The 57,671-nt window shown below is 74.7% G+C and carries 47 protein-coding genes, 3 tRNA genes and 1 other RNA gene (2 of these 51 only partly in view); 37 read left to right on the forward strand and 14 right to left on the reverse strand.

The window, feature by feature from the left end:
* A protein-coding gene (locus tag EV188_RS16490) for a gamma-glutamyltransferase family protein (RefSeq protein WP_133827749.1) crosses the window boundary here: on the reverse strand, nt 1-1,691 show its 5' portion. It extends 49 nt beyond the left edge of the window; the window shows 1,691 of its 1,740 coding nt (coding positions 1-1,691); the start codon lies at nt 1,689-1,691; the stop codon falls past the left edge of the window.
* 189 nt (nt 1,692-1,880) lie between these two features.
* Between EV188_RS16490 and EV188_RS16495 the strand changes: the two genes are divergently transcribed.
* From EV188_RS16495 to nudC, 7 genes are all read left to right on the forward strand, one after another.
* A complete protein-coding gene (locus tag EV188_RS16495) occupies nt 1,881-2,273 on the forward strand; it encodes a DoxX family protein (RefSeq protein WP_133827372.1) in 393 nt (130 codons plus the stop codon).
* 75 nt (nt 2,274-2,348) lie between these two features.
* On the forward strand, nt 2,349-3,755 hold the full coding sequence (locus EV188_RS16500; RefSeq protein WP_243741753.1) for a M20/M25/M40 family metallo-hydrolase: 1,407 nt from the start codon (nt 2,349-2,351) through the stop codon (nt 3,753-3,755).
* A gap of 68 nt (nt 3,756-3,823) precedes the next feature.
* Nucleotides 3,824-4,792: an SDR family NAD(P)-dependent oxidoreductase gene (locus tag EV188_RS16505; RefSeq protein ID WP_133827373.1), complete on the forward strand. Its 969-nt coding sequence runs from the start codon at nt 3,824-3,826 to the stop codon at nt 4,790-4,792.
* A 287-nt stretch (nt 4,793-5,079) separates the two neighbouring features.
* Entirely contained in the window at nt 5,080-5,832 is a 753-nt protein-coding gene (locus EV188_RS16510; protein WP_133827374.1) for a hypothetical protein, read from the forward strand.
* Nucleotides 5,833-5,842: 10 nt separating this feature from the next.
* Nucleotides 5,843-7,153 (forward strand): M16 family metallopeptidase, encoded by a 1,311-nt coding sequence (locus EV188_RS16515; RefSeq protein WP_243741754.1) that lies wholly within the window; start codon nt 5,843-5,845, stop codon nt 7,151-7,153.
* On the forward strand, nt 7,150-8,529 hold the full coding sequence (locus tag EV188_RS16520; RefSeq protein ID WP_133827375.1) for a M16 family metallopeptidase: 1,380 nt from the start codon (nt 7,150-7,152) through the stop codon (nt 8,527-8,529). Before EV188_RS16515 ends, EV188_RS16520 begins: the two co-directional genes overlap by 4 nt.
* Entirely contained in the window at nt 8,526-9,614 is a 1,089-nt protein-coding gene (gene nudC, locus EV188_RS16525) for an NAD(+) diphosphatase (protein ID WP_243741755.1), read from the forward strand. Before EV188_RS16520 ends, nudC begins: the two co-directional genes overlap by 4 nt.
* On the opposite strand, the gene EV188_RS16530 is transcribed toward nudC, so the two are convergent.
* The 4 genes from EV188_RS16530 to EV188_RS16545 are packed head-to-tail and all read right to left on the reverse strand — an operon-like array spanning nt 9,611 to nt 15,074.
* Entirely contained in the window at nt 9,611-9,856 is a 246-nt protein-coding gene (locus tag EV188_RS16530; protein ID WP_133827753.1) for a mycoredoxin, read from the reverse strand. The two genes, nudC and EV188_RS16530, sit on opposite strands and share 4 nt — an antisense overlap.
* A gap of 34 nt (nt 9,857-9,890) precedes the next feature.
* Nucleotides 9,891-13,235 (reverse strand): proline dehydrogenase family protein, encoded by a 3,345-nt coding sequence (locus EV188_RS16535; protein WP_133827376.1) that lies wholly within the window; start codon nt 13,233-13,235, stop codon nt 9,891-9,893.
* A 34-nt stretch (nt 13,236-13,269) separates the two neighbouring features.
* Nucleotides 13,270-14,109, reverse strand: coding sequence for an ABC transporter permease (locus EV188_RS16540; RefSeq protein WP_243741756.1), 840 nt, complete (start codon nt 14,107-14,109; stop codon nt 13,270-13,272).
* Entirely contained in the window at nt 14,106-15,074 is a 969-nt protein-coding gene (locus tag EV188_RS16545; RefSeq protein WP_133827377.1) for an ATP-binding cassette domain-containing protein, read from the reverse strand. Before EV188_RS16545 ends, EV188_RS16540 begins: the two co-directional genes overlap by 4 nt.
* A 91-nt stretch (nt 15,075-15,165) precedes the next feature.
* Here EV188_RS16545 and EV188_RS16550 point away from each other — a divergent pair, with 91 nt between their 5' ends.
* The 3 genes from EV188_RS16550 to EV188_RS16560 all read left to right on the forward strand — a co-directional run bounded on the left by EV188_RS16550 (nt 15,166) and on the right by EV188_RS16560 (nt 18,351).
* Nucleotides 15,166-17,280: an ATP-dependent DNA helicase UvrD2 gene (locus tag EV188_RS16550; protein WP_133827378.1), complete on the forward strand. Its 2,115-nt coding sequence runs from the start codon at nt 15,166-15,168 to the stop codon at nt 17,278-17,280.
* A 348-nt stretch (nt 17,281-17,628) separates the two neighbouring features.
* Nucleotides 17,629-17,838, forward strand: a complete 210-nt coding sequence (locus EV188_RS16555) for a hypothetical protein (protein ID WP_133827379.1) — start codon at nt 17,629-17,631, stop codon at nt 17,836-17,838.
* Between the two features lie 204 nt (nt 17,839-18,042).
* Complete coding sequence (locus EV188_RS16560) at nt 18,043-18,351, forward strand: WhiB family transcriptional regulator (protein ID WP_133827755.1); 309 nt, start codon at nt 18,043-18,045, stop codon at nt 18,349-18,351.
* Between the two features lie 161 nt (nt 18,352-18,512).
* Here EV188_RS16560 and EV188_RS16565 read toward each other — a convergent pair whose 3' ends face one another.
* Together EV188_RS16565 and EV188_RS16570 are read right to left on the reverse strand one after the other, a co-directional pair.
* Nucleotides 18,513-19,826, reverse strand: coding sequence for an ABC1 kinase family protein (locus tag EV188_RS16565; RefSeq protein ID WP_133827380.1), 1,314 nt, complete (start codon nt 19,824-19,826; stop codon nt 18,513-18,515).
* Between the two features lie 43 nt (nt 19,827-19,869).
* Entirely contained in the window at nt 19,870-20,913 is a 1,044-nt protein-coding gene (locus tag EV188_RS16570) for a ThiF family adenylyltransferase (RefSeq protein WP_133827381.1), read from the reverse strand.
* Between the two features lie 53 nt (nt 20,914-20,966).
* On the opposite strand from EV188_RS16570, the gene EV188_RS16575 reads away from it, so the two are divergent.
* Nucleotides 20,967-21,548, forward strand: a complete 582-nt coding sequence (locus EV188_RS16575; RefSeq protein WP_133827382.1) for a M48 metallopeptidase family protein — start codon at nt 20,967-20,969, stop codon at nt 21,546-21,548.
* Here EV188_RS16575 and EV188_RS16580 read toward each other — a convergent pair.
* On the reverse strand, nt 21,545-23,005 hold the full coding sequence (locus EV188_RS16580) for a zinc-dependent metalloprotease (RefSeq protein WP_133827383.1): 1,461 nt from the start codon (nt 23,003-23,005) through the stop codon (nt 21,545-21,547). The two genes, EV188_RS16575 and EV188_RS16580, sit on opposite strands and share 4 nt — an antisense overlap.
* A 161-nt stretch (nt 23,006-23,166) precedes the next feature.
* Between EV188_RS16580 and EV188_RS16585 the strand changes: the two genes are divergently transcribed.
* The 4 genes from EV188_RS16585 (at nt 23,167) to EV188_RS16600 (ending at nt 27,717) form a co-directional block, all read left to right on the forward strand.
* Nucleotides 23,167-24,210 (forward strand): YlbL family protein, encoded by a 1,044-nt coding sequence (locus EV188_RS16585; RefSeq protein WP_133827384.1) that lies wholly within the window; start codon nt 23,167-23,169, stop codon nt 24,208-24,210.
* 210 nt (nt 24,211-24,420) lie between these two features.
* A complete protein-coding gene (locus EV188_RS16590) occupies nt 24,421-27,435 on the forward strand; it encodes a UPF0182 family membrane protein (RefSeq protein ID WP_133827385.1) in 3,015 nt (1,004 codons plus the stop codon).
* 69 nt (nt 27,436-27,504) lie between these two features.
* Nucleotides 27,505-27,578 (forward strand) — tRNA-Met (locus EV188_RS16595).
* Nucleotides 27,579-27,643: 65 nt separating this feature from the next.
* Nucleotides 27,644-27,717 (forward strand) — tRNA-Met (locus tag EV188_RS16600).
* A 219-nt stretch (nt 27,718-27,936) separates the two neighbouring features.
* Here EV188_RS16600 and EV188_RS16605 read toward each other — a convergent pair.
* Both EV188_RS16605 and EV188_RS16610 read right to left on the reverse strand, forming a co-directional pair.
* Entirely contained in the window at nt 27,937-28,305 is a 369-nt protein-coding gene (locus EV188_RS16605; RefSeq protein ID WP_133827386.1) for a DUF952 domain-containing protein, read from the reverse strand.
* Nucleotides 28,302-28,859, reverse strand: a complete 558-nt coding sequence (locus tag EV188_RS16610; RefSeq protein WP_133827387.1) for a GNAT family N-acetyltransferase — start codon at nt 28,857-28,859, stop codon at nt 28,302-28,304. Before EV188_RS16610 ends, EV188_RS16605 begins: the two co-directional genes overlap by 4 nt.
* A gap of 150 nt (nt 28,860-29,009) precedes the next feature.
* On the opposite strand from EV188_RS16610, the gene EV188_RS16615 reads away from it, so the two are divergent.
* Together EV188_RS16615 and EV188_RS16620 are read left to right on the forward strand one after the other, a co-directional pair.
* A complete protein-coding gene (locus tag EV188_RS16615; protein ID WP_133827388.1) occupies nt 29,010-29,294 on the forward strand; it encodes a YggT family protein in 285 nt (94 codons plus the stop codon).
* Nucleotides 29,295-29,392: 98 nt separating this feature from the next.
* Nucleotides 29,393-29,989, forward strand: a complete 597-nt coding sequence (locus tag EV188_RS16620) for a class I SAM-dependent methyltransferase (protein WP_208114232.1) — start codon at nt 29,393-29,395, stop codon at nt 29,987-29,989.
* A 3-nt stretch (nt 29,990-29,992) separates the two neighbouring features.
* Here EV188_RS16620 and EV188_RS16625 read toward each other — a convergent pair whose 3' ends face one another.
* Complete coding sequence (locus tag EV188_RS16625) at nt 29,993-30,925, reverse strand: alpha/beta fold hydrolase (protein WP_133827389.1); 933 nt, start codon at nt 30,923-30,925, stop codon at nt 29,993-29,995.
* A gap of 75 nt (nt 30,926-31,000) precedes the next feature.
* Between EV188_RS16625 and EV188_RS16630 the strand changes: the two genes are divergently transcribed.
* The 5 genes from EV188_RS16630 (at nt 31,001) to EV188_RS16650 (ending at nt 38,151) form a co-directional block, all read left to right on the forward strand.
* Nucleotides 31,001-32,206, forward strand: coding sequence for a glycoside hydrolase family 3 N-terminal domain-containing protein (locus tag EV188_RS16630; RefSeq protein WP_133827390.1), 1,206 nt, complete (start codon nt 31,001-31,003; stop codon nt 32,204-32,206).
* Between the two features lie 42 nt (nt 32,207-32,248).
* Nucleotides 32,249-33,421: an acyl-CoA dehydrogenase family protein gene (locus tag EV188_RS16635; RefSeq protein ID WP_133827391.1), complete on the forward strand. Its 1,173-nt coding sequence runs from the start codon at nt 32,249-32,251 to the stop codon at nt 33,419-33,421.
* A 23-nt stretch (nt 33,422-33,444) separates the two neighbouring features.
* Nucleotides 33,445-34,554 (forward strand): acyl-CoA dehydrogenase family protein, encoded by a 1,110-nt coding sequence (locus EV188_RS16640; protein ID WP_133827392.1) that lies wholly within the window; start codon nt 33,445-33,447, stop codon nt 34,552-34,554.
* A gap of 80 nt (nt 34,555-34,634) precedes the next feature.
* Entirely contained in the window at nt 34,635-36,791 is a 2,157-nt protein-coding gene (locus tag EV188_RS16645) for an elongation factor G (protein ID WP_133827393.1), read from the forward strand.
* Nucleotides 36,792-36,831: 40 nt separating this feature from the next.
* A complete protein-coding gene (locus EV188_RS16650) occupies nt 36,832-38,151 on the forward strand; it encodes an MFS transporter (protein ID WP_133827394.1) in 1,320 nt (439 codons plus the stop codon).
* Here the strand turns inward: EV188_RS16650 and EV188_RS16655 are convergent.
* On the reverse strand, nt 38,148-39,005 hold the full coding sequence (locus EV188_RS16655) for an NmrA family NAD(P)-binding protein (RefSeq protein WP_133827395.1): 858 nt from the start codon (nt 39,003-39,005) through the stop codon (nt 38,148-38,150). The genes EV188_RS16650 and EV188_RS16655 overlap by 4 nt on opposite strands.
* 131 nt (nt 39,006-39,136) lie before the next feature.
* Here EV188_RS16655 and prfB point away from each other — a divergent pair, with 131 nt between their 5' ends.
* From prfB to EV188_RS16725, 14 genes are all read left to right on the forward strand, one after another.
* Nucleotides 39,137-40,249: a peptide chain release factor 2 gene (gene prfB / locus EV188_RS16660; RefSeq protein ID WP_133827396.1), complete on the forward strand. Its 1,113-nt coding sequence runs from the start codon at nt 39,137-39,139 to the stop codon at nt 40,247-40,249.
* Between the two features lie 47 nt (nt 40,250-40,296).
* Nucleotides 40,297-40,986, forward strand: coding sequence for a cell division ATP-binding protein FtsE (gene ftsE, locus EV188_RS16665; RefSeq protein WP_133827397.1), 690 nt, complete (start codon nt 40,297-40,299; stop codon nt 40,984-40,986).
* Entirely contained in the window at nt 40,983-41,885 is a 903-nt protein-coding gene (ftsX, locus tag EV188_RS16670) for a permease-like cell division protein FtsX (RefSeq protein WP_133827398.1), read from the forward strand. Before ftsE ends, ftsX begins: the two co-directional genes overlap by 4 nt.
* A 19-nt stretch (nt 41,886-41,904) precedes the next feature.
* Nucleotides 41,905-42,417, forward strand: a complete 513-nt coding sequence (gene smpB, locus EV188_RS16675) for an SsrA-binding protein SmpB (RefSeq protein WP_279536750.1) — start codon at nt 41,905-41,907, stop codon at nt 42,415-42,417.
* Entirely contained in the window at nt 42,414-43,337 is a 924-nt protein-coding gene (locus EV188_RS16680) for an amidohydrolase family protein (RefSeq protein ID WP_133827399.1), read from the forward strand. Before smpB ends, EV188_RS16680 begins: the two co-directional genes overlap by 4 nt.
* Before the next feature lie 67 nt (nt 43,338-43,404).
* Nucleotides 43,405-43,779: a transfer-messenger RNA gene (gene ssrA / locus EV188_RS16685) on the forward strand.
* Nucleotides 43,780-43,966: 187 nt separating this feature from the next.
* A complete protein-coding gene (locus EV188_RS16690) occupies nt 43,967-45,340 on the forward strand; it encodes a protein kinase family protein (RefSeq protein ID WP_133827400.1) in 1,374 nt (457 codons plus the stop codon).
* 98 nt (nt 45,341-45,438) lie between these two features.
* A complete protein-coding gene (locus EV188_RS16695) occupies nt 45,439-46,707 on the forward strand; it encodes an MFS transporter (RefSeq protein WP_133827401.1) in 1,269 nt (422 codons plus the stop codon).
* Nucleotides 46,704-48,299: a cryptochrome/photolyase family protein gene (locus EV188_RS16700; protein ID WP_133827402.1), complete on the forward strand. Its 1,596-nt coding sequence runs from the start codon at nt 46,704-46,706 to the stop codon at nt 48,297-48,299. The genes EV188_RS16695 and EV188_RS16700 overlap by 4 nt, the downstream gene beginning before the upstream one ends.
* A 64-nt stretch (nt 48,300-48,363) precedes the next feature.
* Nucleotides 48,364-48,436, forward strand: a tRNA-Ala gene (locus EV188_RS16705).
* Nucleotides 48,437-48,689: 253 nt separating this feature from the next.
* On the forward strand, nt 48,690-50,447 hold the full coding sequence (ctaD, locus tag EV188_RS16710) for an aa3-type cytochrome oxidase subunit I (protein ID WP_133827403.1): 1,758 nt from the start codon (nt 48,690-48,692) through the stop codon (nt 50,445-50,447).
* A 47-nt stretch (nt 50,448-50,494) separates the two neighbouring features.
* Nucleotides 50,495-51,751, forward strand: a complete 1,257-nt coding sequence (serB, locus tag EV188_RS16715) for a phosphoserine phosphatase SerB (RefSeq protein ID WP_133827758.1) — start codon at nt 50,495-50,497, stop codon at nt 51,749-51,751.
* A gap of 17 nt (nt 51,752-51,768) precedes the next feature.
* Complete coding sequence (locus EV188_RS16720) at nt 51,769-52,515, forward strand: peptidyl-tRNA hydrolase (RefSeq protein WP_424922931.1); 747 nt, start codon at nt 51,769-51,771, stop codon at nt 52,513-52,515.
* A complete protein-coding gene (locus tag EV188_RS16725; protein ID WP_133827404.1) occupies nt 52,512-53,351 on the forward strand; it encodes an ATP-grasp domain-containing protein in 840 nt (279 codons plus the stop codon). The genes EV188_RS16720 and EV188_RS16725 overlap by 4 nt, the downstream gene beginning before the upstream one ends.
* A 512-nt stretch (nt 53,352-53,863) precedes the next feature.
* Here the strand turns inward: EV188_RS16725 and EV188_RS16735 are convergent.
* Together EV188_RS16735 and EV188_RS16740 are read right to left on the reverse strand one after the other, a co-directional pair.
* Nucleotides 53,864-55,930 (reverse strand): ATP-dependent DNA helicase, encoded by a 2,067-nt coding sequence (locus tag EV188_RS16735; protein ID WP_133827405.1) that lies wholly within the window; start codon nt 55,928-55,930, stop codon nt 53,864-53,866.
* Nucleotides 55,931-55,979: 49 nt separating this feature from the next.
* A complete protein-coding gene (locus EV188_RS16740; protein WP_133827406.1) occupies nt 55,980-56,549 on the reverse strand; it encodes an isochorismatase family protein in 570 nt (189 codons plus the stop codon).
* A 276-nt stretch (nt 56,550-56,825) separates the two neighbouring features.
* Between EV188_RS16740 and EV188_RS32265 the strand changes: the two genes are divergently transcribed.
* Nucleotides 56,826-57,671, forward strand: partial view of a DUF11 domain-containing protein gene (locus tag EV188_RS32265; RefSeq protein ID WP_133827407.1) — the beginning only. The gene runs 10,620 nt beyond the window's last position; 846 of the gene's 11,466 nt are visible here — the first part of the coding sequence; it begins with the start codon at nt 56,826-56,828; the stop codon falls past the right edge of the window.

Raw genomic sequence — 57,671 nt, forward strand, 5'->3', positions numbered from 1 at the left:
CACCGCAGACCGCGGGTCCGATCGATGCCGACCGCCGACAGCCGCCCGAGCGACCACGGCCCGCTGCGGGTCACGCGGTGGCCGCGACGCTCCAGCGCGTCGATCACGTCGGCGGGCATCCGGTCCTCGACCACGGCGCCCGCGGGTTCGCGGCCGCGCGGCCAGAACGAGCTGGGCGACGACGTCGTGTGCAGGGCCGGCGCGTCGATGGCCTGCTGCGGGTCGTAGCCGCCGACGAGCGTGCGCAGCAGGTAGAGCAGCTGCCACTGGTCCTGCTGGTCGCCGCCGGGCGTGCCGAGCGCGGCGACGGGGCCGTCGTCGTCGAGCACGAGCGTCGGCGTCAGCGTGGTGCGCGGCTTGCGGCCGGGCGTCAGCGTCGACGGCAGGCCCTCCTGCAGCCAGGTCATCTGCAGCCGCGTGCCGAGCGCGAACCCCAGCTCGGGGATCGCCGGGGACGACTGCAGCCACCCGCCGGACGGGGTCGCCGAGACGATGTTGCCGGCGCGGTCGACGACGTCGAGGTGGCAGGTGTCGCCCTTCGTCTCGCCGGCGAGGGTGACGGTGGGCTCGCCGATGGTGCCGTCGGCGGTGGCGGCCGCGCCCGCCCCGGACAGCGCGAGCTCCGCCAGCACGGGGTCGCGGCCGCCGAGGCGCCCGGGGCGCAGGTCGGGCGAGGCGGCGTCGGAGATGAGGGCACGGCGGCCGGCGACGTAGTCGGGGGCGAGGAGGTCGGCGACGTCGAGGAGGTCCGCCGACTCGCCGAACCACGCCTCCCGGTCGGCGTGCGCGAGCTTGACCGCCTCGAGCACGAGGTGCGCGCCCGGGTCGCCGGCGGGGTCGAGGTCGGCGTCGTCGAACCCCTCGAGCACCGCGAGCGCCGCGAGCAGCCCCGGGCCCTGACCCCACGCCGGGGTCTTGGCGACACGCCACCCGCGGAACGAGCCGACGACCGCGTCGCACGTCCGCGCCCGGTAGCCCGCCGTGTCGGCGACGGTGAGCACGCCCGCGTGGTCGGTGCCCGACGAGTGCCGGTGCGGCGTGCGGACGGCGGCGGCCGCGGCCTGCGCCACGAACCCCTCGCCCCAGACGGTGCGCACGGCGTCGACGCGGGCCCCGCGGTCGGGTCCCTGCGCGGCCGCGGCCAGTCGCTCGAGGGTGTCGGCCCAGGCCGGGTTGCGGACGACGTCGCCGGGGCGCGGCGGCCGCCCGCCCGGCAGCCACAGCGCCGCGGAGGTCGGCCAGTGCTCACGGAAGAGGTCGGCGACGGCGGCGACGGTCGAGGCCAGACGGGGCACGGCGGGCACGCCGTCGCGGGCGTAGCCGATCGCCGGGGCGAGGACGTCGCCGACCTCCCACGTCCCGTGGTCGCGCAGCAGCAGGAACCAGGCGTCCACGGCGCCCGGGATCGCCGCCGCCAGCGCGCCGGAGCCCGGCACCCGGTCCAGCCCCTCGGCCCGGTAGGCGGCCGCGGACGCGCCGGCCGGGGCCGGGCCCTGCCCGTCGAGCACCCGCGGCGTCGGGTCGTCGGCGGTCGCGAAGATCGCGGTCATGTCGCCGCCCGGGCCGTTGAGGTGCGGCTCGGTGACGTGCAGGACGAACGCGGCCGCCACGGCGCCGTCGAACGCGGTGCCGCCGCGCTCCAGGACGCCCATCGCCGTGGCCGCGGCCGCCCAGTGCGTCGCCGCCGCCATCCCGACGGTGCCCTCGAGCACCGGGCGCGTCGTGAACTCCGGAGGGGCGGTCCAGCCTGCGGGCGTCACCACCGCAGCGAAGCCGACCGCTCACGGTCGGTGCAAGTACGAGACAGCAACGAGAAAGTATTGACGTAGGACTATGACTCCGCCAGGCTTCTCCTCGATACCCCGAGCCAGGAGGACCCGATGACCGCCCAGCTGACCGCTCCGTCCCGCACCCGCCCCGCCACGGTCGCCCTGTGGACGCTGCAGGTCCTGCTCGGGCTGATGTTCATCGTCGGGTCCGGGGCGCCGAAGCTGTTCGGCGAGGCCTACGCGGTGCAGATCTTCTCGGACCTGGGGACCGGTCAGTGGCTGCGCGTCGTCGTCGGCGTGCTCGAGGTCGCCGGCGGCATCGGCCTGCTGGTGCCCCGCCTCGCCGGGCTCGCGGCGTCGTGCCTCGTGGCCCTCATGGTCGGCGCCACCGGCGCGCAGCTGTTCTTCCTCTCCGAGGGCTTCTGGTACACGCCGGTGATCCTCGGCATCCTGCTCGGCGTCGTGGCGTGGGTGCGGCGCGGGGAGATCGTCCCCCGCCGGTAGCCAAGACTTCCCGCCCCGTCACCGTCCACGGTGGCGGGGCGGTGTGGTGTCCGCCTCCGGGCTAGCGTGCAGACCGTGACCAGCACCGAAGCCAGCTCCGAGAACGCCGCCGTGAGCGCCCGCGCCGACGCGTTCGTCGCCGATCTCCAGGAGTGGCTGCGCATCCCGTCGATCTCGGCCGACCCCGGCCACCACGACGACGTGGCGCGCTCGGCGGCGTGGCTCGCGGAGCGGCTGCGCGCCGAGGGCTGGCCGCAGGTCGAGGTCTGGGACGACACCGACGCCCTGCCCGCGGTGTTCGCCTCGTGGCCCGCCGCCGATCCGGCCGCTCCGACGGTGCTCGTCTACGGCCACCACGACGTCCAGCCCGCCGACCTCGCCGACGGCTGGTCGTTCGCGCCGTTCGAGCCCGAGGTCGTCGGCGAGGAGCTGCGCGGGCGCGGCGCCTCGGACGACAAGGGCCACCTCGCGATGGTCCGCCTCGGCGTCGCCGCACACCTGGCCGCCACCGGCGCCGACGGGCCCGCCGTGCACCTCAAGCTGCTCGCCGAGGGCGAGGAGGAGTCCGGCTCGGCGCACCTCGGGTCGCTGCTCGCCGCCCACCGCGACGCGCTGGCCTGCGACGCGATCGTCGTCACCGACACCGGGATGGTCGACCGCGACGCGCCGACCGTCTGCACGGGGATGCGCGGCATGGTCGACACCGAGATCGTCTTCCGCGGCGCGTCGGTGGACCTGCACTCCGGGCAGTTCGGCGGCGCCGTGCCCAACCCCGCCACCGAGCTCGCCCGCCTCGTCGCCGCGCTGCACGACGACCAGGGCCGCGTGCAGGTGCCCGGGTTCTACGACGACGTCCGCCTCCCGGCCGACGCCGAGCGCGCCGCCTGGGCCGCGCTGCCGTTCGACGAGCCCGCGTGGCTCGCGAAGTCCGCGGCGGGCGCGCAGGCCACCGCCGGCGAGGCCGGCTGGAGCACCTACGAGCGGCTCTGGGCGCGCCCGACCGCCGAGGTCAACGGCCTGCACGGCGGCTACGGCGGCCCCGGGCACAAGACGATCGTCCCGCACTCGGCGACGGCCAAGCTGACGTTCCGCCTGGTCGCCGACCAGGACCCGGCCCGCGTCCTCGACGGCATCCGCGCCTTCGTCGACGCGCACACCCCGCCCGGCATCACCGCCGAGCTCATCGCCGGCGGCCCGGGCGTGCCGCCGCTGATCTGCGACGTCGACTCCACCCTCGTGACGACGATCCGCGAGGCCATGGGCGCCGCGCTGGGCGCCGAGGTGCTCCCCGCCCGTGAGGGCGGCAGCGGCCCCGAGGCCCTGCTGTCCACCGAGCTCGCCGCCCCGCTCGCGTTCCTCGGCGTCATGCTGCCCTCGGACCGCATCCACGCCCCCGACGAGCGCGCCGTCCTGCCCCTGCTGCTCGCGGGCGCCGAGGCCACCGCGCACCTGTGGCGCCTGCTGGGCGAGCGCGGTGTCTGAGGGTCGAGCTCCGCTCCGCTTCGTCTCCCGTTTGACTGAGAGCGCGCTCCAGCTCCTAGCGTCGACGCGTGATCGCACAGCAGCACCCCATCGGCTCCGGCTTCGGCAAGGACACCACCGCCACCGAGGTCCTCGACGGCATCGACCTCACCGGCCGCCTCGCGGTCGTCACCGGCGGCTACTCCGGTCTCGGGCTCGAGGCGACGCGCGCGCTGTCGGCCGCCGGCGCGCACGTGGTCGTCCCCGCCCGGCGCCCGGACGCCGCGAAGGAAGCGCTCGACGGCGTGGACCGCGTCGAGACCGACGCCCTCGACCTCGGCGACCTCGACAGCGTCGCCGCCTTCGCCGACCGCTTCCTCGCCTCCGGCCGCGCGATCGACTTGATGATCGACAACGCCGGGATCATGGCGACGCCCGAGACCCGCATCGGACCTGGATGGGAGGCGCAGTTCGCCACCAACCACCTCGGGCACTTCGCGCTGGTCAACCGCCTCTGGCCGGCGATCGCGCGCGGGCGCGACGCGCGGGTCGTGTCGGTGTCCTCGCGCGGGCACCACCGCTCGCCGGTGCGCTTCGACGACCTCGACTGGCGCGCCGAGCCCTACGACAAGTGGCGCGCCTACGGTCAGGCGAAGACCGCCAACGTCCTGTTCGCCGTGCAGCTCGACGCCCTCGGCGCCGCCCACGGTGTCCGCGCGTTCGCGCTGCACCCGGGCGGGATCCTGACGCCGCTGCAGCGCCATCTCCCGCGCGAGGAGATGGTCGGCCTGGGCTGGATCGACGAGGACGGCAACCCGACTCCCCAGGCGGCGGCGAGCTTCAAGACCCCGGAGGCCGGCGCGGCCACCGAGGTCTGGGCGGCGACCTCGCCGCAGCTCGCCGGGCGCGGCGGGCTCTACCTCGAGGACTGCGAGGTGGCCGAGGTGACCGCCCGCGACGCGGGGAACGGCGTCCGCGACCACGCGATCGACCCCGACGCGGCCGCGCGTCTCTGGGCCGTCTCGGCGGAGCGGACGGGCGTGGACGCTTTCGCCTGATCGTGTGACGGACAGGGCGGCGTGTCGGGCCGTCGAGCAAGATCACCCGCTCGGCGGCCTCAAGGTGATCGGGCCGTCGCTCTCCGGTGCCGCCGGGCGTCCTCCGACCGCGACGCCCGGTGCTCCGAGGCCCACGGAACGCCTAGCAGACGCCGGATCGTGGGTGTGGTGGATACCTCGATCGTGCGACGGCGCGAGGTGTTTGAATCCCGCCCGTGTCGTTCACGGGAACCGCGGCGAAGACGGATCTGGATCGTTCCCACCTGGTCCGGGGTGGTCACCGTCCGGTGCGCCGGTCACCGCGTCGGCGGCCCGTCCTCGGCGTGCTCCTCGCGCTCGCGATCGGGGCCGGCGTCGCCCTCTGGCTGATCCTCGCCGCGTTCCCGGTCGGCGCCCGCGGGGGCGGCGCCGACGGCGGGTCCGACGCCACGCCCGCGGCCGTCGAGACCGTCGGACCGGCCACGGTCGTCGCCACCGCCTCGTGCGTCGGCGAGGACCCGCACGACACGATCGCCGTCGACGGCCCGGGCGGGCGGCGCCTCATGCCGCTCGACGGCTGCGGCACGCCCACCGGCACGCACCTGACCGTCCGGACGGCGTTCGTCGGCACCGAGCCCGCCGAGGGCACCCCGGCCCGCGTGCTCGGCACCGGGTCGTCGGCCGCGCTGGCCGACACCGAGGCCGCCGAGTCCCCGCTCACGGGCCGGCTCGCGATCATGCTCACCGGCGTCGCCGGGCTCGGGATGGCCGCGCTGCTCGTCGCCGTCGTGCGCGAGCGCTCCCGCCGTCCCGTCCCCGCGGCCCCGCGCCGGCCCGCCCGCACCGTGACGACCACGGCCGCGCCGCGCCCCGCCGCGGCCCGTCGCACCACCCACCGCCCGGCCTCCCGCCCCGGGCGCTCCGCACGCGCCGGACGCCCCGCCGCCCTCGAGGTCGGACGCCGTCAGCACGGGGCCACCGCGGCCCGCGGGGGGCGCTCCCGGAGCCGCGGCACGGCCGCCGGGCCGCGCCGCCCGGCCGCCGGTCCGCACCGCGATTAGGTTGGACCATGTGACCTCCAGCGTGACCGCCCCGGGCAGGGCTGACAGCGGCCTGCACCGCCGCGTGCTCGACAACGGCCTGCGGGTGCTCCTCGTGCCCGACCCGGCGGCCCCCGTCGTCGGCGTCGCCGTCCACGTGGACGTCGGGTTCCGCTCCGAGCCCGAGGGCCGGACGGGGTTCGCGCACCTCTTCGAGCACCTCATGTTCCAGGGCTCGGAGAGCCTCGAGAAGCTCGCCCACTTCCGGCACGTCCAGTCGTCCGGCGGGGTCTTCAACGGCTCGACGCACCAGGACTACACGAACTACTTCGAGGTCCTGCCCTCCGCGGCGCTCGAGCGCGCGCTCTTCCTCGAGGCCGACCGCCTGCGCGCGCCGCGCCTGACGCAGGAGAACCTGCGCAACCAGGTCGACGTGGTCAAGGAGGAGATCCGCCTCAACGTCCTCAACCGGCCCTACGGCGGTTTCCCCTGGATCCTGCTGCCGCCGGTGCTCTACGACACCTACCCGAACGCCCACAACGGCTACGGCGACTTCACCGACCTCGAGCAGGCCGACCTCGACGACGCCGCCGCGTTCTTCGACGCCTACTACGCGCCGGGCAACGCCGTGCTCACCGTCGTCGGCGACCTCGACCCCGACGAGGCGGCCACGCTCGTCGAGAAGCACTTCGCCGACATCCCCGCCCGCGCCGTGCCCGCGCGGCCGAGCTTCGCCGAACCACCGCCCGACGGGGTGCGGCGCGAGGACGTCGTCGACGCGAACGCCCCGCTGCCCGCGCTCGCGCTCGGCCACCGCCTGCCCGACCCGGACGCCGACCTCGACGCCTACCTGGCCCACGCGGTGCTCGCGAGCCTGCTCACCGACGGCGAGGCCGCCCGGCTGACCCAGCGGCTGGTGTACGGCGACGCGCTGGTCACCGACATCTCGGCGTCCTGCGGGCTCATGGGCGCGCCGCTCGACGCCCGCGACCCCGACACGTTCACGGTCACCGCGGTGCACCCGGCCTCGGTCGAGCCGGACCGCATCGTCGACGCCGTCGACGACGAGCTCGCGACGCTCGCCGCCGACGGCCCCGACGCCGAGGAGCTGCGCCGCGTCACCGCGCGCTGGGCCTCCTCGCTGCACCGGGAGCACGACCGGCTGATGAGCCGCATGCTCGCCCTCGGGGCGGCCGAGCTGGTCCAGGGCCGCGCCGAGCTCGCCGACGAGCTGCCCGGGAAGATCGCCGCCGTCACGCCCGCCGCCGTCGCCGCGGCCGCCGGGTCGCTGCGCCCCGACAGCCGCGCGATCCTGACGATCACCCCGGGAGGGGACGCATGAGCGCGCCCACGCGCCGCAGCGCCGAGGAGATCGGCAGCACGCCCGCCGGGCCGCGCGCCCTGCCGCCTCTGCGCCCGCAGCGCGCCGTCCCCGCACCCGACGAGGTCGACACGGTCCTCGACTCCGGCCTGCGGGTGATCGCGGTGCGCCGGGCCGAGGTGCCGATGGTCGAGATGCGCCTGCGGGTGCCGTTCGCCGACGTCAGCGGCGTCGAGAATTCGGACCACCCCGCGGTCGCCGAGCTGCTCGCCACGACGATCCTGTCGGGCACGCAGCGCCGCAGCCGCGTCGGCATCGACGACGACCTGGCCGGGGTCGGCGGCGAGATCGGGTTCGCGGTCGACCCGGAGCGCCTCGCCGTCTCCGGGCACGCGCTCGCCGAGGGCCTCGACACGCTGCTCGAGGTCCTCGCCGACCTCCTGCTGCACGCCACCCACCCCGACGACGAGCTGGCCCGCGAGCGCGAGCGGCTCGTCGAGCGCATCGAGATGGCGTCCGCCCAGCCCTCGATCATCGCCCGGCGCGCGCTGCAGGAGCGCCGCTACGGCACCCACCCGGTGACCCAGGAGATGCCGCTGCCGGAGGACGTCACCGCGGTCACCGCCGACGCGGTGCGCGCGCTGCAGGCCGCGGCGCTGCGCCCGGGCGGCGCGGTGCTCGTCCTCGTCGGCGACCTCGACCCGTCGGACGCGGTCCGCCGTGTGGAGGCCGCGCTCGCCGACTGGACCGGCGGCGAGGCGGCGGGGATGCCGGCGCTGCCCGCGCTCACGGCCCGCGACCTGCTGCTGGTGGACCGGCCGGGCTCGGTGCAGTCGCAGCTGCGCCTGTCCGCGCCCGCGATCGGGCGCACCGACCCGCGCTACGCCGCGCTGCAGCTGGCGAACCTGTCGCTCGGCGGCTACTTCTCGTCGCGCCTGGTGGAGAACCTGCGCGAGGACAAGGGCTACACCTACCACGCGTCGTCGAGCCTGGAGCTCGACCCGCACGGCGCCGCCCTGCTCGTCGAGACCGACGTGGCCTCCGAGGTCACCGCGCCCGCGCTGCTCGAGGCGCGCTACGAGCTCGGGCGCCTCGCGGTGGTGCCGCCGACGGCCGACGAGGTCGAGTCGGCGCGACGCTACCTCGTCGGCTCGCTGCTGATCTCGATGACGACGCAGGCGGGCTACGCGTCCACCGTCGCCTCGCTCGCCGCGCACGGCCTGTCCGCGGCGTGGATCCGCGAGCACCCCGCGCGGGTCGAGGCGGTCACCGTCGACGAGGTCGCGGCCGCGGCGGCGGAGTTCTTCGCGCCGATCCACTTCACCGGGGTGGTCGTCGCCGACGCCGCCCGGTGCGCCGACGGGCTGCGCGCGCTCGGCGGGGTGGAGGTCCCGTGACGGGCACCGCCGGCCCCGACCTGCGCGCGGCGTTCCACCTGGACGCCGACCCCTCGCTCTCGCGCTCCACGGTCGACCGCCGCGAGCAGCTGCGCGTCGACCCGGACCACGCCCGCGCGCTGTGGCCCGACGCGCGGGTGGTCCTCGTCGACCCGCACGGCCGCACGCCGGTCGAGCGCGGCGCCGACGGGACGACGACGCTGGCGTTCGCGCCGACCTCGCTGCTCGGCGACGACATCCCGCCCGGCGCGGTCGTGCTCGGCGAGGAGCGCGGCACCGCCTTCTGGGCCGTGCGCGTGCCCGACCCGGCCGAGGCGGAGTCGAACGACGCCGGCTCGGGGTTCATGACCGCCGACCAGTGGGCGCGGGCGGGCGGCAGCGCCGACCACGAGAACTGGACGGACCTGCGCAGCTCCGGCGCCGACCTCGACGCCCGCAGCGCCGGGCTCCTGACCACCGCGGTCTCGCTGCTGAACTGGCACGACCGCGCCCGGTTCTGCGCCCGCGACGGCTCGGAGATGGACGCGATCAAGTCGGGCTGGGCGCAGCTGTGCCGGGCGCACGGGCACGAGGAGTACCCGCGTACCGACGCCTCGATGATCTGCCTGGTGCACGACGGCAGGGAGGGGGACCACGCCCAGGTGCTGCTCGCGCGCCAGCCGATCTGGCCCGAGGGGCGCTACTCGGTGCTCGCCGGGTTCGTCGAGGCGGGCGAGTCGCTCGAGGCGTGCGTGGCCCGCGAGTGCGCCGAGGAGGTGGGCGTCGACGTCCACACGATCTCGTACCTCGGGTCGCAGCCGTGGCCGTTCCCGCGGTCACTGATGATCGGGTTCTCGGCCGTCGCCGACCCCGCCCAGCCGCTGAAGCTGCAGGAGGGCGAGATCGAGGGCGCCCGCTGGGTGACCCGTGCCCAGCTCAAGGACGCGCTCGACGCGGGCGCGTGGTCGCACCGGGACGGGGCACCGCGGGGCGCCGCCGGCGTCGGAGGGACGAACTTCGAGGCCGGCAGCGTACGCGACCTCATCCTGCCCGGCGGCGTGTCCATCGCCCGCGCGATGCTCGAGGCGTGGGCCGCCGCGGGTTAGGAGGCGGCCTCCACGCGCGCCAGGGTCTCCTTGACCTCGGCGAAGCTCGGGTTGGTCGCCGCGCTGCCGTCGGGGTAGACGATCGTCGGCACGGTCCGGTTGCCACCGTTGACCTTGGTGACGATCTCGGCGGCGTCGGGCTCGCGCTCGATGTCCACCTCGGTGTAGCCGATGCCCTCGCGGTCGAGCTGCGTCTTGAGTCGACGGCAGAAGCCGCACCAGCTGGTCGTGTACATCGTCATCTGTGCCACGACCGGTGCAACACCGCGAGATCGCTCAGGCTTCCACGTGGCCGAACCGGTGACGGGTCACACTGACCGCCTGCTCGCGCAGCACGGTGAGCATCTCCCGGCGCCCGTCGGCCACCACCGGCGCGTCGACCAGCGACGCGCCCGTCGCCGCGGCTTCCCGGCGCAGGTCGTCCGGCGGGGTCCCGACGACCCGGAGCCGCTCGCCGGGCTCGGGTGAGCCGGAGTCCTCGGCGACCGGCACCCCGGCGCAGGCCGCCGCGAGCCTCACCCGCAGCACCTCGCGCTCGGGGGCGTCGGGGGCGACGACGAGCCGGAGCGCGGGCAGCGGCCGGTACCGGAAGATGTTCGCCTCCGCCCGCAGGCCGGTCGGGTCGTGCTCGACGGAGAACTCGTCGCGCCAGGCGGCGGCGTCCGAGCCGGCCGCGGCGCGCAGCCAGGCGAGGTCCTCGGGGTCGAGGCGGGGGGCGGCGGACGCCAGCAGGGCCGCGACGGCGGGGTCGAGCGGCGCCGACGGCAGCCGGTCGAGGGGTCCGTCGTGCCACGTCCCGAACTGCGCGACGTAGTTGGGCCCGCCGGGCTTGGCGCCCGGTCCCACGACCGAGCCCTTCCAGCCCCCGAACGACTGGCGCTGCACGATCGCCCCGGTGATGTGCCGGTTGACGTAGGCGTTGCCGACCTCGACCCGTTCCGTCCAGTGAGCGATCTCGTCCTGGTCGAGGGCGTGCAGGCCCCCGGTCAGCCCGTACCCGGTCGCGTTCTGCAGCGCGATCGCCTCGTCGAGGTCCGCGGCGTGCATCAGCCCGAGCACCGGCCCGAAGCACTCCGTGAGGTGGAACCACGACCCGGGCGCGACCGGCTCCTTCACCCCGGGGGTCCACAGTGCCTCCCCGAGCCTGCGCGGCGCCACGAGCCAGCGCTCGCCCGCGTCGAGGCGGGTCAACGCCCGCTCGAGCTTCTCGTCCGGCGGGCCGATCAGCGGACCCATCGTCGTCGACGGGTCGCTCCCGTGCCCGACGCGCAGCGTGCGGACGGCGTCGGCGAGCTGGCGGTGGAAGCGCGCCCCGGCCGCCGTGTCCGTCGAGCGCATCGACCCGACGAGGATCGCCAGCGACGCCGCCGAGCACTTCTGCCCGGCGTGCCCGAACGCGGAGCGGACGAGGTCGGCGACGGCGAGGTCCGGGTCGGCGCTCGGCGTGATCACCAGCGCGTTCTTGCCGCTGGTCTCCGCGACGAGGCGCAGGTCGGGGCGCCACGACCGGAACAGCGCCGCGGTCTGCGACGCCCCGGTGAGCACGACGTGGTCGACGGCGGGGTGCGTGACCAGCCGCCGCCCGGCGGAACCCTCGTCGGTGTGCACGAGCTGCAGCGCGTCGGCGGGGATGCCGCCGCGGTGCAGGGCGGCGACGCCGACCTCCGCGCACGCCCGCACCTGCGGCGCCGGCTTGATCACCACCGAGGCGCCGGCCGCGAGCGCCGCGACGCAGCCGCCGAGCGGGATGGCGATGGGGAAGTTCCAGGGCGGGGTGACGACGACGACGCGGTCGGGCGTGAACGGGGCGCCCTCGAGCTCGAGGGCCCGGTCGGCGTAGTACGCGGCGAAGTCGACCGCCTCGGAGATCTCGGGGTCGGCCTCGGCAATCGTCTTGCCGGCCTCGCCGACCATGACGGTCAGCAGGTCCCCGCGGGCCGCGGCCAGGGCCGTCGCGGCCCCGCGGAGGACGGCCGCGCGGTCGGCGGGGGAGCGGTCGCCCCAGGACGAGGCGGCGGCCCGGTCGACGACGGCGTCGACGGCCGCCGGGTCGGTGAGCTCGGGCTCGTGGACCCGGGGCGCGGCGGTGGTGACGGCCTTCAGCGCCCAGGCGCGGTTCGCGGCCAGCGAGGGGTCGGTGTCGGGCTCGTTGCGGAAGGAGCGGGACACGGAGCGCAGCGGAGCTGGACCATCGGACTCCGGGAGCGACGGGGTCTCGTCCGCCCGGTCCTGCGTGCGCCGCGGTGTCGCCCGCACCGCGTCGCGGTCGCGCACCGACGCCCGGAACCGGTCGGTGTACGACGCGGGCCCGGCGTCGGAGAACAGCGCGTACAGGTAGTTCTCCGGCGAGGCGTTCTCCTCGAGCCGGCGCACGAGGTACGAGACGGCGGCGTCGAAGTCGCCGCTGTGCACGACCGGCGTGTAGAGCACCATCCGCTCGCTGATGTCGCGCGCGACGACGCGCGCCTGGGCGGGCGCCATGCCCTGCAGCATCTCGACGTCGATCTGGCGCTCGGCCCCGCGCGCCGCGGCGAGCTCGACGGCCAGGGCCACGTGGTGCAGGTGGTGGCTCGCGACGCCGAGGCGCAGCGCGTCGACCAGGTCGCCGCCGATCGCCCGGTCGAGCAGGCGCACGTAGTTGGCGTCGACCTCGGCCTTCGTCGTGTACGGCGCCTGCGGCCAGTCGTGCAGGGCGGCGTCGACCTGCTCCATCGCGAGGTTCGCGCCCTTGACCAGCCGCACCTTGATCGGCGCACCGCCCGCCGCGACCCGGCGGCGCGCGAAGGCCGCGAGCTCGGTGAGCGCGCCCAGCGCGTCCGGGAGGTAGGCCTGCAGCACGATCCCGGCCGGGAGGTCCGCGAACCCGGGCCGGTCGAGCAGCGCGACGAACACGGCGACCGTGAGGTCGAGGTCCTTGTACTCCTCCATGTCGAGGTTCACGAACGAGCCGGTGTCGCGCGCGAGCTCGAAGAGCGGGGTGAGGCGCTCGACGAGGCGGTCGCGGCTGCCCTCGAGGTCCCAGGGCACCAGCTGGCTCGCCACCGACGACGCCTTGACCGACACGTAGTCGACGTCGTCGCGGCGCAGCAGGTCCATGGTGCGCGCGAGGCGCCGGTCGGCCTCGTCCTCGCCGAGCACGGCCTCGCCGAGCAGGTTGAGGTTGAGCCGGAACCCCTCCTGGCGGGCCTCGGCGAGACGACGGGACAGGGCGCGCCCGTCCGCGTCGACGATGAGGTGCCCGACCATCGCCTTCAGCCGCCGGCGCGCCAGCGGCACCACGACCTTCGGCAGCCGCGGTCCCGCCAGCGCCCCGGCGCGCAGCAGCGCCGCGTCGCGGCGGCCGATGAACGCCGGCAGCGGCGAGCGGCGCCCCGCGAGCCGGGCCAGCTCGCGGGCGGCGACGTCGTCGTCGGCGGGCCGCGCGACGCGGTCGACGAAGCGCAGCGTGAAGTCGATGCCGGCCGGGTCGTGCATCAGCGCGGCGAGCTGCGCCGACGGTCCCTCCGCCGCGCCGGTCGACCCGGCCCGGGCCCACTGGTCGGCGCGGATCACCGCGCGCTCGACGAGGTCGTCGGGGATCCCGCCGGCCTCGAGCACGGTGGGCACGAGCTGCTCGGTCATGGCTCCATGGTGGCCCTCGCGAGCCCCTCGTGCGTCAGGTCCGCGTGCGCAGCGCCCACACCGCGAGCGGCCCGAACACCGCGGCGAACGCGACGCCCCACAGCAGCGTCGCGATCGCGTTGGCCGCGACCGGCCCGCCGACCAGCAGGCCGCGCAGCGCGTCGGCCATCCGCGTCACCGGGTTGATCGACACCCAGGCCTGCAGCCAGCCGGGCATCGTCTCGGTGGGCGCGAAGGCGTTGCTCGCGAACGTCAGCGGGAAGAGCACCGTGAACCCGTAGATCTGTACCTTCTCCGGGTCGCGCGCGAGCACCCCGAGCAGCACCGACGTCCACGAGAACGCCAGCGTGAACGCCACCAGCAGGCCGAACGCGGCGAGCACCGCGACCGGGCTCGTCGTGATGCGGAAGCCCAGCAGCACGCCGACCGCGAGCAGCACGACCAGCGACCAGAGCTGGCGCAGGACGTCGCCGAGGATCCGGCCCGACAGCGGCGCGGAGCGGGCGATGGGCAGGCTGCGGAACCGGTCGAACGTGCCCTTCTGCAGGTCGGTCGCGAGCCCGGTCGCCGTGTAGATCGTGAGGAACAGCGCGTTCTGCGCGATGAGCCCGCCCAGGGAGAACTGCAGGTACGCGTCGGTCGACCCGCCGATCGCGCCGCCGAACACGAACGTGAACAGCAGCACGAACATGATCGGCTGGATGGACAGGTCGAGCAGCTCGGAGGGGTTGTGCTTGATCTGGACGATGCTGCGCCAGGCCATCGTCAGCGACTGGCTCGCCCACTGGGTGGGCGAGACGCGTCGCGACGGCGCCGGGACTCCCGGATCGGTGGTGACGGCGGGCCGCGCGGGGGCCGTGCGGTCGAGGGTCACGCGCTCTCCTGGAGGTCGTCGGTGGGGTCGGCCTCGATCGCGCGGTGCCCGGTGAGCGCGAGGAAGACCTCGTCGAGGGTGGCGCGCCGCAGCGTCAGCTCGGCGAGGCTGACCCCGACGTCGTCGAGCCGGCGGACCACCGCCGGCATGAGCGCGTCGTCGGCCGCGGGCACCGAGACGGTGCCCTGCTCGACGGTCGGCTCCGCGCCCGCCAGCTCGGCGGCCACGGCGCGCACCGCCTCGAGCTGCTCGGGCTGCGTCGGGCGCATCTGCAGCACCGCGGCGCCGGCGCGGGACTTGAGGTCGAGCGGCGTGCCCCGCGCGACGACCGTGCCGCGGTCGATGACGACGATGTCGTCGGCGAGCTGGTCGGCCTCCTCGAGGTACTGCGTGGTGAGCAGCACGGTGACGCCGTCGTCGGTGAGCCCGCGGACCATGTCCCAGAGCTCGTTGCGGCTCGCCGGGTCGAGCCCCGTGGTGGGCTCGTCGAGGAAGAGGATGCGCGGGCGCCCGACCAGCGACGCCGCGAGGTCCAGCCGGCGGCGCATGCCCCCGGAGTAGGTGCGCGCGGCGCGGCCCGCGGCGTCGGTGAGCCCGAACTGGGCCAGCAGCTCGGCGGCGCGCATCTTCGCCGCGGCCCGGCGCTGGCCGAGCAGGCGCGCGATGAGGACGAGGTTCTCGGTGCCGGTGAGCGCCTCGTCGACCCCGGCGTACTGGCCGGTGAGCCCGATCAGCGTGCGCACCCGGTGGGGCTCGGTGACGACGTCGAACCCGCCGACCAGCCCCCGGCCCTCGTCCGGCGCGAGCAGGGTGGCGAGGACCCGCGTCGCCGTGGTCTTGCCGGCGCCGTTGGGCCCGAGCACGCCGAGGACCGTGCCCTCGGTGGCGGAGAAGCTGGCGCCCGCGAGCGCCGTGGTGGCGCCGAAGCGCTTGACGAGACCGTCGGCCTCGATGGCAGGTGGCACCCCACCAACATGGCACGGGGTCCGACAGCGGTCATGAAGTTTTCGGACCGTCCCGCCCGTGGCTGTCGGCGCGGGTTGAGAACATGGGTCCGTGGGTGCCAGCGGCGGGGACAGCGCGACATCAGGGCTCGATCCCGAGCAGTCCCAGGCGGTCCTCGCTCCCCGTGGCCCGGTCTGCGTCCTCGCGGGTGCGGGCACCGGCAAGACCCGCACGATCACGCGCCGCATCGCCCACCTCGTCTCCGCCGGTCACGTCCAGTCCGGCCAGGTCCTCGCCGTGACGTTCACCGCGCGCGCGGCGGGGGAGATGCGCACGCGGCTGCGGGACCTCGGCGTCGGCGGCGGGCCCGGGCAGCCGCCGGTGCAGGCGCGCACGTTCCACGCCGCGGCCCTGCGCCAGCTGCGCTACTTCTGGCCGCGGGTGGTCGGCGGGGCGCCGTGGGAGGTGCTCGAGGGCAAGCTGCGCCTCGTCGGGCAGGCTGCCCAGCGCGCCGGGGCGCCGACCACGCGGGAGTCGTTGCGCGACCTCGCGAGCGAGATCGAGTGGGCGAAGGCGTCGCTCGTCCCGGCGTCGGACTACGCGGCCGCGGCGGGCAAGGCCGCCCGGGACGTCCCCGCGCCGGTCGAGCAGATCACCGCGGTGTACGAGACCTACGAGGCGCTCAAGAACCGCGCGGAGATGCTCGACTTCGACGACCTCCTGCTGCACACCGCGGCGGCGCTCGAGGAGCACCCCGAGGTCGCGCACGAGTTCCACGAGCGCTACCGCTGCTTCGTCGTCGACGAGTTCCAGGACGTCACCCCGGCCCAGCACCGCCTGCTGCGGGCCTGGACGGGCGGGCGCGACGACCTCACCGTCGTCGGCGACGCCAACCAGACGATCTATTCGTTCGCCGGCGCCAGCCCGTCGTACCTGCTCGACTTCCCGCGCGTGTTCCCCGAGGCCACCGTCGTGCGCCTGGTGCGCGACTACCGCTCCACGCCGCAGGTCGTCTCGGCCGCCAACACGGTGATCGGCGCGGCCCGCGGGCGTGCCGCCGGGTCGCGGCTGCGCCTCGAGGGCCAGCGCCCGCCCGGCCCGGACCCCGACTTCGCCGAGCACGACGACGAGCCCGCCGAGGCCACGGCCGTGGCGACGGCGATCCGCGAGCTGGTCGACGACGGCGTGCCGCCCGCCGAGATCGCGGTGCTCTACCGCGTCAACGCGCAGTCGGAGGTCTACGAGACCGCGCTCGGCGACGCCGGCATCGCCTACCAGGTGCGCGGCGGCGAGCGCTTCTTCCAGCGCACCGAGGTCCGCAACGCCGTCGCCGCCCTGCGCACCGCGGCCACCCGCGCGCCCGAGGACGCGCGCGGCGAGGGGATGGTCACGCTGGTGCGGGCGGTGCTGGGCGAGCAGGGGCTGACCGACGCCCCGCCGGCCGGCGCCGCGGGGCAGGGGGCCGCGCGCCAGCGGTGGGAGTCGCTGCGGGCGCTGGCCGAGCTCGCCGAGGAGCTCGTCGCCGCCGTCCCCGACGCCGACCTCGCCGCGTTCCTCGCCGAGCTGCAGACCCGCGCGCAGGCCCAGCACCCGCCGACCGTCCAGGGCGTCACGCTCTCGTCGCTGCACGCCGCGAAGGGCCTCGAGTGGGACGCGGTGTTCCTCGTCGGCCTCACCGACGGCACGCTGCCCATCCAGCACGCCGACGGCGACGACGACGCGATCGAGGAGGAGCGGCGCCTGTTCTACGTCGGCGTCACCCGCGCGCGCGTGCACCTGCGGCTGTCGTGGGCGCTGTCGCGCAGCGCGGGCGGGCGCCGTTCCCGGCGCCGCAGCCGCTTCCTCTACGGCCTCGTCCCCGACGAGCACCCCGCCGCCCGCCAGCCGACCGGCCGCGACAACGGCTCGTCCCGCGGAAAGCCGGTGTGCCGGGTGTGCGGGAAGCCGCTCGCCGACCCGGGGTCGGCGAAGCTGGGCCGCTGCAGCACCCACCCGTCCGACATCGACGAGTCGCTGCTCGAGGCGCTCAAGGCGTGGCGCTCGGCGGAGGCCAAGTCGCGCTCGGTGCCGGCGTACGTCGTGTTCACCGACGCGACCCTCATCGCCCTCGCCGAGCAGCGCCCGCACGACCCCTCGGGCCTCGTCGCGATCCCGGGCATCGGGTCGTCGAAGCTCGAACGCTACGGCGACGACGTCCTGTCCCTGGTGCGCGAGCACGCGTCGTAGGACGGCCGCGCCCCGGATGATCAGGGGCGTCGTGGTGCACCTCGGGGGCGCGCGGAGGTACGTGGCGACGCCCGTGATCATCCCGGACCTCGGCCCACGCTCGGAGGCCCGGCACCCGCACCGTGATCAGGAGCGTCGTGGTGCACCTCGAGCGCGCGCGGAGGTACGTGGCGACGCCCGTGATCACCACGCCCGGCGCTCGTCCGTGTCCGAAGCAAAGATCTTCGAAGAACTTCCCGAAAATGCGTTGCCCGGGTTGCGGGGCCGCCCTACGGTCGATCACACACCGGCGCACGAGGCTGCCGGTCGGGCGGCTCGCCGCCGCGTGGTGACCCAGGAAGGGGGCTCGTGACGATGGACATCGTGACTCTCGCGGGCACCGGTCGCCACGTCGCGAGCTGGCGCTCCGTCACGGGCACGGCGTCGTTGAACGACGCCGTCGTCGCGTGCGAGCCGCAGGGGATGCCGAAGACGCAGCGCCCCCGCAATCGCCAGCGCGATCTGAACCCGACCTTCGTCCCGCAGCGACCGTCCGCAGCCTCGCGGTGGAGAGCCTGAGCCCAGGACCCCACCGACACGACCCACGAGGCCGCGGACCCGCATCCAGGGACCGCGGCCTTCGTCGTCTCTCACGACACGAGACATGACACGAGACCTCGCGGTCCCGGCCCACGCCGACCCGCCCACCGGAGGTAGACCGTGTCCCCCGCCGGACTCGCTGTTCGCCCGACCGCCCCCGAGACCGGACCCGAGACCCCTGACATCGACCTGTTCGACGCCCTGACCATCGTCGACGACCTCCCGTGCCGGATCTCCGGTGAGGACCTCTGGTTCTCCGACCAGCCCGCGGACCTCGAGCGGGCGAAGGCCCTCTGCGGGGACTGCCCCATCCGGCGCACCTGCCTGGCCGGTGCGATGGAGCGGCGGGAGTACTGCGGCGTGTGGGGCGGCGAGATCTTCGACCGGGGCGCCGTCATCGCCCGGAAGCGGCCCCGGGGCCGGCCCTCCAAGGCCGACCTCGCCCGCGACGCGGAGCTCGCGGCGGCCCGGACCGCCGCCGGGGTCGCCTGAGGAGACCCGGCACGCCGGGTCGGTGGGGTGAGCGAGGGTCACCCTCGCTGCGTCGGACGCAGCGGGGGAGTCCCTCGCTCACCCACCCCGAGGCCCCCTCGAGCAGGGGGAGAAGGGGGCCCGGCGCGCACCGGACGCGCGCCGGGCCCCGGAGGGCGGCGTCAGGCCTGGAAGCCGGGCTGCCACTCCTCGAAGACGCCGCGGAGCGGGATCTCCGCGTCGAGCTGGCAGAGCACCGCCACCGATGCGAGCGTCACGCGGTGCACGAGCAGGTACTGCGGGGGCAGGTTCAGCCCGCGCCCGGTGGTGAACTCCGGCCGGCGCAGGTCGCCGAGCCGGTCCGCCTGCCCCCGCAGCCACGCGCGCGTGAAGTGGAACTTCTCGGTGCGCAGCGGGTCGGTCAGCGGCCCCAGGTAGGCGATCGCCTCCTCGGGCCCCATGTCCACGCCGGGCAGCACGAAGTTCAGCTCGCGCAGGAGCTCCAGGAGCTCGTCGGAGCGGTCTTCGACCGCCAGCCGCAGCATGACTCCGAGCTCGCGCGGCAGGCCGTCGGGCAGGCGCGCGATCGCCCCGAAGTCGATCACGCACAGGCGCCCGTCGGGCAGGATCTGGAAGTTGCCCGGGTGCGGGTCGGCGTGCAGCAGCCCCACCCGCGCGGGCGACGAGAAGTGGAACTTCGAGAGCAGCAGCCCGACGCGGTCGCGCTCCTCGGGCTCGCCGGACCGGATGATCGCCGACAGCGGCGTGCCCGTGACCCACTCCGAGACCATCGCCTTGGGTGCCGACGCCACCACCCGCGGGACGACGACGTCCGGGTCGCCCTCGTACGCCGCCGCGAACGCGCGCTGGGCGTCGGCCTCGTCGCGGTAGTCGAGCTCCTCGGCCATGCGGTCGCGCAGCTCGGAGAGCAGGGGCTTGATCTCCATGCCCGGCACGAGCGGCTGCACCATGCGGCTGAAGCGCTGCAGCTGGCGCAGGTCGGCCATCACGGCCTCCTGGGCGCCGGGGTACTGCACCTTGACGGCCACGTCGCGCCCGTCGTGCCACACCGCGCGGTGCACCTGCCCGATGCTCGCCGCGGCGGCCGGGGTGTCGTCGAACTCGAGGAACCGGTCGCGCCAGCCACGCCCGAACTGCTCGGCGAGGACGCGGTGGGTGCGGGCGGCCGGCATCGGCGGCGCGGCGGTCTGCAGGCGGGTGAGCGCCTCGCGGTAGGGCTCGGCGAGCTCGTCGGGCACCGCCGCCTCGAACACGGAGAGGGCCTGGCCGAACTTCATCGCGCCGCCCTTGAGCTCCCCGAGCACGGCGAAGAGCTGCTCGGCACCACGGCGGGCGACGTCGGCGGAGATCTGACCCTGGTCGCCCCCGGCGAGCCGGCGGCCCCAGCCCGCTGCCGTGCGGGACGCGAAGCCCAGCGGCAGGGAGGCCAGCCGTGCCGACCGCTGGACTGACCGGCGGGGGATGTCATCGGTCACGGCACCGATTCTCCCCCGTGCCGAGCGTGACGGCGCGATCAGGTCAGGCTGCTCCGGCCGTCGTGGGGCCCGGCGTTCCCGTGACCAGGAGGGTCGCGGCCGGGGTGACCTCGACCCCACCCGTCGCCCGCGCCCGCCGCCCGGCGAGGCCCGCACAGCCGCACTCCGGGTGGCGCCGGACGGGCCGGACCCGGCGGACGCCGTCGGGCGCGAGCGTGAGCACGGCGCCCCGGGAGGCGGGCGGGCCGTCGTCGAGGAACCCGAGGACCTCGCCGACCGCGAGTGCGGCCGTCGACGCCGCGAGCGCCACCGGCGCGGGGTCGCGCCGCCCGACCAGCTCGGCCGCCACCCGGGGCCACGCGTCGTCGGCGTCGGCGCGCCCGAGGTCGTCGCAGCGCAGGCACGGCGTCGCACCCGGCACCACGAGCGGCCCGACCGTCCCGGCGCCGTCCACGGCCGCGACGGGCAGGTGCGCGCGGCCGTCGAGGACGAGGCGCTGCGCGCTCAACGGGTCGGGCCGGGCGCCGTCGGCGAGCACCACCAGGTCGGCCCGCGCGGAGAGCCACCGCCGCGCCGCCGGCGGGCCGGGCGCCGACGCGCCGGCCCGGGCGACGGCCTCCTCGGCGGCCCGCTCGGCGGGCCGACCGACGTCGTCGGCGACCAGCCCGGTGCCCAGGTCGTCGCGCGACACCGTGCCCGCGGCCTCGACGAGCACCCGCCCGACCCCGGCGGTCGCGAGCAGGCACGCGACCGACACCGCGACCCGGCCGGCGCCCCGGACCACCACACGGCGCCCGAGTGGCGGGACCGCCGGGTCGGCGAGCAGCCCGGCGGCGTCGAGGTGGTCGAGCAGGGCGCGCGCCGCGCCGGGGGAGGCGCCTGCGGCCACGGCGTCGGCCAGCACCCGCGCGAGCGGCCGGGTGCCGTCGAGGGCCTCGACCATGCGCACGAGCGGGGGCGTCAGGCCGTCGACGACGAGCGCGTCGGACGGGCCGGCGCCGAACTGCAGGACGTCGGCGGACCGGTGCAGCGCGGGGAGGCGGAGACGGGGACGGGCGGGGAGGGGAACAGCGTCGGTGAGGAGCACACCTGGTTCGACGCAGCGGAGGGCCTGTCGGATCCGCCTTCTACGCTCGGGATGTGGCCGATCCGCGACCCGAGGTGGAGGTGCGCCGCAGCCGGCGCCGCAAGCGCACCGTCGACGCGCACCGCGAGGGGTCGACGGTGGTGGTCAACATCCCGGCGTCCATGTCCCGCGCCCAGGAGCAGCACTGGGTCGAGGAGATGCTGCGCCGCCTCGAGCGCGCCGACGCCCGCCGCCGCCCCGGCCGCCGGGCGGGCGACGCGGATCTCGCCGCGCGCGCCGACGCGCTGGCGGCCGCGCACCTCGACCCGATCGCGCCCGACGGGGCGTGGCCGCGCCCGGCGCTGGTGCGGTGGACGAAGCCGATGCGCACGCGGTGGGCGTCGTGCACGCCCGCGGACGCCACGATCCGGCTCAGCGAGCGGCTCCGGGACGTCCCGGGGTGGGTGCTCGACCACGTCCTCGTGCACGAGCTCGTCCACCTGCGCGAGCCCCACCACGGCCCGGCGTTCCGGGCCGCCGAGGCGGCCTACCCGCGCAGCGAGCGCGCGATCGGCTACCTCGAGGGCCTCGCCGCGGGCGCCGGCCTCCCGATCACCGACACCGACGGCGGGGACGCCGACGAGGACGACGACTAGCTGCTCTTGTCGTCGCCCGGCTCGTCCGGCTTCTCCTCCGAGGACCCGCGAGCCTCCTGCTCGGCCTTCATCTCGGCCTCGAGGCGGGCCAGCGGGTCGTCGAGGTCGGTGAAGCTCTCGCCGCTCTTCGGGGCGGCGCCCTCCTCCGAGGGCGCGACCGACCGGCGCTCGCCGACGAAGGACGACGGGTCGTCGAGGTCGTCGGCGGTCGGCATGAGGTCCGGGTGCGCCCAGACCGCGTCGCGGCCCTCGATGCCGCGCTCGTCGGTGAGCCGGCGCCACAGGGCCGCCGCGTCGCGCAGGCGCCGCGGCCGCAGCTCGAGCCCGACCAGCGTCGCGAACGTCTGCTCGGCGGGGCCGCCGGAGGCGCGGCGGCGGCGCAGCGTCTCGCCGAGCGCGACGGCACCGGGCAGGCGGTCGCCGACGGCCTCGCCGACGACGACGTCGACCCAGCCCTCGACCAGCGCGAGCAGCGTCTCGAGACGCCGCAGCGCGGCCTTCTGCGACTCGGTGGTCTGCGGCTCGAACATTCCGGAGCTCATGAGCTCCTGGAGCGAGGCGGGGTTGGTGGGGTCGACCTCGCGGGCGAGCTCCTCCATGCGGGAGGTGTCGATCGAGATGCCGTGCGCGAACTCCTCGACCGTCGCCAGCAGGCGCTGGCGCAGCCACGGGACGTGCCCGAACAGGCGCTGGTGGGCGGCCTCGCGCGCGGCGAGGAAGACGAGCACCTCGCCGGCGGGACGGTCGAGGCCCTCGGTGAACGTCGCGATGGCGCCGGGCAGGAGCGCCGCGGTGCCCTCGGGGCCGAGCGGCAGGCCGACGTCGCTGGAGGTCAGCACCTCCTTGGCGAGCTGCGCGAGGCCCTGACCGAGCTGCGAGCCGAAGGCCATGCCGCCGACCTGCGAGATCATGCCGAGCATCGGGCCCGCCATCTGGCGCGCCTCCTCGGGCAGGCCCTCGACCCAGGCGCCGGCGACGCGCTGCGCCACCGGGTCGCACAGCCGCTGCCACGTCGGCATCGTCGTGTCGATCCACTGCGCGGGCGACCACACGACGACCTGCGAGGCGCCCGACGGCAGCGTCGTCGCGTCCTCGAGCCACAGCTCGGCGAGGCGCACGGACTCCTCGGCGGCGCGCTGCTGCTCGCTCGTCGGCGCCTTCTTGCCGTCCTCGCCGAGCTGCTGGTGGGCCATCTGAGCGGCGAGCTTGTAGTTCACGGGGCCCTCGGCGCCCGGCCCGGACGACTGGGACAGCATCTGCCCGAGCTGGGTGAGCATCTGGCCGAGCTGCCCCATGTCGAAGCCGCCGGCGCCACCCGCACCCCCGGGCAGCCCCATCCCGGGACCGAAGCCGAAGCCGCCGGCCCCGCCCTGGCCACCCTGACCGCCGCCACCGGAACCGGAGCGGCGGGACTCGTCGTCGTCGGACGGCCCGAAACCGAAGGGCAGGTCACTCATGGTGTCGACGGTACGCGGCCCTGCTGCTGATCGGGGGGCTGAGCACCCTGTCGCGCCACGCTCACGGCGAACGCCCAGCAACCTCCCAGGAAGTGCGCAGGAATCGGACACCGGACGTCCCCGCACGGCGGCCACACCCTGCATCACTACCCTGTCCGGCCGTGACCCGGTTGCGCGCGACCTTGGCGCTCGGACTCGTGCTGGCCGGGGTGCTGGGCCTCCTGGGCGCGACCGTGCGCGTGCCGTTCGTGGCGCTCGGTGACGGCCCGACGTTCGACGTCCTCGGCACCGGGCAGGACGGCCGGACCGTCGTCGACATCTCCGGGCCGGCGCCGGTCTACCCGACGTCCGGGCAGCTGCGGATGACCACCGTCGCGGTGACGACGCAGGTCACGCTGTTCGGGGCGATGGCGATGTGGGCCTCGGGCAACGAGCAGGTGCTCCCGCGCGAGTCGGTCTACCCGCCGGGTCGCTCGAGCGAGCAGGTCGACCAGGAGAACACCCGCCAGTTCGCGCAGTCCGAGACCGACGCCGAGGCCGCGGCCCTGCGCTACCTCGGCTACCCGACGGCCGTGCAGGTCGGCTCGGTGCTGGACAACTCGCCGTCGGCGGGCCTGCTCGCGCCCGGCGACCGGATCGTCAGCGTCAACGGGCGCGCGGTGACGACGCCGCAGGAGGTCGTCGACGCCCTGGCGCCCACGCGGCCGGGGCAGGCGGTCACCGTCACGATCCAGCGCGGCCCGCTCGGCGCCCCCGGACCGCGCACCGACGTCACCGTGGTCGCGGCGGCGCGGCCGGACGGCGACCCGCGCGGCTTCCTCGGGGTGACGCCGACCAACATCGTCGACTCGCCGGTCGACGTCCGCATCAGCCTCGGCGACATCGGCGGGCCCTCGGCCGGCCTGGTGTTCGCCTCGGCGATCGTCGACAAGCTGACGCCGGGCGACATCACCGGCGGCCACGTCGTCGCCGGCACCGGGACGATCGACGCCCTCGGCCGCGTCGGCGACATCGGCGGGATCCGCTTCAAGATGGACGCCGCCCGCCACGACGGCGCCGAGGTGTTCCTCGTACCGGCGGGCAACTGCGCCGAGGCCGTCGCCGACGCCCCGGAGGGGCTCGTGCTCGCCCGCGTCGGGACGCTCGGCGAGGGGATCACGGCGCTGCAGGCGGTCCGCGAGGGCCGGACGCCGGCGCCGTGCTGAGACAGGAACCGGACCGGGCCCTGGACCGTTGACGTCGCTGGTGAGCGCTGACCCGAGGGTCGAGCTCCGCTCCGCTCCGTCTCCGAGCAGGGCGTGAGGCGATCCGGACATGCCGGGCCACGTCAACCCCACACCGTGTTCGTAGAGTGGCCACCGCACGCCCGGGTCCGCCCGTGCGTGACAGCCCCGCTGATCCAGGAGTGTGACCCCGTGGCCAACCGGCCCCCGACGGCGACCCCCCAGCTGTCGCGACGCACGAAGACGCTGCTGATCGTCGGCGTGGTGGCGCTCGTCGTGCTGCTCGGCGGGGCCCGCCTGGTCGACGTCTACGTCGACTGGGCCTGGTTCGGCGAGGTCGGGTTCCGCGGCGTCTTCACGACCATCCTGTGGACCCGCGTGCTGCAGTTCGTCGTCGCCGCCGTCCTGATGGGCGGCCTGCTCGCGCTGAACCTCGTCATCGCCTACCGGGTGCGCCCGGTGTTCGTGCCCGTCGCGGCCGCCGGTGCGGCCGAGGACCCGGTGGCCCGCTACCGCACCGTGGTGCTGGCCCGTCCGCTGTGGTTCGCGGTCGGCATCCCCGCGGTCGTCGCGCTCATCGCCGGTCTCTCGGCGCAGGCCGACTGGCAGACCGTGCAGCTGTTCATCAACTCCACGCCGTTCGGCGTGGCGGACCCGGTGTTCGGCCACGACGTCTCGTTCTACGTCTTCGAGCTGCCGTTCTACCGCTGGCTGCTGAGCTGGCTGTTCGTCGCGATCGCGGTCAGCTTCATCGCCGCGCTGATCGCCCACTACCTCTTCGGCGGCATCCGCCTGGCCGGGCGCAACGGCGCCGTCGCGCCGCCCGCCCGCGCGCACCTGGCCGTGCTCGCCGGCTCGTTCGTGCTGCTCAAGGCCGTCGCGTACTTCTTCGACCGCTACGAGCTGCTGTTCTCCGACCGCAAGGCGGCCGAGGGCGGCGCCAACTTCTTCGGCGCCACCTACACCGACCTCAACGCCGCCATGCCGGCGAAGCTCATCCTGCTGATCATCGCGGTGATCTGCGCCGCGGCGTTCTTCTCCGCGGTCGTGCTGCGCAACCTCCAGATCCCGGCGATCGCGCTGGCGCTGCTGGTGCTCTCGAGCGTGCTCGTCGGCGCCGCGTGGCCAGCGGTGCTCGAGCAGGTCTCGGTGCGCCCGAACGCCATCGACCGCGAGGCCCAGTCGATCTCCTGGAACATCGCGGCGACGCGCCAGGCCTTCGGTCTCACCGACGTCGGCGTCATCCCGTACGCCCCGCAGGTCGCGTCCGCCGCGGGGAGCGCCGCGGTGCCGCCGCAGGACGTCGCCAACAGCCAGGCGACGCTCGACAACATCCGCATCCAGGACCCGTCGCGGCTCAACCGCACGTTCGCGGTGCAGCAGCAGCTGACGAACTTCTACAGCTTCTCGCCCGACCTCGACATCGACCGCTACACGGTCAACGGGCAGCGCCAGGACTACGTGCTCGCCGCGCGCGAGATCAACCCGGACGCCCTCATCGGCAACCAGCAGGACTGGATCAACCGCCACCTCGTCTACACCCACGGCCAGGGCCTGGTGTCGGCGCCGGCGGACCGCGTCAACGCCCCGGCGAACGCCGAGGCGAGCCAGGGCGGCCTGCCCCAGTTCGAGGTCAGCGACTCGTCCAACCCCGGGCCGTTCGGCCTGAGCCCCGACGGTGCGCGCATCTACTACGGCGAGTTCCTCGGCGGCACCGACGACTACGCGATCGTCGGCGGCAACCCGGGCTCGGCGCCGCGGGAGTTCGACGGCCCCGGCCGCCCGGCCACCGCGTACACCGGCCCCGGCGGCGTGCCGCTGGGCAACTGGGCGCAGCGCCTGATCTTCGCCGCGGCCTACGGCGAGCGGAACATCCTGTTCAACGGCTCGATCGGGTCGGACTCGCGCATCCTCTACAACCGCACGCCGATCGAGCGGGTCCAGAAGGTCGCGCCGTGGCTGCGCACCGACGTCGACCCGTACCCGGCGGTCGTCGACGGCCGGATGCAGTGGGTCGTCGACGGCTACACGACGCTGCCGCGCTACCCGTACGCGCAGCAGGTCGGGCTCGCCGACGCCACCGCCGACTCGCTGCGGCCCTCGGGCTCGCCCGGTTCGGTCGGCTACATGCGCAACTCGGTGAAGGCCACCGTCGACGCCTACAGCGGCCAGGTGAACCTCTACCAGGTCGACGACCAGGACCCCGTGCTGAAGACGTGGATGGGCGCCTTCCCGGGCGTCGTCAAGCCGTCGTCGGAGGTCCCGGACGCCCTGCGGGCGCACTTCCGGTACCCGGAGGACATCTTCAAGGTCCAGCGCGACCTGCTGACGCGCTACCACGTCGAGAACCCGCGCGACTTCTTCTCGACGCAGAACTTCTGGACCATCCCCGAGGACCCGACGCGCGAGAGCAACGCGTCGATCCCGCCGTACTACCTGCTCGCCGGTGACCCCCGGCCCGGGGCGGCACCGGACACCCAGTTCCAGATGACGAGCACGCTGCTCGCCCTCTCGCGCCCGAACCTCTCGGCGTACATGTCGGTGAGCTCGGAGCCCGAGAACTACGGACGCATCACCGTGCTCGAGCTCCCGGCGCAGCTCACCGGCGACCAACGCGGTCCGCAGGGTCCGCAGCAGGTCCAGGCCGAGCTGCTGACCAGCCAGTCGGTCAACGGCGGGCTGTTCACCCTGCGCCAGTCGGGCACGCCCGTGCAGGTGCAGTACGGCAACCTGCTGACCCTGCCCGTCGCGGGCGGTCTGCTCTACGTCGAGCCGATCTACGTCGAGCGCAACGCGCAGACGTCGTTCCCGCAGCTGTTCGGCGTGATCGCCCGGTTCAACAACGGCGACATCGGCTACGCGCCGACGCTGCAGGGCGCGCTGCAGGCAGCGTTCCAGGGGGTCCCGCTGCCGCCGGGGCTCAACGTCCCGGGGCTGGGCACGACCTCGCAGTCGCCGACGCCGGCGCCGGGCGCCAACGTCGGCTCCGGCCCGCTCCCGGCCGGGGCGCCGGGGCAGGCGCTGAGCCCGCAGCTCACGCAGGCCGTGACGGCGATGAACGACGCCCTCGACCGCCTCTCCCAGGCGCAGGCCGCCCGGGACTTCCGGGGCATCGGGGACGCGGAGGCGGCGCTCGACGCCGCGATCGCGCAGTTCCGCTCGGCCAGCGGGGCGGCGTCGACGGCGCCCGCGGGCGCCGGGGGCTAGTGGTCCCGGCGCCCACCCCCCTGCGAGGGACGGGGTGGGCGCCGGTGTACCGTTACGGACACAACGCAGCGCGGGGTGGAGCAGCTCGGTAGCTCGCTGGGCTCATAACCCAGAGGTCACAGGTTCGAATCCTGTCCCCGCTACGACACCGGCGTCGGAGTCCTCTCCGGCCGCCGGGATCCCCTGGCCCAGGGCGACGGGCACCCGACGCGGGGTGGAGCAGCTCGGTAGCTCGCTGGGCTCATAACCCAGAGGTCACAGGTTCGAATCCTGTCCCCGCTACGCGCGACACGGCCCCCGACCGCTCCGGTCGGGGGCCGTCGTCGTTCGTGCGGCGGGCGAGGATGGTCGCCCGGATTCTGGCGAGGGGCGCCCCTCGCCGATCTGTTCGAGCGGGGGGACCCCTCGCTCAGAACCGCAGCGGCGCCGCGCGCGCCGGCCTTCTGGCGAGGGGCGCCCCTCGCCGGTCTATCCGAGCGAAGGTGCCCTTCGCTCAGAACCTCAGGTCGGGCGAGCGACCGCCGGCGGCGGGCGGAACGAGCCGTCGGGTTCCGGCACCAGGTCGTGCACCGCCACGACGGCGCCGAGGTCCAGCGGGCCGTAGACGTGCGGGAACCACGGGCCGCGCGGGTCCTCGTCACCGGCGTGGCCCACGCCCGGCTCCCAGCGCACCGGGGCGTCGAGCAGTGCCGGGTCGACGACCAGCACCACGACGTCCGTCCGGCCCGCGAAGAGCCGCGAGGCGGGCAGGTGCACCGTGCCGGGGTCGGAGCAGTGCACGAACCCCACGTCGTCGAGCGACGGCGGGCGTCGGGCACCGGAGACGCGCGCCTCCTCGAGCTCGTGCCGCGTGCAGACGTGCAGGATCACGGACTCGACCCGTTCGCGCGGGTCGGGCGGTGGGCCTCCCAGCGCCACACCTTGACCCGTCGCGCCCCGCCCGGCCCCGACTCGTCGCGGCGCCGGGACTGCACCCGCACGAGCCCGTTGGCGGTCAGCACGCTGGCCGCGGGCGCCCGCTCGGGCAGGGTGTGGGCGACGATCGTCTGGACCGCCGGGTCGGAGAACGCGCGCGCGACCAGGGCCCGTGTCATCGCCGTCGCCCAGCCCCGGCCCTCGAAGGGCGGGAAGGTCCAGAACGCGATCTCGAGCCGGCCGCCGCGCAGGGGCCCGCTGAAGCCGCAGGTGCCGACGACCTGGTGGTCGCGGGGGTCGACGGCCAGGAACGTGCGCGGGTGCATCGTCGCCGGGATGCCGTACGCCGGGGTGTCGCAGGCGGCCGGCGCGCCGAACGAGGCGCCGTCGCCGCTCTCGCTGCGCAGCACGGCGTCCACGAGGGGCTCGACGCCGACCGTGCGCAGCTCGGCGAGGCCGGGTGCGCCGGGGCCCGTGAGCCGCTCGTCGACGGGCACCAGGACGACCACCGAACCTCCACCCGTGCACGTGACGACGACCGACAGCGACGCTCGACCGTAGCCAATACGGGTGGTCGCGCGGGAGCGGACCCACGGCTCCGGACGGCCGCGACCCGACCCGTGACCGGCGACCCGGACGGATCAGGCACTCTGGAGGGCATGGAGCTCGCCCGCATGCTGGTGTACTACGCGCTGTTCGTGCTGTGGCTGTTCATCGTGGGCCGGCTCGTGGTCGAGATCGTCCGCAGCTTCGCGCGCGACTGGCACCCCGCGGGCGGCACCGCGGCGGGCCTCGAGGTGCTCTTCATGGTGACCGACCCGCCGGTCAAGCTCCTGCGCCGCCTCATCCCCGCGGTGCGCATCGGCAACATCAGCCTGGACCTGTCGATCATGATCCTGCTGCTGGTGACGTTCATCCTCATGCGGGTCGTCGACCCCCGCTGAATACTCGGTGGGGCCCGCTGCACCCCTCGGCGGCCGCCGCCCACCCCCGCACGTCCTCGAGCGGGCGCCCCACCACCGGAGCTGCCACTGTGTCCCCCGTGAGCCCCGTGCGCGACCTCGTCACGTTCATCTCCTCGGCCGTGCGCTCGCCGGCCGTCATCGGCGCCGTCGCGCCCAGCGGGCGCGCCCTCTCCGACCTGCTCGCCTCGGTGGCGCCGGCCGAGGGCCAGCCGGTCGTCGTCGAGCTCGGCCCCGGCACCGGCGTGGTCAGCGCCGCCCTGCGCCGGCGCCTCCCCGAGGGCGCGCGCCACATCGCGGTCGAGATCGACCCGGGCATGGTCGAGCACCTGCGGCGCACGCGCCCGTGGCTCGAGGTCATCCAGGGCGACGCGGCGGACCTGCAGAAGCTGCTGGCCGACACCGGGGTCGACCGCGTCGACGCCGCGGTCAGCGGGCTGCCGTGGACGCTGTTCCCGGAGTCGGCGCAGCGGGGGATCATCGAGCAGGTCACGCGGGTGCTCGCGCCGGGCGCGGCGTTCACCACGTTCGCCTACAGCCACGTCACGCGCTTCCCCACCCAGCGCCGCTTCCGCGGGGTGCTCGAGGAGGCGTTCAGCGAGGTGACCGTCACGCCGACCGTGTGGCGCAACCTGCCGCCGGCGCTGGCCTACCAGTGCCGCCACCCGCGGGCCTGACGGCTACCCCTGGGCCGCCACCCGCGGCCCGATGCCCGCCACCGAGAGGTCGGCGGGCTCCGCAGCGTCGCAGAACTCGGTGAGCAGCGCCGCGAAGCGGTGAGGCTCGTCGCAGTGCGGGAAGTGCCCGGCGCCCCCGAAGAGCTCGAGGCGGGCGTGGGGGACGAGCGTCGCCGCCCGGCGCGCGTGCCCGACGGGGATCACGGGGTCGCGGTCACCCCAGACGATCATGGTCGGCAGCCCCTCGGTGAGGTAGAGCCGCTCGGTGCTGCTGACCCGCTGCCCGCCGGGCCCGATCACCGCGCGGACGGTGTCGACGAACGCGTCGAGGTGGGCCCGCTCGGTGAGCGACGCGGCGTGGCGGGCGGTCTCGCGCAGCGACACGGCCTCGGCGCCGAACGAGGGCAGCGCGGCGGCGAGCCGCAGGCCGCGCACACCGAGGTCGAGCACCCCCGTCGAGGCGAGCACGGGCAGCACGTACTCCGCGCCGGGCAGCGCGGCGAGGCGCAGCAGCGGGCTGACCCCGCGCCCGAGGCCGCCGGAGGAGACGAGCACGAGCCGCGAGCACATCTCCGGGAACTGGTAGGCGAACTGCATCGCCACCCCGCCGCCCAGGGAGTGCCCGACGACGGTGACGCGCCGGTGCCCGAGCACCGCGAGCAGGTCGCGCAGCCCGTTGGCGTAGGCGCCCATCGAGAAGTCGCCGCCCACCCCCGCGGACTCGCCGTGGCCCAGCAGTTCGGGGGCGAGCAGCAGCCGGTCGCAGCCCGTGCGCTCGAAGGCCTCGAGCACCGGCGTCCACGTCTCGGCGCTGCCGGCGATGCCGTGCACCAGCACGACGACCTCCGGATCGTCGTCACCGACGACCTCCGGGCAGGCCTCGACGTACGACATCTGCTGGCCGTGCAGCGTGCGGGTCCGGCGCGTGGCGGTCATCGGTGATCATCCTGTCCTGCTCGGGCCCGACGGGCAGCAAGGTGCCCGATGGCGTTCCGGCACAATCCCGGCACGATGTCCGGAGCCCGCCCCGTCCTCACCGCCGTCCTCGCGGCGCTCGCGCTGGCGATCACCGCGTGCGGTGGGCAGCCCGCCGCCCCGCCGGCGCCCGCCCCCGCGGACACCCCGAGCGCCCGGTCCGCCGCCCCCGCGCCGACCCCCGTCGACCCGGCCGCCACCTGCGTCCAGCAGACCCTCGACGGCCTCGACACCCGCGGGCGCGCCGCGCAGCTGATCATGGCCGGTGTCCCCGCCGACGGGCTGACCGGCGCCGGACGCGCCGCGCTGGCCGAGGGCGCGGGCGGGGTGATCCTCACCGACGCCGCGGGCGGCGAGGCCTCGGCGGCCCAGGTCGCGGCCACGACGCGCGCGGTGCAGCAGGCGGCCCGCCTCCCCGTGACGATTGCGACCGACCAGGAGGGCGGGAAGGTCCAGGACCTCAAGGGCGCCGGGTTCACGCGCATCCCGTCGGCGACGGCGCAGGGCCGCGACGTCGCCGGGCTGCGCGGCGACGCGGAGGGCTGGGGCCGCGAGATGTCCGAGGCCGGGGTGACGCTCGACCTCGCGCCCGTCGCCGACGTCGTCGACCCCGCCCTCGGCGAGGCGAACGAACCGGTGGGCGCCCTCGACCGCGGCTTCGGCACCGATCCGCGCCGGGTCGGTCAGGCGGTCACGGCGTTCGTCCAGGGCCTGGACGCGGGTGGCGTCGACGCCACCCTCAAGCACTTCCCGGGCCTGGGCCGGGTGCGCGAGAACACCGACTTCGCGGGCGCCGCCGACAGCCGCACGAGCGTCGACGACCCGGGTCTCGCGTCGTTCCGCGCCGGCATCGCCGCGGGCGCGCCGGTCGTGATGATGTCCTCGGCGGTCTACGAGCGCATCGACCCGGACAACCGCGCGCTGTTCTCCCGCGAGGTCGTCACCGACCTGCTGCGCGAGCGGCTCGGGTTCACCGGCGTCGTCACCACCGACGACGTGGGCGCCGCGCGGGCGGTCGCCGACGTGCCGGTCGGGCAGCGGGCCGTGAAGTTCGTCGAGGCCGGCGGGGACCAGGTGCTGACGATCGAGCCGGGCGACGTCGAGCCGATGGTGGACGCGCTGGTCGCGGCGGCCGACGACCGGGCGTTCGCCGACCGCGTCACCGAGAGCGCGCGCCGGATCCTGGCGCTCAAGGCCGATCGCGGGGTCCTGCGCTGCGGTGGAGCGCCTACCGGCGGGTAGCCGGACCTGCGGCGGTCGGGGCCCCGTGCCAGAGTGGCGCCCGTGGACCTGAGCTACACCGCGGACGAGGAGCAGTTCCGCACCGAGCTGCGCGACTGGCTCGCGGCGAACATCCCGGTCGAGTGGGCCGAGGCCGGCTTCTGGCGCTCGCTGGACGACGCCGAGTCGTTCCGCCTGCGCCGGGAGTGGGAGGCGTCGAAGACCGCCGCCGGCTTCTCCGGCATCCAGTGGCCGACCGAGTACGGCGGCCGCGGCGGGACGCCCGGCATGAAGGCCATCTACGACGAGGAGATGGTCCGCGCCCACGCGCCGCAAACCGTCAACACCCTCGGGCTGACCTTCCTCGCGCCGACCGTGATGGCCATCGGCACCCCGGAGCAGAAGGCCGAGATCATCGGGCCGATGCTGCGCAACGAGGTGATCTGGTGCCAGGGCTTCTCCGAGCCCGGCGCCGGCTCCGACCTCGCCGCGGTGGCGACCCGCGGGGTCCGCGACGGCGACGACTACGTCGTCAACGGCCAGAAGATCTGGACCACCAACGCCATGCACGGCGACAAGATCTTCACGATCGTGCGGACCGAGCAGGGCTCCGAGCGGCACAAGGGCCTGTCGATGATGCTCATCGACATGAACCAGCCGGGCGTCGAGGCCCGCCCGCTCAAGCAGATGAGCGGGGCCAGCGAGTTCGGCGAGGTGTTCTTCACCGACGCCCGCGTCCCGGTCAAGGACTGTCTCGGCGAGATCGGCCAGGGCTGGCGCACCGCGATGCTGCTGCTCTCCTTCGAGCGCGGCGCGTCGGGCGTGGGCCAGTACACCGAGTTCCGCCGCCAGTACGACGAGATCGTCGAGCAGATGCGGCGCTTCGGGCGCTCCGACGACCCGGTGGCCCGCCAGAAGCTCGCGCACTGCCTCGTCGAGCTCGAGTGCCTGCGCTACCACGCGATGCACATCCTCACCCAGGTCGAGCAGGGCCGTGACCTGGGCTCGGAGTCGTCGATGACCAAGCTGCAGTGGTCGGAGACCTTCCAGGACCTCTGGGAGGCCTTCGACGACGTCCTCGGCCCCGAGGCCTCCCTGGAGCGCCCGCGTCCCGACGTCGACCTCGCGCCGTTCCAGGCGCAGGCCATGTGGTCGCGGTCGGTCACCATCTGGGGCGGCTCGTCCCAGGTCCAGCGCAACATCGTCGCCGAGCGCGTGCTCGGCCTGCCACGGTAGAGACGGTAGAGGAGCCCCAGCCCGTGTTCTTCGCGCTGACCGACGAGCAGCAGGCGTTCGCGGAGACGGTCCGCGACTTCGTCGCCGACCGCTTCGACCTCGACGCCGTGCGCGCCGTCGTCGAGGACCCGGACGGCGACGGCCACCCGCTGACGCTGTGGAAGGGGCTCGCCGACCAGGGCGCGCTCGCCGTCCTCGTGCCCGAGGAGCACGACGGGCTGGGCCTCGGGCTGCTCGACGCCCAGGTCATCGCCCGCGAGCTCGGGCGCGCGGTCGCGCCGGGCCCGTGGACGACGTCCGTGCTCGCCGCCGAGGCGCTGCGCCTCGCCGGCTCGCCCGCGCAGCAGGCCGCCTGGCTGCCGGGCCTGGCCGCCGGCGAGACCGTCGGCACCGTCGCCCTGCGCGGCGAGGCCGGGTCGTGGGACGGCCGCGGCATCACGGTCGACGCCTCGGGCGAGCGGCTCTCCGGCACCGCGTCGCCGGTGGACTACCCCGCGGTCGCGGGCCTGTTCGTCGTCGCCGCGACCGACGCGGAGGGCGCGCCCGGGCTGTATCTGGTCGAGGCCGGCGCGCAGGGGCTCGCGATCCGCGACCAGCGGACCTACGACGGCACCGCGCGCGTCGGGGCGGTCGAGCTCGCCGACACCCCGGCCGAGCTCCTCACGGGCGGGACGCTCTCCGGCGGCGACGCCGTGGCCGCGCTGATGGCGCGGGGCGCGGTGCTCACCGCCGCGGACCTCGTCGGCGGCGCCCGCGAGGCGCTGACCCGGACCATCGACTACGACCGCGACCGCAAGCAGTTCGGCGTCCCGGTCGGGTCGTTCCAGGCCATCAAGCACACGATGGCCGATCTCCACGTCGGCGTGACGATGGCCGAGCACGCGGTGCTCTTCGCCGCCCATGCGCTCGACACCGACGACCCGGGCGCCGACATCGCCGTCGCGGTCGCCAAGGCCAAGGCGGCCGAGGCCGCGTGGAACGCGACCGGCGCGATGATCCAGTTCTTCGGCGGCATCGGCTTCACCTGGGAGCACGAGGCGCACTTCTTCTACAAGCGCGCCCGCCGCCGGGCGCCGCTGTTCGGGTCCGCGGACGAGCACCGGGAGCGACTCGCGGTCCTGACCATGGACTGACCCCTTGTCGTGATCTCGGTCACTCCGGTGGACTGAGGGTGTCGACGCGATGACGCGTCGGGACACGCGAGGTGGTCGCCATGAGTGGATCGAAGGCGGGCGACGGCGCCCGGAGAGGACGCAACGGGCGGGCGGGGAGCGAGCTGGCTCCCGACGACCCGGCCGCCCTGCGCTCGGTCGCGATCGTCGGCCCCATGGCCGCGGGCAAGACGACGCTGGTCGAGGAGCTGCTCGCCGCCGCGGGGGCGATCACCCGCGCCGGTTCGGTCGCCGCCGGCACCACCGTCACCGACCACGACCCGGACGCCCGCCGCCAGCAGCGGTCGGTGGCGCCGGCGGTCGCGTCGCTGACCCACCGCGACGTGAAGATCAACCTCGTCGACACCCCGGGGTGCCCCGACTTCCTCGCCGAGGTCCGCGCCGGTCTGCGCGCGGCGGACGCGGTGCTGTTCGTCGTCGGGACCGCGGACGCCGCCGACGGTGTCGCCGCGCCGACCTCCGCGCTGCTCGCCGAGTGCCGGCGCGCGGGGCTGCCCGCGATGCTCGTGCTCAGCCGCCTCGACCACGCGCGCGCCGACGAGGCCGCCGCGCTGGCGACGTGCCGCGAGGTCGCGGCCGGGTCGGGCGAGGTGCTCGTCCCGGTGACCCGCACCGAGCGCGGCGCCGACGGCACGATCACCGTGCGCCCGTTGCTCGCCGGCGACGACCCCACGGCCGACGACCCCGACGGTGTCGATCCGGATGGGCTGCGCCGCGAGCTCGTCGAGACCCTCATCGAGCAGAGCGAGGACGAGGCGCTGCTCGAGTCCTGGATCGGCGGCGAGCCGGTCGCGCTGGACGCCCTGCGCGCCGACCTCGCGACGGCCGTGGCGCGCCGCTCCCTCATCCCCGTGGCCGGGGTGTGCGCCCCGGACGGGGCCGGCATGGAGAGCCTGCTCGACCTCGTCGTCGACGCCGTCCCGCCGCCCACGGCCCACCAGCCCCTGCCGGCCCACACCCCCGACGGCGCCGGGCACGCGCCCGTCGACCCCGACCCCGACGGGCCGCTGGTCGCCGAGGTCGTGCACACCGGCACCGACGCCCAGGGCAGCCGGGTCTCGCTGGTGCGGGTGTTCTCCGGTCGGCTGCGCCCCGACACCGCCCTGACCGCGTGCTGCGACCCGCTGCGCATCCCGGCCCCGCGCGACGGCTCCCACGACAACGACCCGACCGGTGCGGAGGCGCGGGGGAGCGAGACCGTGCGCGTCAACCGCGTCTACGCGCCGCTGGGGGCGACCCTGCGCGAGGTGCCGTGGTGCGTCGCGGGCGACGTGTGCGCGCTGACCCGGCTCGGCGCGGTGACGACCGGCGACACCCTGTGCGCCGCCGAGGACCCCGTGGGGCTCGACGGCTGGGAGCTGCCCGAGGCGCTGCTGCCCGTCGCGGTGACCGCCGCCGACCGGTCGGCCCAGGACGCGATGGCCCGCGGGCTCGCGCGCCTCGCCGCCACCGAGACCACGCTGCGCGTCGAGCGCAACGAGGACACCCACCAGATCGTGCTGTGGTGCACGGGGGAGGCGCACGCCGACGTCGTGCTCGCCCGCCTGCGGGCCTCGGGCGCGAGCGTCGAGGTCACCGACGTCGCCGTGCCCGAGCGGGAGACGGTCGCCGGGCCGGCCACCGGGCTCGGGCGGCACGTCAAGCAGTCCGGCGGGCACGGCCAGTTCGCCGTGTGCCGCATCGAGATCGAGCCGCTGCCACGCGGGTCGGGGGTCGAGTTCGTCGACAAGATCGTCGGCGGCGTGATCCCGCGGGCCTACATCCCCGGCGTCGAGAAGGGCGTGCGCGCCCAGCTCGAGGCCGGGGTCACGCCGGGCCGACCCGTGGTCGACGTGCGCGTGACGCTGGTGGACGGCAAGGCCCACAGCGTCGACTCCTCGGACCAGGCGTTCCAGACCGCGGGCTCGCTCGCGATCAAGGAGGCCGTCGCCACCGCGGGCACGGTCGTCATGGAGCGGCTCTACGAGGTCGAGGTCGAGGTGGACGACGCCCAGCTCGGCGCCGTGCTCGGCGACCTCGCGTCCCGCCACGGGCGGGTCCTGGGCACCGAGCCGGGGGAGAGCGGCCACACCCGGGTGCGCGCGGAGGTGCCGGAGCAGGCCCTGCTGCGCTACCCCGTGGACCTGCGCGCCCTGACCTCGGGGACGGCGAGCTTCACGCGGCGGTTCAGCCGGTACGAGCCGGTGGCGAGCGGCTGACCCCTTCCCCGATGCGTGGGCGTCTGGCTACCGTCCGCGCATGACGCAGACCCCACCCACCGCGTCCACGACCGACCCCGCGGCCGTCCGGCGGGTGGCGGTCGCGAGCCTCGTCGGCACCACGGTCGAGTGGTACGACTTCTTCATCTACGCCAGCGCGGCGGGGCTGGTGTTCAGCCAGCTGTTCTTCACCGCGCTCGACCCGACCACCGCGCTGCTGGCCTCGTTCGCGACGATCGGGGTCAGCTTCGTGGCGCGCCCGCTCGGCGGGGTGATCGCGGGCCACCTCGGCGACCGGCTCGGGCGCAAGGGGATGCTCGTCGCCACCCTGCTGATCATGGGCCTGGCGACGACGGGCGTCGGCCTGCTGCCCACCTATGCCTCGATCGGCGTCGCCGCGCCGATCCTGCTGCTCGTGCTGCGCCTGCTGCAGGGCCTGTCCGCGGGCGGCGAGTGGGGCGGCGCGGCGCTGATGGCCGTCGAGCACGCCCCGCCCGGCCGGCGCGGCTTCTTCGGCACGTACCCGCAGGTCGGCGTGCCGATCGGGCTGATCCTCGCCAACCTCGTGTTCCTCACGGTGTCCACGTCGACCACCAAGGAGCAGTTCCTGTCCTGGGGCTGGCGGATCCCGTTCCTGCTCTCGATCGTGCTGGTCGGCGTGGGGTTCTTCGTGCGCCTCAAGGTCGACGAGAGCCCGGTGTTCGAGCATCTGCGCGACCAGCGGGCCCGCCGGTCGTCGCCGATGCTCGCCGTGCTGCGCGACCAGCCGCGGGCGCTGATCGTCGCGATCGGGCTGTTCATCGCCAACAACATGATCGGCTACCTGCTGATCGCCTTCATCACGTCGTACGGCACGCGGGTCCTCGGGCTGTCGAGCGCGACGATGCTCGCGGTCGGGATCGCCGGCGCCGTGGTGTGGGGCGTCGCGATCATGTGGAGCGGGGCCTGGTCCGACCGCGTCGGCCGGCGCCGCGTCTACCTCGTGGGCACGATCCTGCTGCTCGTCTGGTCGTTCCCGTTCTTCCTGCTGCTGGACACCGCGTCGCTGCCGTGGATGCTGCTCGCCGTCGTCGTGCTCGGCGTCGGTCTTGGCCTGACGTACGGTCCGCAGGCCGCGGCGTACGCCGAGCTCTTCCCGGCCGCCGTGCGCTACAGCGGCGCCTCGTTCGCCTACGCGGTCGGCGCGGTGCTCGGCGGCGGGTTCGCGCCGCTGGTGGCGCAGGCGCTGATCGGCGCCACGGGCACCTCGCTGTCGGTGTCGGTGTACATGGTGATCGTCTGCCTGATCACGCTCGCCGCCGTCCTCGCGATGCGCGAGGGGACGGCGGCGGAGCGGGAGGCGTTCGTCGTCGGCGCTTAGGCGGCGGCCGCGAACGCGGACGCGTGGTCGCGCGCGAAGTCCACGAGGTCGATCGCCGGGCGGCCGGTGACCTGCTCGACCGCGGGGTCGACCGTCGCCGCCTCGCCCCGCGCGTAGTGGGCGTAGTCCTCGACGAGGCCCGCGAGCTGCCACGGCGGCAGGTACGCGGCCAGCGCCTCGGCGAACGCGGCGGGCGCGACGTCGTCGAACGCCACGGGGCGCCCGGTCGCAGCGCCCAGCGCCTCGGCGATCTCGGTGTGGGTCACGGCGCGCGGGCCGGTCAGCGTGTAGGTCGCGTCCGCGTGGCCCGGCTCGACGAGCGTGGCGGCGGCGACCGCGGCGATGTCACGCACGTCGACGGCGCTGACCGCGGCGTCGCCGATGGGAGCGCCGAGCCGGCCGGTGTGCGCGATCGGCCCGGCGAACGCGAGCAGGCCCTGGAGGAACAGGTTGGGCCGCAGCACCACGGACTCGATCGGCAGCGTCGTCAGGTGCGCCTCCACCGCGGCGTGCCAGCGCAGGAAGCGCACCGGTGAGTCGGGGCGGGCGGCGTACTGGGAGAGCACGACGAGGCGCCGCACGCCGGCGGCGACGGCCGCGTCGGCGAAGCGGATCTGGCGCTCGGCGGCCCGCTCCGACGACGGCGTGACGAGGTAGGCGGCGTCGACCCCGTCGAGGGCGCCGTCCAGGGGACCGTCGAAGTCCGCCACCGCGGTCCGGTGCCCGGGGAAGCGCTCGGCCTGCGCCGCCTCGCGGACCATGACGCGCGGCGTCGTCCCCCGCGCGGCGAGGGCCGTCAGCAGGGCCGCGCCGGTGGCGCCCGTCGCGCCGGTGACCAGGATGTCCGTGCTCATCGTGTGCCTCCTCGGGTCGTGCGAGAGCACTGCTCTCGAAAGCGAGGATGGCACCGGCCTGCCCGCGTGGCAAGAGCAGTGCTCTCGTCAGGGTCGCGGGCCGCCCCGCACCGGGCGATTACGCTGGGGGAGTGGACGACACGACCGCGACCGAGCTGAAGGACCTCGCCGCCTCCCTGGACAGCGTCGAGGCGGCGATGGACCTCGAGGGTCTGCGGCGTGAGGTGGCCGAGCTCGAGCAGCAGGTCGCCGCCCCCGACCTCTGGGACGACGTCGAGACCGCCCAGAAGCTCACCAGCGACTTCACGCACAAGCAGGCCGACCTGCGACGTGCCGAGTCCCTGCGCTCGCGCCTCGACGACCTCGGCACGCTCTACGAGATGGCCGACGAGTCCGAGGGCTCCGACGCGACCGAGCTGCGCGCCGAGGCCGACGGCGAGCGCGAGTCGCTCAAGACGGACGTCGACGCCTTCGAGGTCCGCACGCTGCTCTCCGGCGAGTACGACGAGCGCGACGCGCTGGTCACCGTCCGCGCCGAGGCCGGTGGCGTCGACGCCGCCGACTTCGCCGAGATGCTCATGCGGATGTACCTGCGCTGGGCGGAGCGCCACGGCTACCCCACCGAGGTCTACGACACGTCGTACGCCGAGGAGGCGGGCATCAAGTCGGCCACCTTCAAGGTGTCGGCGCCCTACGCCTACGGCACGCTGAGCGTGGAGCAGGGCACCCACCGGCTGGTGCGCATCTCGCCGTTCGACAACCAGGGCCGGCGCCAGACGAGCTTCGCCGGCGTCGAGGTCGCGCCCGTCGTCGAGTCGACCGACCACGTCGAGATCGACGAGAAGGACCTGCGCGTCGACGTCTACCGCTCGAGCGGCCCCGGCGGGCAGGGCGTCAACACCACCGACTCGGCGGTCCGCCTGACCCACCTGCCCACCGGCATCGTCGTCTCCTGTCAGAACGAGCGCTCGCAGCTGCAGAACAAGGCGTCGGCCATGGCGGTGCTCGCGGCGAAGCTGCTCGCGCGCCGCCGCGAGGAGGAGCAGGCGCTTCTCGACTCGCTCAAGGACTCCGGCTCGAGCTGGGGCAACCAGATGCGGTCCTACGTCCTGCACCCGTACCAGATGGTCAAGGACCTGCGGACCAACCACGAGACGTCGCAGACCACGCAGGTGCTCGACGGCTTCATCGACGGGTTCCTCGACGCCGGCATCCGCTGGCGCAAGCAGTCCGACGCCGCGTAACGAACCCCGCCCGGGGAGATCACAGCGCGTCAGTAGCATCACGGGCCGTGATCCGGCTGGAGAACGTCTCGAAGGTCTACCCGACCTCCACGCGGCCGGCGCTCGACGACGTCACGATGGGCGTCGAGCGGGGCGAGTTCGTCTTCCTCATCGGGCCGTCCGGATCGGGCAAGTCGACGCTGCTGCGCCTGCTGCTGCGCGAGGACGTCCCGTCGGGCGGCACGGTCTGGGTCGCCAACTGGAACGTCGGGCGGCTCGCGCGCCGGCGGGTGCCGCGCCTGCGCCAGCGGATGGGCTGCGTGTTCCAGGACTTCCGGCTGCTGCCGAACAAGACGGTCGGCGAGAACGTGGCGTTCGCCCTCGAGGTGATCGGCAAGCCGCGGCACACCATCCGCACGGTGGTCCCCGAGGTGCTCGACATGGTCGACCTCGGCGGCAAGGCCGACCGGATGCCCTCGGAGCTCTCCGGCGGCGAGGCGCAGCGGGTCGCGATCGCCCGCGCCTTCGTCAACCGGCCCCTGGTGCTGCTCGCCGACGAGCCCACCGGCAACCTCGACCCCGAGACGGCCGGCGGGATCATGACGCTGCTCGAGCGGATCAACCGCACCGGCACGACGGTGCTGATGGCCACCCACGACCGCCAGATCGTCGACAGCATGCGGCGCCGGGTCGTCGAGCTCTCCAGCGGCAAGCTCGCGCGCGACGACGACCGCGGCGTGTACGGGACGGTGCGCTGACCGTGCTGTTCGTCTGGAGGGAAGCCCTCGCCGGGCTGCGGCGGAACCTGACGATGTCGATCGCCATGGTCATCACGACCGCGATCTCGCTCGGGCTGCTCGGCGCCGGCCTGCTCGCGGTGCGCACGATCGACCGCACCGAGGACCTCTACTACTCGCTGATCGCGGTCCAGGTCTCCCTCGACGAGCCGACCAGCGCCGAGGACCCGGACTGCTCGACCCCGGTGTGCCGCGACCTGCGCGCGCAGCTCGAGGGCAACCCGCTGGTCTCGTCGGTGGAGTACGAGAGCCGCGACGCCGCGTTCGCGCGCTTCCAGCGGATCTACGCGGGCCAGTCGATCCTGCAGCTCGTGCGCCCGCAGAGCCTGCCCGCGACGCTGCGCGTGACGATGAACGACCCGCTGCGCGGCACCGAGATCGTCGACCAGTTCACCGGCAGGCCGGGCGTGCGCATCGTCGTCGACCAGCGCAGCACCGTCGCCGACCTCTTCTCGTTCCTCGGCAGCGTGCGCAACCTGACGTTCGGGCTCGCGATCGTGCAGACCCTCGCCGCGCTGCTGCTGATCTCCAACACCATCCAGCTCTCGGCGTTCACCCGGCGCACCGAGGTCGGGATCATGCGGCTCGTCGGCGCCACGCGCTGGTACACGCAGGTCCCGTTCCTCATCGAGGCGGTGGTCACCGGCGTCGTCGGGGCCGTGCTCGCGACGGGCGGGCTCGTCGCGGCGAAGGCGTTCTTCCTCGACCGCGTGCTGTCCGGGCGGCTGCTCGCCAACACGATCCCGCCGATCGGGATGAGCGACGTGCTCGGTTACGTTGGACCGGTACTGGTGGTGGTCGGCGCGGTGATCGCCACCGCCACGGGGTACGTGACCCTGAGGCTGTACGTCAGGACCTGATCGGCAGGAGGTGGACGCTGTGGCGAAGACGAAGACGTTGCCGAACAAGGCCAGCAGCAACCGCCCCGAGGAGCGGCGCAAGGTCGTCGCCACCAACCGCAAGGCCCGCTACGACTACACGATCCTCGACGTCTACGAGGCGGGGATCGCGCTGCAGGGCACCGAGGTCAAGAGCCTGCGCGCCGGGCACGTGTCGCTGAACGACGCGTACGGCGAGGTGCGCGACGGCGAGGTGTGGCTGCGCGGCCTGCACATCCAGGAGTACGACTTCGGCTCCTGGACCAACCACGAGCCCCGGCGCGTGCGGAAGCTGCTGCTGCACAAGTCCGAGATCGCCCGGCTGGTCGGCAAGACGCGCGAGACCGGGCACACCCTGGTGCCGCTCTCGCTGTACTTCAGCGGAGGGCTCTGCAAGGTCGAGCTCGCGCTGGCCCGCGGCAAGGCGAAGCACGACAAGCGCGAGGCGATGGCCGAGCGCGACGCCAAGCGCGAGGCGGAGCAGATCGTGGGGCGGCGGATCAAGGGGTGGTGAGCCCGGCCCGCGATCCGTTGACCACCCCTCCGGTGGACGACGCCGACATCCCGGCCTGGGTGGCCGCGACGGGCGTCGACGGGCTGGTCGACATCCACGTGCACTTCCTGCCCGACCGCATGCTGCAGAAGGTGTGGGCGTTCTTCGACCAGGCCGAGAAGAACTACGGCATGGCGTGGCCGATCCACTACCGCGAGCCCGAGCAGACCCGCATCGACCTGCTGCGCGGGTTCGGGGTGCGGACGTTCGCGCCGCTGGTCTACCCGCACAAGCCGGACATGGCGGCGTGGCTCACGTCGTGGGCGCTGGAGTGGGCGGCCGAGGTGCCCGAGGCGGTCCCGACCGCGACGCTCTTCCCCGAGGACTCCGTCACGACCTACCTCGGCGACGCGCTGTCGGCCGGGGCGCGGGCGGTGAAGGTGCACGTCCAGGTCGGCGACTTCGACCCGCGCGACCCGCGGCTCGACCGGGCGTGGGGCCTGGTCGCCGACGCGGGCGTGCCGGCGATCGTGCACTGCGGCGACGGCCCGCGGCAGGGCACGTACACGGGGATGGACGTGTTCGTCGAGGTGCTCGAGCGCCACCCGCGGCTCACCGCGGTGATCGCGCACGCCGGGCTGCCGGAGTACGACAGGACACTGAAGCTGCTCGACCGGTTCCCGAACGTCCACATCGACACGACGATGGTCGGGACGCCCTACACCGAGGAGTTCGCGCCGGTCCCCGCCGACTGGCCCGCGCGGCTCGCCGACGTCGCCGACCGCGTGGTGCTGGGCACCGACTTCCCGAACATCCCCTACGGCTACCACGAGCAGCTCGCCGCGATCGCGGGCTGGGCGGGCGCCGACGACCGCCTCGGCGCGGAGTTCCTGCGTTCGGTGCTGCACGACGCGCCGGCCCGGCTGCTCGGCGTGGCCTGAGCCCGGGGCGGGATGAACCGGGCGGCGCCCCGCGTTATGATCGATGGCCCGCACCGTGCGGGACCGAGGGGGTGACTGGTTTCGACTCCGAGTGGTTCACCAGGAGAAGCGTGCCGAGGAAGGCGACGATGATCTCGTTAACCATCCGTCGCAAAGATATAAGCGCCGATTCCAATCAGCGCGACTTCGCCCTCGCTGCCTAAGTAGCGAGAGCGGGTCTGTCGGCCCGGGTTCGTCACCGCCCCGGGTACCGGCATCAGCTAGGTGACTCACCGTCGGGCCCGGTCGCGGGGCCCGTCCGGGACATCTCACAGCGACTGGGATCGTCACACCGGCCCGTCCGCAGGACCGGTGGATCCGAGTAGAGACGACGCGGACTGCGCACGGAGAAGTCCTGGTTGCTGATCGGAGGACCCGGGTTCGATTCCCGGCACCTCCACCACCCGAGGTGACCGACGGGCCGGAGAGCACACGCTCTCCGGCCCGTCGTCGTTGGTCCGGGTGACCTCGTGCTTTCGGCCGGTCGGCTCTGTCCGATAGGCCGGTCGACTCAGCGTGAGATCAGGCGCTACCGTAGGCGCCCGGTGCTCACTCGTCCGGAGGAGCACAGCCCGGTGAGGGGGTGCGCGGTGGCCACGGAGCCCGACGACCACCCTGGCGCGTCCCCGGACGGCGGACCCCCGCCGGTGGCGTGGCCCGGCGCGGTCGACGCGGCGACCCGCGGTCTGGACGCCGTCCTGGGCCGCGAGGTCGCGATGGTGACGCTGCCGCCGGCCCGCGGTGACGACCTCGTGGTGCGCACCGAGCAGGTCCGCCGCCTCGCCGGGCTGCACCACGCCCACCTCGTCGAGGTGTTCGACGTCGACGGCCTCACCGAGGGCTCCGAGAGCACGCTGGTGCTCCAGAGCGTCGCCGGCCGGGTCCTCGAGCCGTCGGCCGACCTCGGTCGCTGGGCGCCGATCGCGGTCGCCGAGGTCGGCGCGCAGCTCGCGGCCGGGCTGGCGCACGCCCACGGGCGCGGCGTGGTCCACGGCGGCATCGGTCCCGCGAGCCTGGTCCTCGGCGGCACCCCGGGCGCCCCCTACGCCTGGCTCACCGGCTTCACCGCCGCCCTGCACCCGGCGCCGGTGGTGACGCCCGAGGGCAGCGAAGGTCCCGGGGACGTCGAGACCGCGGAGCCGCGCGTGCCCGCCCCGGGCCGGCCCGACGACGACGTCGCCGACCTCGGGCGCGCGCTCGCCGCGGTCCTCGACCCCAGCGCGCCCGCGGCGCCGGCCCTCCAGCAGGCGCTCGGCGACATGGTGCACGCCCGCGTCGGTGCCCGCGGCGCCGCCGAGTCCCTGGCCCGCGTCGCCGAGGTCCTCCGCCACGTCGACGAGGACGCGACGAGCTTCGTCCCGGTCGCGCCGCCGGCGCCGGCGGCGGAACCGGCCGGGGCGACCGAGGTCGTCGCCGCGCCCCGGCCCGCTCCCGAGCCGGTGGCGGTCGTGGCGCCCCCGGGCCGTCCCGGCCGCCGTCGCCGCCTCGCCGGGCGCGGGGTGCAGTTCGCGGCCCTCGGCGGCGCGGCGATCGCGCTCGCCGCCGCGTCGGGGTTCGTGCTGTGGTCCGGTGAGGACCCGGGCACGCCCCGGGAGGCCGGCGTGTCCGACCTCACCCCCCCGGCCGGACCGAACACCGCTCCGGTCGCCGTGTCCCCACCCGGGTCGTCGAGCACCACGGACGGCTCCGACGAGACCGTCTCCCGCGACGACGACGAGGACGACGACACCCCGACGCGCGGGACCACGACGCGCAGCCCGATCACCAGCGACGTCACCACGGCGCCGGGCCCGGTCCTCCCGCCGGTGCCGCCGACGGTCCCGCCGACCACCGTCGCGCCGACGACGGCGCCGACCGGCCCGACCACGGGACCCACCACCGGGCCGACCGAGCCGACCGGCCCGACGACGACCACCTCCGCACGCCCCGGTGGGGCGCGCGGGGCCACGCTCGCCGCTCCCTGAGCACCTGACGTCGGGCCCCTACCGGGCGACCCGGACGGTGGGGGAGCAGACTGCTCGTGGCCGCCGAACCCGAGCGCGAAGGAGCGTCCGAGAAGGCGATGGGTGCCGCACCGCAGCGGGATCGTCCCCCCGAGTGCCCGCCCGGCGACTCGGCACGCGCGACCCTTCCGTGGGAGGTCTGGGCGCTGCTCGCGGGCAGCTTCCTCGTCGCCGCCGGGTACGGGATCGTGGCGCCCGCGCTGCCGGTCTTCGCGCGCAGCTTCGGGGTCGGGGTCACGGCCGCGTCCGCGGTGGTCAGCGCGCTGCCGGTGATGCGGCTGCTGTTCGCGCCGGTGTCGGGCCGGCTCGTGGCGCGCACGGGCGAGCGGACGATGTACCTGACGGGCCTGCTGGTCGTCGCCGCGTCCACCGGCGCGTGCGCGCTCGCGACCAGCTACACCCAGCTGCTCGTGTTCCGCGGGCTCGGCGGCATCGGGTCGACGATGTTCACCGTCTCGGCGTTCTCGCTGATGTTCCGGCTGGCCCCCGAGGGGCGTCGCGGCCAGGCGAGCGGGCTGTTCACCGGCGCGTTCCTGCTCGGCGGCGTCACCGGGCCCGCGTTCGGCGGCCTGCTCGTCGCCGTCGACCTGCGCGCCCCGTTCGTCGTGTACGCCGTGGCCCTGGTGCTGGCGACGATCGTGGTCGGGGCGCTGCTCGCGCGCTCGCGGCAGGTCGGCGCGCGGCGTGACGGCACGCAGGAGACGCCGCTGACGATCGGTGCCGCGCTGCGGGTGCCGATGTACCGCGCGGCGCTGGTGTCGAGCCTCGCCACCGGCTGGGCGGTGCAGGGCGTGCGCGTGGCGCTGGTGCCGCTGTTCGTGGCCGTCGCGCTCGGCCGGGAGCCGCTGTGGGCGGGCATCGCGCTGACGGTGTTCGCGGTCGGGGACGGCCTCGTGCTCCTCGCGACGAGCGGGCTCTCCGACCGGCGCGGGCGCCGTCCCGTCGTCATGGCCGGGCTCGGGCTCGTCACCCTCGGCACCGCGTCGATCGCGCTGGCCCAGGTGCCGGGCGCCCTGGGGCTCGTGGTGCTGCTCGGCGCCTCGGCCATCGCCGGGGCGGGCGCCGGGCTCCTGCAGCCCGCGCAGGGCGCCGCCGTCGCCGACCTCGTGGGCTCGCGGCGCAGCGGCGGGCCCGCGCTCTCGGGGTTCCAGATGGCCGCCGACGTCGGGGCGATCATCGGCCCGATCGCCGCCGGGGCGCTCGCCGAGAACGCCTCGTTCCCCGTCGCCTTCGGCCTCAGCGCCGTGATCGCGCTGGTCGCCCTGGTCGCGTGGCAGCGCCTGCCCGCCGGTTCACCCCCCGGGGAGGCGGGAACCCGCCGCGCATGAGCGTTCCCTTCGGCGTCGAGGACACCTACACCGAGAGCGTCGATGCCGCGCTGGAGGAGGCGGGCGCCGACCCGGACGCGCCGCTGTGGCTCTTCGGCGACCAGCTCGGCCCGGCCGTGCACGCGCTGCCGCAGCACGCGGAGCGCGACGTGGTGCTCGTCGAGTCCGCCGCTGTCCTGCGCCGGCGCCGCTACCACCGCCAGAAGCTGCACCTCGTGCTCTCGGGCATGCGCCACCTCGACGCCGAGCTCGGCGACCGCGCGACGTACCACCGCACCGAGACCTACCGCGAGGCGCTGGAGAAGGTCGGGCGGCCGGTCGTCGTGCACCAGCCGACGTCGCACACGGCCGTGGAGTTCGTGGAGCGGCTGCGGAAGGAGGGGCTCGTGGCGGCCGTGCTGCCGCCGACGACGTTCGCGCGCCCCCGTGCCGAGTTCGAGTCCTGGGCGGGAGGCGGCACGCAGCGCAGCGGAGCTGACGCGCCGAAGGCCGGATACAGCGAATCGTTCACGATGGAGAACTTCTACCGCAACCAGCGCCGGCGCTTCGACGTGCTGATGGAGGGCGACCGGCCCGTCGGGGGCAAGTGGAACCTCGACCACGACAACCGGGAGCCCCCGCCGAAGAAGCAGACGACGCTCGGGGTGCCGGACCCGTGGTGGCCCACCGAGGACGAGATCGACGAGCAGGTCCGCCGCGACCTCGACGCGATGGACCTCCCGACCGTCGGCGAGGACGGACCGCGCCTGTTCGCCGTCACGCCCGACGAGGCGCGGAAGGCCCTGCAGCGGTTCGTCGAGCACCGCCTCGACCCGTTCGGGCCGCACGAGGACGCGATCCTCGAAGACGACCCGTGGATGGCGCACTCGCTGCTCTCCGTGCCCCAGAACCTGGGCGTCCTGCACCCGCTCGAGGCCGTGCACGCCGCCGAGCAGGCCTACCACGACGGCACCGCCCGCCTGAACTCCGTCGAGGGCTTCGTGCGCCAGGTCCTCGGCTGGCGCGAGTACATCTGGCACCTGTACTGGCACTTCGGGAAGGGCTACTCGCGGCGCAACGAGATGGACCACCGCACGAAGCTGCCGGACTGGTGGACCGAGCTCGACGCCGACCGCGTCACCGCGGCGTGCCTGTCGTCGGCCCTGCGCGGGGTCCGCGACCGCGGATGGGTGCACCACATCCCGCGGCTGATGGTGCTGGGCAACCACGCGCTGCAGCGCGAGTACCGCCCGAGCGCGCTGTCCGAGTGGTTCACCACGTCGTTCGTCGACGGGTTCGCGTGGGTGATGCCGCCCAACGTCGTCGGGATGAGCCAGCACGCCGACGGCGGGCAGCTCGCGACCAAGCCGTACTCCTCGGGCGGGGCCTACATCAACAAGATGTCCGACCACTGCGGCGGCTGCGCCTTCGACCCGAAGGTCCGCGTGGGCGACAAGGCGTGCCCGTTCACGGCGGGCTACTGGCAGTTCGTGCACCGCCACCGCGGACGCCTCGAGGGCAACCAGCGCACGGCCCGCGCGGTGGCGACGATGGACCGCCTGAAGGATCTCGACGCGGTGCTCGAACAGGAGCACGGGAGGCGCGACTTCTGACGGGGTGGGCGGGGGACCCCCGGCGTCGATCGGCGTCCATCGCCGTGTAACGTTGCGTCGCGTTGGGGCTGTGGCGCAGCTGGTAGCGCATCACACTGGCAGTGTGAGGGTCAGGGGTTCGAGTCCCCTCAGCTCCACCCACCACGCGAGGACCGTCGCCCACCGGGCGGCGGTCCTTCGTCGTTCCGGGCTGTGCCGATCCCCTGCCGGTCCCGGAGCCCCTGACCAGGAGCGATCTCCGCGGGCCGGAACGATCTACGACCGTTCGTCGTTGGACGCCTCACCCGCCGCGCCACGGGTCCGCATGGCGGTTACGATCCCTCCCGTCCGCACGAGCGGCCGACGACGGCCGCCGGGGTGGAGGAGACACACCGTGAGCAGGAGGCCCTCGTGACCGCCGTGGCACCCAAGCCGATCGCGACCACGCCGTACCCGGCGCGGGACTCGAAGCGCGGGTCGTTCGTCGGGCGGATGCTCAAGACGACGGACCCCAAGGACATCGCGATCCTGTACCTGGTCACGTCGTTCGGGTTCTTCCTGATCGGCGGACTGATGGCGCTGCTGATGCGCGCCGAGCTGGCCCAGCCGGGTCTGCAGATCCTGTCGGTGGACCAGTACAACCAGCTGTTCACCATGCACGGCACGATCATGCTGCTGCTGTACGCGACGCCGATCCTCTTCGGCTTCGCGAACTACATCGTCCCGCTGCAGATCGGTGCGCCGGACGTCGCGTTCCCGCGGCTGAACGCCTTCTCGTACTGGCTGTTCCTGTTCGGCGGCATCATCGTCGTGTCCGGGTTCTTCACCCCGGACGGCGCGGCCGCCTTCGGCTGGTTCGCCTACACGCCGCTCTCGGACGTCGTGCACTCGCCGGGCCTCGGCGCCGACGTCTGGATCGTCGGCCTGGTCGTCTCCGGTCTCGGCACCATCCTCGGCGGCGTCAACTTCGTGACGACGATCGTCTGCATGCGCGCCCCGGGCATGACCATGTTCCGGATGCCGATCTTCACCTGGAACATCCTGGTGACGGTCGTCCTGGTGCTCCTGGCGTTCCCGATCCTCACCGCGGCGCTGCTGGCCCTGGCCGCCGACCGCCACCTCGACGCCCAGATCTTCGCGCCCGAGCACGGCGGCGTGATCCTCTGGCAGCACCTGTTCTGGTTCTTCGGGCACCCCGAGGTCTACATCGTCGCGCTGCCGTTCTTCGGCATCGTCTCCGAGATCTTCCCGGTCTTCAGCCGCAAGCCGATCTTCGGCTACAAGACGCTGATCTACGCGACGCTGTCGATCGCGGCCCTGTCGGTCGCCGTGTGGGCCCACCACATGTACGCCACCGGCGCGGTGCTGCTGCCGTTCTTCTCGTTCACGACGTTCCTCATCGCCGTGCCGACCGGCATCAAGTTCTTCAACTGGATCGGCACCATGTGGCGCGGCCAGCTGACGTTCGAGACACCGATGCTGTTCTCGGTCGGCTTCCTCGTGACGTTCCTCTTCGGCGGCCTCACCGGCGTCCTGCTGGCCAGCCCGCCGCTGGACTTCCACGTGTCCGACTCGTACTTCGTGGTGGCGCACTTCCACTACGTGCTGTTCGGCACGATCGTGTTCGCCACCTACGCCGGCATCTACTTCTGGTTCCCGAAGATGACCGGCCGGATGATGGACGAGCGCATCGGCAAGTTCCACTTCTGGCTGACCTTCATCGGGTTCCACATGACGTTCCTGGTGCAGCACTGGGTGGGCAACGAGGGCATGCCACGCCGGTACGCGGACTACGCCCCCACCGACGGGTTCACGACGCTCAACACGATCTCGACGATCGGGGCGTTCATCCTCGGGGCCTCGACGCTGCCGTTCCTGTGGAACGCGTTCCACAGCTGGCGCTACGGGCGCCCGGTGGAGGTCGACGACCCCTGGGGCCACGGCAACTCGCTCGAGTGGGCCACGTCCTGCCCGCCGCCGCGGCACAACTTCACCGAGCTGCCCCGGATCCGCTCCGAGCGCCCGGCGTTCGAGCTGCACTACCCGCACCTCACCGAGCGCATCCGGCTCGAGGCCCACGTGGGCGGCGGGCACGCGTCCATCGGTGAGGCCGCGGCGGGGCAGACCGGCCAGGAGCACATCCCCGGCTCCGACCCCCGGAACAAGTGAGCCGCGCGGTTCCCGACGACCCCGACGAGTTCCCGGAGCCCGCGACGGTGCTCGCGGACCCGGTCTCGCCCGACGCGGATCCCGGGCCGGACCCGGTGCCGGTCCTCGTGACCGTCACCGGTCCGGACTTCCCGGGCGTCAACGCGGCGCTGTTCGCGGTGCTGGCCGAGCACGAGGCGGCCATGCTCGACGTGCAGCAGGCGACGATCCACCGCCGGATCACCCTCAGCGCGCTGGTCACGCTGCCCGGTGACCCTGCCCGCCTCGAGGCGGCGCTGGAGCTGACGATGCCGTCGCTGGGGCTGTCGGTCAGCGTCGAGACCGGCGGCGACGCGTCGGCCGTGCACCCGTTCTCGACCCACGTCGTGCTCGTGCTCGGGCGCCCGATCACCGCCGCGAACTTCGCCGAGGTCGCGCGCGGCCTCGCGACGCTGCGGGTCAACATCGACCGGGTGCGGCGGATCGCCGACTACCCCGTGACCGGGCTCGAGCTGCGCGTCTCGATGCCGGCCGTCGACCCGCCCGACGACACGGCGCTGCGCCAGGCGCTCGCCGCCGCCGGCCGCCGTGCCCGGTGCGACATCGCCGTCCAGCGCGTGGGGATCGCGCAGCGGACCAAGCGCCTCATCGTCTTCGACGTCGACTCGACGCTGATCCAGGGCGAGGTCATCGAGATGCTCGCGGCCCGCGCGGGCTGCGAGGACGAGGTCCGCGCGATCACCGAGGCGGCGATGCGCGGCGAGATCGAGTTCGCCGAGTCGCTGCACAAGCGCGTCCAGACCCTCGCCGGCCTGCCCGTCGGTGCGCTGGACGAGGTCGCCGACGAGCTCGAGCTGACGCCGGGCGCGCGGACGACGGTGCGCACGCTCAAGCGCCTGGGCTACCGCTGCGGCGTGGTGTCGGGCGGCTTCTCGACGATCATCGACCGCCTGGTCGAGGACCTGTCGCTCGACTTCTCCGCCGCCAACGAGCTCGAGATCGTCGACGGCCGGCTGACCGGGCGGGTGATCGGCGACGTGATCGACCGTGCCGGCAAGGCGGTCGCGCTGGAGCGCTTCGCCGCCGAGGCCGGGGTCCCGCTCGACCAGACCGTGGCGGTCGGCGACGGCGCCAACGACTTGGACATGCTGGCGGCCGCGGGCCTCGGCGTGGCGTTCAACGCCAAGCCGGTCGTCGCGGCGGCTGCGGACACGGCGCTGTCGTACCCGTACCTCGACGCCGTGCTGTTCATCCTCGGTGTGACCCGCGACGAGATCGAGGTGGCCGACGCGGCGGAAGGGCTGCTGCGCCGGGTCCCGCTGTGACCTCGCTGGCTCCTGACCTGACGGCGCTGGCGCCGCTGGCGGCGCGGGTGTGTCCGTGGTTGGTCGACGCGGCGGCCCCCGACCGGGACGAGCCCGAGGACGGCGTCGTCCGGGCGATGACGCTGATCCTGCGCCTGGAGCGGGAGGGCCCGACGCGCACCGCGGTCCTCGAGGCGGCCGCGTCCGCCGCGCTCGCGCTCTGCCTCGACGAGCGCGCCGCCCCCGAGGGGGAGTGGTTCGACGCCGTCGCGACATGGGCGGGCGCCGGGCGCATCCGCAAGCTGTCGCGGCGGGCGCGCACGGCGCACTGGCGCGCGGTGCAGGAGGTGCCGGGCGTGACGGTCGGCGAGCTGGTGCGCGCGCTCGTGCCGGGTCCGGTCGACGACGTGCCCCACGAGGTGCGCCGGCTGCAGATCGGCGGCACCGACCTCCCCGCCGACGAGCCCGGGCCGCCGGCCGCGGGCCGCCCGGTGATCTGGTTGAGCCCCGAGGTCGAGCAGACCGTCGGCAAGGCGGCCGCGCAGGTCGGGCACGCCAGCATGATCCTCGCGACCGTGCTGGCGGCGTCGGGCGACGACCCCGCCGTGGCGCTCGAGGCGTCGGTGCGTCCGGCGTCGAGGGAGGACTGGGCCCGCTGGACCGCCGTCCTCGACGCCGACCCCACGGGTCAGGCCGCGTGGGAGGGCGACGGCGTCGTCCCGGTGCGCGACGCGGGGTTCACCGAGGTCGCGCCCGGGACCGTCACGTGCGTGGCCGCGCGATGACGCGGGTCCTGGTGGCGGGCTCGCGGGTGCGCAGCGAGCGCTCGGACGCCGAGACCCGCCCGCTCGTCGCGGCGCTGCAGGCCCGCGGGGTCGACGCGGACGACGCCCCGTGGGACGACGACACGGCCGGGTGGACCGGCGCCGACCTCGTCGCCGTGCGCACGACGTGGGACTACACCGAGCGCCGCGACGACTTCCTGGCGTGGGCGACGAAGGTCGAGGCGGCGACGCGGCTCGTGAACCCGCTGGCCGTGCTGACCTGGAACAGCCACAAGCGCTACCTCGTCGAGCTGGCCTCCGCCGGCGTGCCCACCGTGCCCACCACCCTGCTCGAGCACGGCTCCGTGGTGCCCGACGACCTCGGCCGCGGCCCCGCGGTCGTCAAGCCCGCGGTGTCCGCCGGCGGCCGCGGGACCCACCTCGGGCACCCCGACGACCTGCGCGACACCGTCGCCGACCTCCTCGGCGTCGGCGACGTCCTCGTGCAGCCGGCGGTCGAGAGCATCGGGCGCGACGGCGAGGTGTCGCTGATCCGCCTCGGGGATACGTGGTCGCACGCGGTCCGCAAGCTCCCCGCGGCCGGCGGCTTCCTCGTGCACGAGAAGCACGGCGGGCGCCTCGAGGACCACACCCCGACCACTCGCGAGGTCGCGGTCGCCGAGTCCGCGCTGGCCCGGGCGCCCGGCGACGTCGCCGCCGCGCGCGTCGACCTGGTCCGCGTCGACGGCGAGCCGGTGGTCATGGAGCTCGAGCTCATCGAGCCCGAGCTCTTCCTCCGCCGCGCCGGCGGGGCGCCCGACCGCCTCGCCGACGCCCTCCTCGCCCGCCTGTCCTGAGTACGAGCGATGCGGCATCGCTGGCGTGTGACACCAGGATCGCCACATGCTCGCTCGCGCGACACGCCGGGTCCGCGCGCGGCACCGAGGTGTTGCAGCGTGGCGGCCACGCTCGCGTTCAACGTGAGGAAAGGCGCCACGATCACCGCGGTGCGATGTGGAGGTGCGCCCGGTGCCGATCCCACGTCAGCCGCAGGTGCCGTCGAGGGCGTGATCGGGCAGAGATCAGGGTCCGGGTGACGAAACCCCGCAGATCTACGGGGTTTCGTCACCCGGACCGCGATCATCGTCCGGGAGGCCCGCCCCGAGCGACGCGTTCGCGGGGTGCCGGGCGCGGGCTGATGTCCGGGCGCGCGGTCCGGCCTCGGCGCCGAGCAGATCGCGACCGCCAGGTGACGCCGTGGGCGTCGTCGGCCCGGCGCAGCAGACCTACCTCCTCGGCCCGCGCGACACCGACGACCCCGCCCGCTGGCGCACCGAGATCGGCCGGCCGGTGTTCCGGACGGCCTGACTCAGGCGCCCCGCAGCCGCTCCAGCGCCCCGCGCACGACCGCCGGGTCCTGGGTCGTCCAGAACGGCGGCAGCGAGCCCCGCAGGAACCCGCCGTACTGCTTGGTGGCGACGCGCGAGTCGAGCAGCGCGACGACGCCGCGGTCGCCCGTGCCGCGCAGCAGGCGCCCCGCGCCCTGGGCGAGCAGCAGCGCGGCGTGCGTCGCCGACACCGTCAGGAACCCGTTGCCGCCGCGCGCGTCGACCGCGCGCTGACGGGCGGAGACGAGCGGGTCGTCCGGGCGCGGGAACGGGATGCGGTCGATCATCACGAGCTGCAGCGACTCGCCGGGCACGTCGACGCCCTGCCACAGCGACAGGGTCCCGAACAGCACGCTCTCCACGTCGGCGGCGAACCTCGTCACGAGGGTGCCGGTGCTGTCGTCACCCTGGCAGAGCACCGTGCCGTCCCAGCGCCCGCGCAGGTCCTCGGCCGCCTGCTTGGCCGCGCGCATCGACGAGAACAGCCCGAGCGCCCGCCCGCCGGCCGCCCGCACGAGCGCCTCGATCTCGTCGAGCATCGCGGGGGAGAGCCCGTCGCGCCCGGGCGGGGGCAGGTGGCGGGCGACGTAGAGGATGCCGGCCTTCGCGTGGGCGAACGGCGAGCCGACGTCGAGGCCGTGCCAGACGAGGTGGGTGGCCGGGTCGTTGCCGTGCCCGGACCCGTCGTCGGGGATCGGCTCGGTGACCTCCCGCGAGCCGCCCGCCGGGAGCCCCCACTGCCGCGCGAGGGCGTCGAACGAGCCGCCGAGCGCGAGCGTCGCCGAGGTCAGCACCACCGTCGAGCGCCCGAACAGCCGCGACGCGAGCAGCCCGGCCACCGACAGCGGCGCGACGTGCAGGGCCCGGACGGTCGACGAGCCCACCTCGCGATCGCTGCACCACACCACGTCCGGGCGGGTCGCCGGGTCCTCGCGGTCGAAGGCGGTGAGCAGGCGCCCGGCGACGTCGTGCACCTCCTCGACCAGCGCCAGCGCGAACTTCCGCGAGGTCGCGTCGTCGTCCCTGCCGCCCTTCTCCCGGTCCGGCCCGAGCGCCTGGCGGCACGCCCACGCCCGGTCGCGGATCGCCGAGAGCATCCGCCCGACGCCCTCGGGCATCCGCTCCCAGCGGCCCGGCACGGCGTCGGCGAGCACGGTGTCGAGACCCTCGCCGGCGTCGAGCAGCCCGTCGGAGATCGCCTGGTCGACGAGCTTGCCGCACCGGCGCGCCGCCGCCGTCACCGTCGCCGCGGTGAGCTCGCCGGTGGCCACCGACGTCACGCGGTCGACGAGGTTGTGCGCCTCGTCGACGACGACGACGTCGTGGTCGGGCAGCACCGCGCGGCCCTCGATGGCGTCGATCGCGAGCATCGCGTGGTTGGTGACGACGATGTCGGCGGCGCCGGCCTGGTGGCGTGCGTGCTCGGAGAAGCAGTCCTCGGCGACCGGGCAGCGCGCAGCCCCGAGGCACTCCCGCGCCGTGACCGACACCTGCCGCCACGCGCGGTCGGGGACGCCGGGGACGAGCTCGTCGCGGTCGCCGGTCGTCGTCTTCTCGGCCCACTCGTGCAGCCGCGTGACCTGCCGCCCGAGCGCCGAGACCTGGAAGGGGTCGAAGAGCTGCTCGTCGACCGGGTCCTCGGCCTGGGCGCTGCTCTCGATCTTGTGGCGGCACAGGTAGTTGGCGCGGCCCTTGAGGATCGCGAACGTCGGCTCCCGGCCGAGCTCGGGCTCGAGGGCCTTGCTCAGGCGCGGGAGGTCGCGGTCGACGAGCTGGGTCTGCAGCGCGATCGTGGCCGTCGCGACTATGACGGCCTGCTCGCCCTCGAGCGCGTGGCGCACCGCCGGGATCAGGTAGGCCAGCGACTTGCCCGTCCCCGTGCCGGCCTGCACGGCCAGGTGCTCGCCGGTCCGCAGCGCGCGCTCCACCGCGGCGGCCATCTGCTGCTGGCCCTCGCGCTCGCTGCCGCCCAGCGCGGAGACCGCCGCCGCGAGCAGCTCGGCCACCGGAGGGGTCCCGGTGACCGTGTCCGTGCTCGCTTCTCCCACGACGGTTCAGACTACGAGCCGGGCCGATCGGTTCCATCGGGAACCGTGGTCAGCGCGGCGAGCCCGTCAGCGTGATGCCGGCGCCGGCCATCTCGTCGGTGGCGCGGGCCGTGGTCTCGGGCAGGACGCCGGCGGTGAGGTCGAGGAGCACCGTGGTCGCGAAGCCGGCGCGCGCGGCGTCGAGGGCGGTGGCGCGCACGCAGTGGTCGGTGGCGATGCCGACGATCTCCACGGCGTCGACGCCGCGGTCGCGCAGCCACGGGGTGAGCGCGTGGCCGTCGGTCGCGTGGCCCTCGAAGGCGGAGTAGGCGGCCTCGAAGCGGCCCTTGGTGAAGACCTCCTCGAGGCGGTGGACGTCGAGGTCGGGGTGGAACGCGGCGCCCGGGTGCCCGAGGCGGCAGTGCGGGGGCCAGGAGTCGACGAAGTCGGGCGTCGACGAGAAGTGGTCGCCCGGGTCCTCGTGGTAGTCGCGGCTGGCGACGACGTGCGCGTACCGGCCGGCCGAACGCCCCAGGTAGGCGCTGATCGCCGACGCCGTCGCGGCGCCGCCGTCGACGCCCATCGAGCCGCCCTCGCAGAAGTCGAGCTGCACGTCCACGACGATGAGTGCGGTCGTCATGGTCCGAGCCTACGAGTGATCGTGGGGGCTTTCCTGACGTTGGTTGTCAGCGTGGCCGCCAGGCTGAAACACACGCCAGCCGGAGACGAGCGGTCGGCGTCAACCGCGACACGCCACTCGATCGTCGGCTGACCGTTCGTCGTACCGCTGTGATTCCTCGGCGCGAACGGCCGCCACCAATGGTGGACGACCGTTCTCCTCACTCACACAGCCCCCATAACGTCACGCAGCGCTACAACACGCCACGGTGCGTGTCGGAACGGTGCGGGGGGCAGTGTGCGCGGGTCGGGGTCCGAGCAGCAGGTACGACGGCGGGGTCGGTCGCTGGGGGAGAAGATCCTCCGGATCGTCCTCGTCGTCGCGACGACCGTCGCGGGGGTGTCGCTCCCGGCGCTCGTGCCCGCGGCGGCGCCGGCGGCCGAGGCCGCGGTGCAGAGCCCGTTCGGCGCGGTCTACAGCTCCGAGCAGAACGGCGCGATCGCGCTCGTCGGCAACAGCTCGATGGACTGCGCCGCGTCGGTCTCGAACTGCACGGCCGCCCGCGCGGGCACGGCCAGCGGCACCGCGCTGAACAACAACACCTACGCCATGCAGTTCACCGACGTCGACGGGGACGCGTCCACGTCGAACTCCTCGACGAGCACGCTCTCGATGCCCGCCGGCTCCGAGGTGCTCTACGCGCGGCTGGTCTGGGGCGGGCGCACCACCGCGGGCAACAGTGGCGTCGCCGCGACCGGCAACACCGCGGCCGTGAAGTTCAAAGCGCCGGGTCAGACCGCCTACACCGGGCTGACAGGCACCACGAAGGGCTTCTCGGCGACGACGCCGACCGCGTCGGACGGCGCGCCGTACCAGGGCTCGATCGACGTCACCGACACCGTCCGGACCGCCGGCAACGGCGTCTACTCGGTCGGCGACATCTCCGCGGCCACCGGCTTCGACCGCTACGCCGGCTGGTCGCTGGTCGTCGCGTACCGGAACTCCTCGCTGCCGTTGCGCAACCTGACGGTGTTCGAGGGCTTCGCCGACGTCACCACGACCTCCACGGCCAACTCGACCGTCGACATCCCGATCTCGGGCTTCCTCACCCCGGCGTCCGGCGCCGTCAACGCCTCGGTCGGC

Origin of the sequence: Actinomycetospora succinea (assembly GCF_004363095.1) — a bacterium.
Taxonomy (GTDB): domain Bacteria; phylum Actinomycetota; class Actinomycetes; order Mycobacteriales; family Pseudonocardiaceae; genus Actinomycetospora; species Actinomycetospora succinea.

Excerpts from the sequence above, each read along its gene's own strand:
- EV188_RS16655 (WP_133827395.1), bottom strand. The coding sequence starts at position 39,005 with ATGAGCACGGACATCCTGGTCACCGGCGCGACGGGCGCCACCGGCGCG.
- EV188_RS16530 (WP_133827753.1), bottom strand. The coding sequence starts at position 9,856 with ATGACGATGTACACGACCAGCTGGTGCGGCTTCTGCCGTCGACTCAAG.
- EV188_RS16630 (WP_133827390.1), top strand. The coding sequence starts at position 31,001 with ATGTCCGGAGCCCGCCCCGTCCTCACCGCCGTCCTCGCGGCGCTCGCG.
- EV188_RS16580 (WP_133827383.1), bottom strand. The coding sequence starts at position 23,005 with ATGAGTGACCTGCCCTTCGGTTTCGGGCCGTCCGACGACGACGAGTCC.
- EV188_RS16725 (WP_133827404.1), top strand. The coding sequence starts at position 52,512 with ATGACGCGGGTCCTGGTGGCGGGCTCGCGGGTGCGCAGCGAGCGCTCG.
- EV188_RS16695 (WP_133827401.1), top strand. The coding sequence starts at position 45,439 with ATGGGTGCCGCACCGCAGCGGGATCGTCCCCCCGAGTGCCCGCCCGGC.
- EV188_RS16520 (WP_133827375.1), top strand. The coding sequence starts at position 7,150 with ATGAGCGCGCCCACGCGCCGCAGCGCCGAGGAGATCGGCAGCACGCCC.
- EV188_RS16645 (WP_133827393.1), top strand. The coding sequence starts at position 34,635 with ATGAGTGGATCGAAGGCGGGCGACGGCGCCCGGAGAGGACGCAACGGG.
- EV188_RS16535 (WP_133827376.1), bottom strand. The coding sequence starts at position 13,235 with ATGACCGAGCAGCTCGTGCCCACCGTGCTCGAGGCCGGCGGGATCCCC.
- EV188_RS16625 (WP_133827389.1), bottom strand. The coding sequence starts at position 30,925 with ATGACCGCCACGCGCCGGACCCGCACGCTGCACGGCCAGCAGATGTCG.
- EV188_RS16495 (WP_133827372.1), top strand. The coding sequence starts at position 1,881 with ATGACCGCCCAGCTGACCGCTCCGTCCCGCACCCGCCCCGCCACGGTC.
- EV188_RS16700 (WP_133827402.1), top strand. The coding sequence starts at position 46,704 with ATGAGCGTTCCCTTCGGCGTCGAGGACACCTACACCGAGAGCGTCGAT.
- EV188_RS16740 (WP_133827406.1), bottom strand. The coding sequence starts at position 56,549 with ATGACGACCGCACTCATCGTCGTGGACGTGCAGCTCGACTTCTGCGAG.
- EV188_RS16615 (WP_133827388.1), top strand. The coding sequence starts at position 29,010 with ATGGAGCTCGCCCGCATGCTGGTGTACTACGCGCTGTTCGTGCTGTGG.
- EV188_RS16650 (WP_133827394.1), top strand. The coding sequence starts at position 36,832 with ATGACGCAGACCCCACCCACCGCGTCCACGACCGACCCCGCGGCCGTC.